At 70.8% G+C, this 56,649-nt stretch carries 49 protein-coding genes and 1 pseudogene (2 of these 50 cut by a window edge); 23 read left to right on the top strand and 27 right to left on the bottom strand.

Annotation, left to right across the window (positions count from 1 at the left end):
- Together AXA68_RS11755 and AXA68_RS11750 are read left to right on the top strand one after the other, a co-directional pair.
- Positions 1 to 2,155, top strand: partial view of a glycoside hydrolase family 15 protein gene (locus tag AXA68_RS11755; protein ID WP_066416957.1) — the 3' portion only. The gene continues 2,567 nt to the left of window position 1, outside the view; the window shows 2,155 of its 4,722 coding nt (coding positions 2,568-4,722); the start codon falls outside the window, past its left edge; its stop codon occupies positions 2,153 to 2,155.
- Positions 2,156 to 2,252: 97 nt separating this feature from the next.
- The gene (locus tag AXA68_RS11750; RefSeq protein WP_066416954.1) at positions 2,253 to 3,323 is read left to right on the top strand and encodes a pyridoxal phosphate-dependent aminotransferase; all 1,071 of its coding nucleotides are present in this window, start codon (positions 2,253 to 2,255) and stop codon (positions 3,321 to 3,323) included.
- Between the two features lie 66 nt (positions 3,324 to 3,389).
- Here AXA68_RS11750 and AXA68_RS11745 read toward each other — a convergent pair whose 3' ends face one another.
- The gene (locus AXA68_RS11745; protein WP_066416948.1) at positions 3,390 to 3,866 is read right to left on the bottom strand and encodes a hypothetical protein; all 477 of its coding nucleotides are present in this window, start codon (positions 3,864 to 3,866) and stop codon (positions 3,390 to 3,392) included.
- Complete coding sequence (locus AXA68_RS11740) at positions 3,859 to 5,655, bottom strand: MutS-related protein (RefSeq protein WP_066416943.1); 1,797 nt, start codon at positions 5,653 to 5,655, stop codon at positions 3,859 to 3,861. The genes AXA68_RS11745 and AXA68_RS11740 overlap by 8 nt, the downstream gene beginning before the upstream one ends.
- A gap of 190 nt (positions 5,656 to 5,845) precedes the next feature.
- Here AXA68_RS11740 and AXA68_RS11735 point away from each other — a divergent pair, with 190 nt between their 5' ends.
- The 3 genes from AXA68_RS11735 to AXA68_RS11725 all read left to right on the top strand — a co-directional run bounded on the left by AXA68_RS11735 (position 5,846) and on the right by AXA68_RS11725 (position 9,656).
- Positions 5,846 to 7,126, top strand: coding sequence for an MFS transporter (locus AXA68_RS11735; protein ID WP_066416942.1), 1,281 nt, complete (start codon positions 5,846 to 5,848; stop codon positions 7,124 to 7,126).
- A gap of 90 nt (positions 7,127 to 7,216) precedes the next feature.
- Positions 7,217 to 8,917, top strand: a complete 1,701-nt coding sequence (locus AXA68_RS11730; protein WP_066416939.1) for a methyl-accepting chemotaxis protein — start codon at positions 7,217 to 7,219, stop codon at positions 8,915 to 8,917.
- A 1-nt stretch (position 8,918) separates the two neighbouring features.
- Complete coding sequence (locus AXA68_RS11725) at positions 8,919 to 9,656, top strand: bacteriorhodopsin (protein WP_066416937.1); 738 nt, start codon at positions 8,919 to 8,921, stop codon at positions 9,654 to 9,656.
- Between the two features lie 69 nt (positions 9,657 to 9,725).
- Here AXA68_RS11725 and AXA68_RS11720 read toward each other — a convergent pair whose 3' ends face one another.
- Both AXA68_RS11720 and AXA68_RS11715 read right to left on the bottom strand, forming a co-directional pair.
- Positions 9,726 to 10,874 (bottom strand): acyl-CoA dehydrogenase family protein, encoded by a 1,149-nt coding sequence (locus AXA68_RS11720; protein WP_066416933.1) that lies wholly within the window; start codon positions 10,872 to 10,874, stop codon positions 9,726 to 9,728.
- 83 nt (positions 10,875 to 10,957) lie between these two features.
- Positions 10,958 to 12,310: an adenylosuccinate synthase gene (locus AXA68_RS11715; protein ID WP_066416932.1), complete on the bottom strand. Its 1,353-nt coding sequence runs from the start codon at positions 12,308 to 12,310 to the stop codon at positions 10,958 to 10,960.
- A gap of 260 nt (positions 12,311 to 12,570) precedes the next feature.
- Here AXA68_RS11715 and AXA68_RS11710 point away from each other — a divergent pair, with 260 nt between their 5' ends.
- Positions 12,571 to 12,876, top strand: a complete 306-nt coding sequence (locus tag AXA68_RS11710) for a hypothetical protein (RefSeq protein WP_066416926.1) — start codon at positions 12,571 to 12,573, stop codon at positions 12,874 to 12,876.
- Between the two features lie 87 nt (positions 12,877 to 12,963).
- On the opposite strand, the gene AXA68_RS11705 is transcribed toward AXA68_RS11710, so the two are convergent.
- Both AXA68_RS11705 and AXA68_RS11700 read right to left on the bottom strand, forming a co-directional pair.
- A complete protein-coding gene (locus tag AXA68_RS11705) occupies positions 12,964 to 15,444 on the bottom strand; it encodes a DUF7527 domain-containing protein (protein WP_066416924.1) in 2,481 nt (826 codons plus the stop codon).
- Positions 15,445 to 15,597: 153 nt separating this feature from the next.
- The gene (locus AXA68_RS11700) at positions 15,598 to 16,074 is read right to left on the bottom strand and encodes an NUDIX hydrolase (protein WP_066416922.1); all 477 of its coding nucleotides are present in this window, start codon (positions 16,072 to 16,074) and stop codon (positions 15,598 to 15,600) included.
- A 170-nt stretch (positions 16,075 to 16,244) separates the two neighbouring features.
- Here AXA68_RS11700 and AXA68_RS11695 point away from each other — a divergent pair, with 170 nt between their 5' ends.
- Positions 16,245 to 17,033: an inositol monophosphatase family protein gene (locus AXA68_RS11695; protein ID WP_066416920.1), complete on the top strand. Its 789-nt coding sequence runs from the start codon at positions 16,245 to 16,247 to the stop codon at positions 17,031 to 17,033.
- An 8-nt stretch (positions 17,034 to 17,041) separates the two neighbouring features.
- Here AXA68_RS11695 and AXA68_RS11690 read toward each other — a convergent pair whose 3' ends face one another.
- Positions 17,042 to 18,016, bottom strand: a complete 975-nt coding sequence (locus AXA68_RS11690; RefSeq protein WP_066416918.1) for a transcription initiation factor IIB — start codon at positions 18,014 to 18,016, stop codon at positions 17,042 to 17,044.
- Between the two features lie 409 nt (positions 18,017 to 18,425).
- Here AXA68_RS11690 and AXA68_RS11685 point away from each other — a divergent pair, with 409 nt between their 5' ends.
- From AXA68_RS11685 to AXA68_RS11675, 3 genes are all read left to right on the top strand, one after another.
- Positions 18,426 to 19,661 carry a M24 family metallopeptidase gene (locus tag AXA68_RS11685; protein ID WP_066416916.1) on the top strand — a complete coding sequence of 412 codons (1,236 nt, stop codon included), beginning with the start codon at positions 18,426 to 18,428 and terminating at the stop codon, positions 19,659 to 19,661.
- A gap of 129 nt (positions 19,662 to 19,790) precedes the next feature.
- Complete coding sequence (locus tag AXA68_RS11680) at positions 19,791 to 20,162, top strand: DUF5518 domain-containing protein (RefSeq protein WP_066416914.1); 372 nt, start codon at positions 19,791 to 19,793, stop codon at positions 20,160 to 20,162.
- Positions 20,163 to 20,779: 617 nt separating this feature from the next.
- Positions 20,780 to 20,977, top strand: coding sequence for a hypothetical protein (locus tag AXA68_RS11675; RefSeq protein ID WP_066416912.1), 198 nt, complete (start codon positions 20,780 to 20,782; stop codon positions 20,975 to 20,977).
- Between the two features lie 105 nt (positions 20,978 to 21,082).
- Here AXA68_RS11675 and AXA68_RS11670 read toward each other — a convergent pair whose 3' ends face one another.
- Positions 21,083 to 21,481: an OsmC family protein gene (locus AXA68_RS11670; RefSeq protein ID WP_066416909.1), complete on the bottom strand. Its 399-nt coding sequence runs from the start codon at positions 21,479 to 21,481 to the stop codon at positions 21,083 to 21,085.
- Between the two features lie 79 nt (positions 21,482 to 21,560).
- The gene (locus AXA68_RS11665; RefSeq protein WP_066416907.1) at positions 21,561 to 22,280 is read right to left on the bottom strand and encodes a metal-dependent hydrolase; all 720 of its coding nucleotides are present in this window, start codon (positions 22,278 to 22,280) and stop codon (positions 21,561 to 21,563) included.
- A gap of 216 nt (positions 22,281 to 22,496) precedes the next feature.
- On the opposite strand from AXA68_RS11665, the gene AXA68_RS11660 reads away from it, so the two are divergent.
- The 5 genes from AXA68_RS11660 (at position 22,497) to AXA68_RS11640 (ending at position 27,055) form a co-directional block, all read left to right on the top strand.
- A complete protein-coding gene (locus AXA68_RS11660) occupies positions 22,497 to 23,624 on the top strand; it encodes a zinc ribbon domain-containing protein (protein WP_066416905.1) in 1,128 nt (375 codons plus the stop codon).
- An 89-nt stretch (positions 23,625 to 23,713) separates the two neighbouring features.
- Complete coding sequence (locus AXA68_RS11655) at positions 23,714 to 24,457, top strand: fumarylacetoacetate hydrolase family protein (protein ID WP_066416903.1); 744 nt, start codon at positions 23,714 to 23,716, stop codon at positions 24,455 to 24,457.
- Between the two features lie 228 nt (positions 24,458 to 24,685).
- Positions 24,686 to 25,780 carry a histidinol-phosphate transaminase gene (gene hisC, locus AXA68_RS11650; protein ID WP_066416901.1) on the top strand — a complete coding sequence of 365 codons (1,095 nt, stop codon included), beginning with the start codon at positions 24,686 to 24,688 and terminating at the stop codon, positions 25,778 to 25,780.
- The gene (locus AXA68_RS11645; protein WP_066416893.1) at positions 25,777 to 26,394 is read left to right on the top strand and encodes an adenylate kinase family protein; all 618 of its coding nucleotides are present in this window, start codon (positions 25,777 to 25,779) and stop codon (positions 26,392 to 26,394) included. Before hisC ends, AXA68_RS11645 begins: the two co-directional genes overlap by 4 nt.
- A 58-nt stretch (positions 26,395 to 26,452) precedes the next feature.
- Positions 26,453 to 27,055, top strand: a complete 603-nt coding sequence (locus tag AXA68_RS11640) for a CDP-alcohol phosphatidyltransferase family protein (protein ID WP_066418577.1) — start codon at positions 26,453 to 26,455, stop codon at positions 27,053 to 27,055.
- A gap of 80 nt (positions 27,056 to 27,135) precedes the next feature.
- Here the strand turns inward: AXA68_RS11640 and AXA68_RS11635 are convergent, their stop codons facing one another.
- Positions 27,136 to 27,618 (bottom strand): cupin domain-containing protein, encoded by a 483-nt coding sequence (locus AXA68_RS11635; RefSeq protein WP_066416892.1) that lies wholly within the window; start codon positions 27,616 to 27,618, stop codon positions 27,136 to 27,138.
- Positions 27,619 to 27,708: 90 nt separating this feature from the next.
- Here AXA68_RS11635 and AXA68_RS11630 point away from each other — a divergent pair, with 90 nt between their 5' ends.
- A complete protein-coding gene (locus tag AXA68_RS11630) occupies positions 27,709 to 27,945 on the top strand; it encodes a hypothetical protein (RefSeq protein WP_066416891.1) in 237 nt (78 codons plus the stop codon).
- 29 nt (positions 27,946 to 27,974) lie between these two features.
- On the opposite strand, the gene AXA68_RS11625 is transcribed toward AXA68_RS11630, so the two are convergent.
- The 8 genes and pseudogenes from AXA68_RS11625 to AXA68_RS11590 form a co-directional block, all read right to left on the bottom strand.
- Complete coding sequence (locus tag AXA68_RS11625) at positions 27,975 to 29,159, bottom strand: MFS transporter (RefSeq protein ID WP_066416889.1); 1,185 nt, start codon at positions 29,157 to 29,159, stop codon at positions 27,975 to 27,977.
- 356 nt (positions 29,160 to 29,515) lie between these two features.
- Positions 29,516 to 30,424: a type II methionyl aminopeptidase gene (gene map / locus AXA68_RS11620; RefSeq protein WP_066416886.1), complete on the bottom strand. Its 909-nt coding sequence runs from the start codon at positions 30,422 to 30,424 to the stop codon at positions 29,516 to 29,518.
- Between the two features lie 569 nt (positions 30,425 to 30,993).
- A complete protein-coding gene (locus tag AXA68_RS11615; protein WP_066416884.1) occupies positions 30,994 to 33,069 on the bottom strand; it encodes a histidine kinase N-terminal 7TM domain-containing protein in 2,076 nt (691 codons plus the stop codon).
- 127 nt (positions 33,070 to 33,196) lie between these two features.
- Positions 33,197 to 34,294, bottom strand: a complete 1,098-nt coding sequence (locus AXA68_RS11610) for an ATP-NAD kinase family protein (protein WP_066416882.1) — start codon at positions 34,292 to 34,294, stop codon at positions 33,197 to 33,199.
- A gap of 355 nt (positions 34,295 to 34,649) precedes the next feature.
- Positions 34,650 to 35,336, bottom strand: coding sequence for a competence/damage-inducible protein A (locus tag AXA68_RS11605; protein WP_066416879.1), 687 nt, complete (start codon positions 35,334 to 35,336; stop codon positions 34,650 to 34,652).
- Between the two features lie 84 nt (positions 35,337 to 35,420).
- The gene (locus tag AXA68_RS11600; protein ID WP_066416876.1) at positions 35,421 to 36,197 is read right to left on the bottom strand and encodes a DUF5803 family protein; all 777 of its coding nucleotides are present in this window, start codon (positions 36,195 to 36,197) and stop codon (positions 35,421 to 35,423) included.
- A gap of 14 nt (positions 36,198 to 36,211) precedes the next feature.
- Positions 36,212 to 36,906, bottom strand: a pseudogene (locus tag AXA68_RS11595) (DUF2110 family protein).
- The gene (locus AXA68_RS11590; RefSeq protein ID WP_066416873.1) at positions 36,906 to 37,430 is read right to left on the bottom strand and encodes a transcription factor; all 525 of its coding nucleotides are present in this window, start codon (positions 37,428 to 37,430) and stop codon (positions 36,906 to 36,908) included. Before AXA68_RS11590 ends, AXA68_RS11595 begins: the two are co-directional and overlap by 1 nt.
- 152 nt (positions 37,431 to 37,582) lie before the next feature.
- Between AXA68_RS11590 and AXA68_RS11585 the strand changes: the two genes are divergently transcribed.
- Positions 37,583 to 38,542 (top strand): hypothetical protein, encoded by a 960-nt coding sequence (locus AXA68_RS11585; RefSeq protein WP_066416871.1) that lies wholly within the window; start codon positions 37,583 to 37,585, stop codon positions 38,540 to 38,542.
- 53 nt (positions 38,543 to 38,595) lie between these two features.
- On the opposite strand, the gene AXA68_RS11580 is transcribed toward AXA68_RS11585, so the two are convergent.
- On the bottom strand, positions 38,596 to 40,074 hold the full coding sequence (locus AXA68_RS11580) for a PAS domain-containing protein (RefSeq protein ID WP_066416869.1): 1,479 nt from the start codon (positions 40,072 to 40,074) through the stop codon (positions 38,596 to 38,598).
- A gap of 103 nt (positions 40,075 to 40,177) precedes the next feature.
- Between AXA68_RS11580 and AXA68_RS11575 the strand changes: the two genes are divergently transcribed.
- The gene (locus AXA68_RS11575) at positions 40,178 to 41,671 is read left to right on the top strand and encodes an ATPase domain-containing protein (RefSeq protein WP_066416867.1); all 1,494 of its coding nucleotides are present in this window, start codon (positions 40,178 to 40,180) and stop codon (positions 41,669 to 41,671) included.
- A gap of 69 nt (positions 41,672 to 41,740) precedes the next feature.
- On the opposite strand, the gene AXA68_RS11570 is transcribed toward AXA68_RS11575, so the two are convergent.
- The gene (locus AXA68_RS11570; RefSeq protein WP_066416865.1) at positions 41,741 to 42,349 is read right to left on the bottom strand and encodes a tRNA (cytidine(56)-2'-O)-methyltransferase; all 609 of its coding nucleotides are present in this window, start codon (positions 42,347 to 42,349) and stop codon (positions 41,741 to 41,743) included.
- 167 nt (positions 42,350 to 42,516) lie between these two features.
- Here AXA68_RS11570 and AXA68_RS11565 point away from each other — a divergent pair, with 167 nt between their 5' ends.
- Positions 42,517 to 43,578 (top strand): phosphoribosylaminoimidazolesuccinocarboxamide synthase, encoded by a 1,062-nt coding sequence (locus AXA68_RS11565; RefSeq protein ID WP_066416862.1) that lies wholly within the window; start codon positions 42,517 to 42,519, stop codon positions 43,576 to 43,578.
- A gap of 459 nt (positions 43,579 to 44,037) precedes the next feature.
- On the opposite strand, the gene AXA68_RS11560 is transcribed toward AXA68_RS11565, so the two are convergent.
- On the bottom strand, positions 44,038 to 45,003 hold the full coding sequence (locus AXA68_RS11560) for an asparaginase (RefSeq protein ID WP_066416859.1): 966 nt from the start codon (positions 45,001 to 45,003) through the stop codon (positions 44,038 to 44,040).
- Between the two features lie 141 nt (positions 45,004 to 45,144).
- Here AXA68_RS11560 and AXA68_RS11555 point away from each other — a divergent pair, with 141 nt between their 5' ends.
- Entirely contained in the window at positions 45,145 to 46,323 is a 1,179-nt protein-coding gene (locus tag AXA68_RS11555) for a M24 family metallopeptidase (protein WP_066416857.1), read from the top strand.
- 27 nt (positions 46,324 to 46,350) lie between these two features.
- On the opposite strand, the gene AXA68_RS11550 is transcribed toward AXA68_RS11555, so the two are convergent.
- Both AXA68_RS11550 and AXA68_RS11545 read right to left on the bottom strand, forming a co-directional pair.
- On the bottom strand, positions 46,351 to 46,887 hold the full coding sequence (locus AXA68_RS11550) for a DUF4870 domain-containing protein (protein ID WP_066416855.1): 537 nt from the start codon (positions 46,885 to 46,887) through the stop codon (positions 46,351 to 46,353).
- An 84-nt stretch (positions 46,888 to 46,971) separates the two neighbouring features.
- A complete protein-coding gene (locus tag AXA68_RS11545; protein ID WP_066416853.1) occupies positions 46,972 to 47,952 on the bottom strand; it encodes an NAD(P)-dependent oxidoreductase in 981 nt (326 codons plus the stop codon).
- Positions 47,953 to 48,076: 124 nt separating this feature from the next.
- Between AXA68_RS11545 and AXA68_RS11540 the strand changes: the two genes are divergently transcribed.
- Complete coding sequence (locus AXA68_RS11540; RefSeq protein WP_080505242.1) at positions 48,077 to 49,417, top strand: amidohydrolase; 1,341 nt, start codon at positions 48,077 to 48,079, stop codon at positions 49,415 to 49,417.
- Complete coding sequence (gene ilvA / locus AXA68_RS11535; RefSeq protein ID WP_066416851.1) at positions 49,414 to 50,646, top strand: threonine ammonia-lyase; 1,233 nt, start codon at positions 49,414 to 49,416, stop codon at positions 50,644 to 50,646. The genes AXA68_RS11540 and ilvA overlap by 4 nt, the downstream gene beginning before the upstream one ends.
- 54 nt (positions 50,647 to 50,700) lie before the next feature.
- Here the strand turns inward: ilvA and AXA68_RS11530 are convergent, their stop codons facing one another.
- Together AXA68_RS11530 and AXA68_RS11525 are read right to left on the bottom strand one after the other, a co-directional pair.
- Positions 50,701 to 52,062 (bottom strand): aminotransferase class III-fold pyridoxal phosphate-dependent enzyme, encoded by a 1,362-nt coding sequence (locus AXA68_RS11530; protein WP_066416848.1) that lies wholly within the window; start codon positions 52,060 to 52,062, stop codon positions 50,701 to 50,703.
- A 129-nt stretch (positions 52,063 to 52,191) separates the two neighbouring features.
- Entirely contained in the window at positions 52,192 to 53,889 is a 1,698-nt protein-coding gene (locus tag AXA68_RS11525; protein ID WP_066416846.1) for a BCCT family transporter, read from the bottom strand.
- Between the two features lie 459 nt (positions 53,890 to 54,348).
- Here AXA68_RS11525 and AXA68_RS11520 point away from each other — a divergent pair, with 459 nt between their 5' ends.
- Positions 54,349 to 55,518: a histone deacetylase gene (locus AXA68_RS11520; RefSeq protein ID WP_066416843.1), complete on the top strand. Its 1,170-nt coding sequence runs from the start codon at positions 54,349 to 54,351 to the stop codon at positions 55,516 to 55,518.
- 75 nt (positions 55,519 to 55,593) lie between these two features.
- Here AXA68_RS11520 and AXA68_RS11515 read toward each other — a convergent pair whose 3' ends face one another.
- Entirely contained in the window at positions 55,594 to 56,472 is an 879-nt protein-coding gene (locus AXA68_RS11515) for a serine hydrolase (RefSeq protein WP_066416841.1), read from the bottom strand.
- A protein-coding gene (locus AXA68_RS11510) for a M42 family metallopeptidase (protein WP_066416839.1) crosses the window boundary here: on the bottom strand, positions 56,469 to 56,649 show its 3' end. Its footprint extends 899 nt past the window's final position; the window shows 181 of its 1,080 coding nt (coding positions 900-1,080); the start codon falls outside the window, past its right edge — the gene reads right to left on this strand; its stop codon occupies positions 56,469 to 56,471. The genes AXA68_RS11515 and AXA68_RS11510 overlap by 4 nt, the downstream gene beginning before the upstream one ends.

The raw sequence follows: 56,649 nt of genomic DNA, 5'->3' as shown, positions 1-56,649 counted from the left end.
CGAGTTCGAGGGGGCCCGCGCGTACGACGTGTACGCGGTCGCGGACACCGCGCTCGCGAACGTCGGCACCGACGACCGCGGGAGCCGCGTCGGCGACGGCCCGTACCACCTGCTCGCCCACAGCGAGAGCGGGAACCGCCCGCCGGGGAAGCTGGTCGACGACGAGGGCGAGCCGTTCGAGGTCGCCGCCGCGGTCACGAGCGCCGACGGCTTCGACTGGGCGGGCGCGTTCGCGGCCGGCGACGACGGGCTCGAGTCGCTGTTCGGCGGCGGCGAGCGGGCGGCGGCCGGCGAGGTCGACGCGACCGCGAGCGGCAACGTCGTGCTTGCCGGCCTCCTCGGGAGCGGGACGACCGTCTCCGAGACGGTCGCGATCGGGTTCGCCGAGCGGGGCGACACCGCGGCGGCGCTCGGCGAGGCGGAGGGGGCGCTCTCGCGCGGCTTCGAGGCCGTCGAGTCGGCGTACGTCGACACCTGGCGCGAGTGGCTCGCCGGGCGGGAGTACCCGGACGCCGTGACCGGCGACCCCGACCTCGAGGCACAGTACCGGTTCGCGCTCATGACGCTCGCGGCCGTCGAGGACAAGCGTCACGACGGGGCCGGGATCGCCAGCCCGTCGGTCCCGTGGGGCGAGACGGAGTACGCCGAGGAGGACCGCGGGTACGGCTACAACTTCGTCTGGTCGCGCGACCTCTACCAGGTGTTCACCGCGCTGGTCGAGGTCGGCGAGGTGGAGCGCGGCGCGGACGCGCTCGCGTACCTCTACAACACCCAACAGGACGGCTCCGGGTTCCTCCCGCAGAACACCTACATCGACGGGCGGACCCGCTGGGGCGGCGAGCAGATGGACAACATCGCGTTCCCCTCCGTGATGGCGTGGCAGCTGTACGAACGCGGGGTGACGCTCTCGGATGCCGATTACGACTACGAGCAGGTTCGCCGGTCGGTCGGATACGTGGCCCGGAACGGCCCGCAGACCGCCCAGGAGCGCTGGGAGGAGGAGGCGGGCTACTCGCCGTCGAGCATCGCCGCCGAGATCGCGGGGCTGACGTGTGCGGCCGCGCTCGCGCTCGCGGAGGCGGACCGGATCGAGGCCGGCGGCTCCGCCGCGGAGGGTGACGACGATTCCGGCACGAGCGACGCGCCGTCACCCGGATCCCTCCGCGCGGACGCGCTCGCGTGGCTCGCGCTCGCCGACGACTGGGCCGACCGCGTCGAGGAGTGGTGTGCGACGGACACGGGGACGGACCGCCACGACGAGACGCCCTACTACCTCCGGATCACCGCCGACGGCGACCCGAACGCCGGTCGGCCGCGGACGATCGCCAACGACGGGCCGACCTACGACGAGCGCGAGATCGTCGACGGCGGCTTCCTCGAGCTCGTCCGGCTCGGCGTGAAGCCCGCCGACGACCCGGTCGTCCGCAACTCCGTCGAGGTCGTCGACGACTCCATCCGGGTCGACACCCCGCACGGCCCCGCCTGGTACCGCTACGTCGGCGACGCCTACGGCGAGCTCGGCTACGGCGACCCCGGCGGCCCGTGGGCCGGCACCGGCGACGGGAAGGGACGGCTCTGGCCCATCTTCACCGGCGAGCGCGGCGAGTACGAGCTCCGCGCTCGCGCCGACGGCCCGGACGCATTCGGCGGCACCGACGACGCCGCGCTCGAGCCGGGCTCGCTGCTCGAGACGATGGCGGGCTTCGGCAACGACGGCCGGATGCTCCCCGAACAGGTGTGGGACCGCGAGCATCCGACCGAGTACGGCTGGGAGTTCGGCGAGGGGACCGGGGGGGCGACCCCGCTCGCCTGGTCGATGGCGGGGTTCATCCGCCTCGCACACGGCGTCGACGCCGGCGAGCCCGTCGAGACGCCGGCGGTCGTCCGCGACCGCTTCGTCGAGCGTGACCGCCCCGCGGCCCCGGAGCTGACCGCCGACGCCGAACTCGAAGACGGCGCGGTCGTCGTCGCGGGCGAGACGACCGGCGAGCGGGTCGCGGTCTTCACTGCCGGCGGGTCGGCGCTCGCGACGCCGACGGACGGCGCGTTCGAGGTCCGGATCGCGGACGACGACGCACGGACCGTCGTGGTCGCGGCCGCCACGGACGAGGAGTTCGAGAGCGCGGGCACCGCGGTCGAGCGGATCCGGCTGTAGGCGCTCCGGCCACCGATCCGGCGGAGGCACCCCGATCCCGGCCGCGTTCGCCCACACCGAACGGTTATCACCGACTGCCCGTGTATACCGGCCAACCATGGAGATCCCCCCCTTCGAACTCGAACGCTGGCTCGACGAGTACGAACCGGACGCCGACCTGATGCTCGCAGAGAGCGGCGTGCGGAGCCTCCCAGTCGACAGGTTCGACCTCGACGTGGGCGAGCTCGGATACGTCATCCCGACCGACGGGGAGCCGGCGTTCCGCGCGGAGATCGCCGAACGCTACGGCCGGGACGCGGAGGAGGTCGTCCTCACCTGCGGGACGCAGGAGGCGGACTACCTCACGTTCATGTCGCTCTTGGACGAGGGCGACCACAGCGTCGTCGTCTCGCCGACCTACCAGTCGCTGGCGAGCGTGCCCGAATCGATCGGCGAGGTGACCGAGGTCCGGACGGAGCCGCCGGCGTGGGACCTCTCCGTCGACGCCGTCGCGGAGGCGATGCGACCCGAAACCCGGCTCGTCGTCCTCACGAACCCGAGCAACCCGACGGGGAAGTACCTCGGCCCCGAGACGATGGAGGCGCTGTACGACCTCGTCGCCGAAAACGACGCGTACCTCCTCGTCGACGAGGTGTACCGGATGCTGGCCGACGATCCCCACCCGCCGGCCGCCGCGCTCGGGCCGCGGGCGATCTCGGCCGCCGGCGTCTCGAAGTCGTACGGGCTGGCGGGCGCGCGCGTGGGCTGGGTCGTCGCGGACGCGGCGATCGCGGACGGGGTGCGAAGGTGGAAGGACTACACGACGATCTCGCCGCCGCTCGTCGGGAGCCACGTCGCGAGACAGGCGCTCGGCGAGCAGGAGGACGACATCCTCGAGGCGAACCGCGCGCACGCGAAGGCGAACCGGGAGCGCGTCGCGGAGTTCCTCGACCGCCACGGACTCGAGTGGTTCGAGCCGACGGGCGTGAACGGGTTCCCGACCGTCCCCGACGGGTTCGAGAGCGGCAAGGAGTTCTGTCGGTCGGTGTTCGACGCCGAGAGCGTCGTCCTCGCGCCCGGCGAGGTCTTCGGCCACCCCGACCGCTTCCGGATCGGCTTCGGCCTCCACACGGAGGAACTCGAGGAGGGGCTCGACCGGATCGGCCGCCACATCGAGGCCGAGCGCTGAGGTCGCTCCGGTGACGTCGTAGCGCGCGAACGACGATGGTGATCGTCGATGTCGGGTCAGCCGCGGTCACCCGAGCGCGACCACGTCGACCTCGTGAACTCCGCTCTCTTCCGTCCCTTCCTCCGGCTCCTTCGCCGCCCCGCCGATCGGGATCTCGACGCTTCCGCCGACCGCCTCGCGCACGGCCGCCCGCCAGTCCTCGACCGCCTCGGCGTGTCGCTCGCGGCGGGTCTCCACGTCGGCGTCGGGAAACGCGGCCGCGGTCTCGTCGACCTCGGGGTACGGCGGCGGGTCCGCGACCAGGTCGGCCGGGTCGACGTGGATCGGGCCGCCGCTCCCGTCGGCGTCGACCTCGGGGACTCCCTCCACGGCGTGGATCCGCGCGCGCATCCGGCCGGCGTACGGCGGCGTCACCCGCAGGACGACCCGCCTGTCGGTCCGCAGCGTCGCCTCAAGGGCGTTCGCCACGTCCTCGCGGTGGACCGCGATCGACCGGATCCGCGTCGGGTCCGATCCCTCGTCGCCGCGTTCGGGATCACTCATCCGCCGATCGGTCGCCCTCCGGCGTCCAGCGCGCGTCCGACAGGGTCCGCTGGACGGCCTCCTCGCCGACCGCGGCCGCCAGGTGCTCGAACCCGCCGCGGACCGCCCGGTCGCTCGCGTTCGCGACGAGCCGCGAGACGATGAACTCCGGGGTCGACTTCCCGACCGTGCCGAACCGCGGCTGGTAGTCGACGCGCAACTCGAGGTCGTTCGTGAGCCCCTCCGCGAAGATCCCGTCGATCCGCGCCGGATCGGGCAGCGGGCTGAGGTCGTCGGCGAGGTGGGTGACGTACACCCCGAGCGCGCCGCGCTCGACCGTGAGGTCGACGAGGCCGTTGAGGAGGTCGGCGGCCCGCCCCGGCTCCGTGATCGCCTCGAACTCGTCGACGAGCATCAGGGTCCGCCCCTCCTCGACGAGCGGGGGGACGACGGAGCGCAGCGTCGACTCCAGCACGCCGGCGTTGAAGGAGGCGTGTCGGCGGTGGAAGACGACCCGGTCGAACGTCCCGACCTCGGCCTCCTCGGCGGGCACCGGGAGCCCCATCGACGCGAGCAGCGCGACCGCACACAGCGTCTCCAAGAGCGTCGTCTTCCCGCCGGAGTTCGCGCCCGTGAGGACGCTCACCCGGTCGCCCGCCGGCGGCGACTCGGCGGCCGAGACGCCCGCCCCGGCGGGAAGCGAGTGGTCCCCGACCGCGTACGACACCGGCTGGACGTCGCCGTCGACGAAGGGGCTCCGAGCGTTTCGGACCGCGAGGCCGTCCTCGACGAGCCGGGGACGGACCAGGTCGTACTCGGCCGCGAACCGGCCGAGCGAGAGGTCGACGGCGACGTCGGAGACGACCTCCACGGCCCGCGAGACGTCGCCGCCGGCGTCGCCGATCCGGTCGCTGAGGTCGGCCGCGACGTCCGCCTCGCGCTCGTCGACCGCCGCGGACAGCTCCTCGACGAGCCCGCGGAGGGTAGCCGAGACGAAGTCGGCGGCGTCGAGCGCGTCGTCCGGCGCGGCCGCCCGGACCGTCGCGGGGTCGACGCCCGTCTCCGTCGCGACGTGGTCGACGGTCGCGGCCTCCAGGGCCTCGAAATCGCGGAGCGACCCGTCGCGAACCGTCTCCAGCACGTCGAACGCCGAGTCGGCGAGGTCCTCGGCCGCCGCGAGCCGCTCGCGGAGCCGGTCGAGCTCGTCGTCCGCGCCGGGGGCCACCTCGACGTCGTCGTCGCCGAGCGAGCCGCGCACGTTCCCGAGCGCGTCCGCGGCCTCCCGGAGCGCGTCGTCGTCGAGGTCGGCGAGGGCGTCGAAGGTCTCGCCCGTCAGCCCGACCTCGCGGAGGGCGAGCGCGGTCTCGACGGCCGCGCGGTCGGTCCCGCCCGCCTCGTCGTAGGCCGCGAACGCGTCGACCACGCGGTCGCGCTCCCCGTCGTCGAGGGCGCGCCAGGCGTCGCGGGCGGCGACCACCTCCGCGAGCCTCGTCTCGATCGCGTCCCGGTCGAGCGAGGGCGTGAGGACGCGGATCCGGTCGGCCGCGTGTTCGGTGAGGGCGTACCCCGCCGCGAGCGTCAGGAGGTCGTCGTACACCTCTCGCGTGTCGCCGGTCGCGAGGACGCCCATGCCGGCCTCCCCGTTCGCCCGGCGGAGGATCCGCGTGGCGCGCCCGCGGTGGAGCCCGGCGTCGACGAGCGCGCGGACGTCGGCCGACTCGATCGCCTCGACGGCCCGCTCGACGCCGAGCTCGGCGGTCAGAAGCTCGCTCGTCTTCGGGCCGATCCCCCAGTAGTCCTCGAGTCGCATGGGTGGACGTCTCGGCGCGGCCGCTTGGTGTTTTCGTCCGTCCGATCCGGATCGCCCCCGCCGATCGGCGCTTCTGCCCCCTTCCGGCCAACTCGCCCCGCGTCCCCCTCCGACTGGCGCTTCCGCCTCCTTCCGGCCGGCGTGGCCGCGACCGAACCGTTCAGGTGGATCCCCCGCGGACCCGATCGGCGTGTACGACCCGCTCTCCGCGCTCCGAGGGTTCTCCCGTCCGGTGTACGTGGTGGGGGCGGGCCAGTTCGTCAACCTGTTCGGGTCGGGACTGGTGTACCCGTTCGCCACGGTCCACTTCCATCTCTCCGTCGGCATCGCGCTCTCGCTCGTCGGGATCGGGCTGCTCGCGAACAACCTCGGCACCGCCGCCGGCACGACCCTCGGGGGCTACGCCGCCGACCGGTACGGACGGAAACCCGTCATGGTGACGAGCATGGCGCTGTCGTCGGTCACGCTCGCGGCGTACGCGGGCGTCGAGCCGCTCGCGGCGGCGACGCCGCTCTCCCCGGCGATCTCGTTCGTCGCCGTCGCGGCCGCCGCGGGCGTCACCCTCGGCCTGTACGCGCCCGCCGCCCAGGCGATGATCGCCGACCTCACCGACGGGGAGACGCGGGACCGCGGCTACGCCCTCCTCAAGGTCGGGAACAACGCGGGCTTCGGCCTCGGCTTCGTGGTCGGAGGGATCCTCTACGAGTTCGCGGAGCTCTCGGTGTTCCTCGGCAACGGGCTCACCTCCGGAGTCGTCGCGGTCGTGCTGTTCGCGTTCGTCCCCCGCGTCCGCACCGCCACCCGCGACGTCGCCCTCCGCGACTCCGTCGGCGACTGGGGGCGGGCGGTCGCCGACCGGCGGATCCTCGCGCTCGCGGGACTCAACGTCGGGTTCGCCGTGATGTACGCACAGATGCAGGCGACCGTCCCGGTCGTCGCGATCGAGACGCTCGGGCTGAGTTCGGGACAGCTCGGTACCCTCTACACGCTCAACCCGCTCGTGATCGTCGTCCTCCAGCTGCCGATCGTGGCCGCGGTCACCGACTGGCGACGAACCCGCGGGCTCGTCGTCTCGGCGGGGCTGTGGGGCGTCTCGATGCTCGCCGTCTGGGCGGCGGCCGGCGTCCCCGCGCGGGTCGGCGTCGGACTCGTCGGCGCGTTCCTGGTGTTGCGGACCCTCGGCGAGATCCTCCACGCGCCGCTCGTCACGTCGCTCGCGTCGGACCTCGGCGAGGCGAGCGAGCGGGGGTCACAGCTCTCGCTCCTCGAGGTCGCGAAGCGGCTCGGGTTCGGCGTCGGATCGGCGGTCGGCGGGGCGTTCTTCGACTACGGCCTCGAGTGGCTGCTGTGGCCGTCGCTCGCGGCCGTCTGCGGGATCCTCGCCGTCGGACTCCTCCGGTTCGAGCGGTCGATCTCGGCGGCGGAGAACGGGCGCACCGCCTCGCGCTCCGAGCCCGCGACCGAGTCGTGAGGCGTCGCGAGCGATGCCCACTCCGGATATCACGGCTGATACTCCGACGCTCGATTTTATCCGTGGAACGGCCCTCCGTGTTCTCTATCGATGGGATTCGAACCGCTATCTCGACTCCGAGCCAGTTACGGCGTGAAGCTCGCGTCGTCGCTGGTCGGAGTGATGGGTGTCTCGGTCGCGTACGGGGTCGTCGTCTACGGCCGTACGGGAGATCTCGGTCCCGCGGGGGAGGAGGTCCGGTCCGGGTTGGTCGGCATGACGTTACTCGCCGTGATAGGGATCGCGCTGATCGGGGTGACCGTGGGCTCGAACACGGTCGTCTCGCTGCGACAGCTCACCCGGAAGGCCGAGCGGATGGCCGACGGCGACCTCGACGTCGCCCTCGAGACCGGACGCAGCGACGAGATCGGCCGGCTCTTCTCGGCGTTCGACGGGATGCGCGGCTCGCTCAGACGCGAGATCCGCGAGGCCGAGGAGGCGCGGGCGGACGCCGAGGCGGCGCGCCGCGAGGCCGACGAGCGGGCCGCGACGATCGAGCGCAAGGCGACCGCCTACGAGGAGGCGATGCGGGCGCTCGCCGACGGCGACCTCACCCGGCGGGTCGACCCCGACTGCGAGAGCGACCCGATCCGTCGGGTCGGGACCGCGTTCAACGAGATGGCGGCCGAGCTCGAGGGGACGGTCGCGTCGGTCGCGTCCGTCGCCGAGGACACCGCGACCGTCGCCGGGACGGTCGACGACCGGACCGAGAACCTGCGGTCGACGACGGGGACGGTCTCCGGGGCCGTCTCGGAGATCGCCGACGGCGCGCGGACCCAGCGCGACGACCTGCGCGCGACGACCGACGAGGCCGAGTCGCTCGCCTCCTCCGCGGAGGAGGTCGCGGCGACGGTGGGCGAAGTCGCCGAGACCGCCGAACACGCCGCGGCGGTCGGCGAGGAGGGACAGGAGGCGGCCGAGGCCGCGCTCGCGCAGATGGACGCCGTCGAGGCGGTCACCTCCGAGACGACCGACGAGATCGAGGCGCTCGCCGAGGAGATCGAGGAGATCGGCGAGGTCGTCGACACGATCGCCGAGATCGCGGAACAGACCAACATGCTCGCGCTCAACGCCTCGATCGAGGCGGCGCGCTCCGACGCCGACGGCGCGGGCTTCGCCGTCGTCGCCGAGGAGGTCAAGAGCCTCGCCGAGCGGACCCAGGAGTCCGCCGCCGAGATCGAAGATCGGATCGGCGCGGTCCAGGCGCGCGCCGAGGCGGGCGTCGACTCGATAGCTGAGACCGAAGACCGGATCGAGACCGGCGTCGACACCGTCGAGACCTCGATCGACGCGCTCGAGCGGCTCGCGGAGGCCTCGGAACGGACCGACGAGAGCATGACGGAGATCACCCGTGCGACGGAGTCGCAGGCGGAGACGGTGGACACCGTCGTCGGCCACGTCGAGGACGTCGCCGCCATCAGCGCACAGACCGCGAGCGCCGCCGGCGACGTCACCGGCGCGGTCGACGAACAGGAGCGGACCCTCGCCGCCGTCGAGAACGCGGCCGAGGCCCTCTCGAGCCGCGCCGGCCGCCTCCGACGCACCGTCGAGAGCTTCGAGTACGACGCCGACGAGGCGGACGAAACCGGCGGTGGCCTCGACCTGGAGGGGGTCGTCTCCGAGAGCGTTCCCTCCGAGGGGGTGGCGACCTCCGACGGCGGGCGGGACCTCGTTTCGGGCGACGACCCCGGTGCCGACGGGGGACGCACCGCCTTCGACTTCGCCGGCGACGGCCCGGAGGGGGTGAACTGAGATGCTCGCGAACGTGACCGTCTGGGCGTGGATCGGCGCGGTCGGGATGCTCGCCGGAACGGTTCCCTCGCTGTGGCTGTGGTACCGGCGGCCCTCGGAGGCGAGGTACTACGCGACGCTCGCCGGCGTCACGGGGATCGCGGCGGTCGCGTACGCCGCGATGGGCCTCGGCGTCGGCAACGTCGTCACGTCGGGCGGGACGCTGCCGGCCGCCCGATACGTCGACTGGCTGCTCACGACGCCGCTTCTGATCGCCTACCTCGCGCTGCTCGTCCGGGCCGATCGAGCGACGATCGCGACGCTGATCGCCGTCGACGTAGTTGTGATCGCGGGCGGCGTCGTCGCCGTCGCGACGATCGGAACCGTCTCGTGGGCGGCGTTCGCCGTCGCCTCGTTCGCGTACCTCGGGCTCGTCTACGGGCTGCTCGTGAAGCTCCCGCGGTCGGCCGCGGCGCGGGCGGACCGCGTGCGCGCCGTCTTCTACACGCTCCGGAACATCACGGTCGTCCTCTGGACGCTGTACCCCGTCGTCTGGCTGCTCGCGCCGACCGGGTTCGGCCTGCTCACGCCCGCGACGGAGATGCTCGTGTTCGTCTACCTCGATTTCGTCTCGAAGGTCGGGTTCGCGATCGTCGCCGTCGGGGGCGCGGACGCGATCGCGTACCTCGAGGACGACGCCGCTCGCGGGAGCGAGACCGATACCGGGCCGTCCCCGGCGGGCGCGGAGTCGGCGGACTGAGGACGGGGAAGCGGATCGAGAAGGAGGACGGAAGGAGAGTGCCGCCGCGGGCCGTTTTCGCCGACCGTTTCAGCGCGACTGCCGGTAGATGAGGTTGCGCTGGATGTCGTTCGCGCCCTCGTAGATCACCGGGATCCGCGCGTCGCGGTAGACGCGGGCGATCCGGCGGTCGGCGAGGACGGAGCGCCCGCCGTGGAGCTTCATCCCCTTCTCGGCGCAGTCGACCGCGACCTCCGTGGACTTCGTCTTCGTCAGGGCGGCCCAGTAGCCGGCGTCCTCGCCGTTCGCGACCTTCTCGCAGGCGCGCCAGTTGAGCGCCCGGGCGGACTCGAAGCCGATCCGCATGTCCGAGAGGGTGTGTTGGACCGCCTGGAACTCGTTGACGGTGCGGCCGAACGCGTTGCGGTCGTGGACGAACGCCTCCGCCTCCTCGATGGCGGCGGCGGCGAGCCCCAGCCCGTGGCCGCCGACGATAACCCGACCGTGGTTGAAGAAGTCCGCGAGGACGTAGAAGCCGCCGCCCTCGCTGCCGATCACGTTCTCCTCGGGGACGAAACAGTCGTCGAGGACGATGTGGCCCTGCTTCGACGCGCGCATCCCCATCTTCTCGGGGATGTGTTCGGCCTCGTACCCCTCCGAATCGGTCTCGACGACGAAGAGCGTGTAGTTGGAGTAGCGGTCGTCGCTCTCGCCCGTTTTCGCGTAGACGGTGAGCCAGTCGGCCTCCACCGCGTTGCCGACCCAGTACTTCTCGCCGGTGATCTCGTAGCCCCCCTCGACCTTCTCCGCCTCCGTCGTCATCCCCGCGAGGTCGGAGCCCGTCTCCGGCTCCGACACCGCGAGCCCCGAGATCTGGTCGTTCTCCGCGACCGGCCGGAGGTACTTTTCTTTCTGTGCGTCGGTGCCGTACCGCTCGAGCATCTCACAGCCGAAGCTGGCGAGCTGGAGCGTGAGGGCGATGCCGGCGTCGGCGCGGTAGAACTCCTCCGCGATCGCGAGCACCTGCGCGAGGTCGAACCCCTTCCCGCCGTACTCCTCGCCGATGTCCTGGGCGACGAGCCCGGCGTCCATCCCGGCCTCGAGCACCTCCCAGGGATACTCGCCGGACTCGTAGTACGCCTCGGCGTTCGGCGCGATGTGCTCGTCGGCGAACTCGCGGGCCTCGCGTTTGATCTCCCGTGCGCGCTCCGGCACGACGCTCTCGTCGAGTAGGTCCATGCCCGCACTCCGCCCCACCGCGACAAAACCTTCGTGGAACAACGAAGAACTCGGGGTTCGTTTATTCGTTTCCTCGACTCCGCCTACGCGTCAAACGGGTTCGCCAGCTCGATGGTCTCCTCGCGGTCCGGGCCGACGCCCACCGCGTACACCGCCGCGTCGGTCTCGTCGGCGACGAACTCGACGTAGGCCCGCGTCGCCTCGGGGAGCGCCTCGTACCCCTCCGCCGCGACCGCGGTCCAGTCGACCGCCGACCAGGTGTCGAACTCGCGGTAGACCGGCTCACACCGCTCCCACTGCCGGGTCGTCGTGGGGACGGTGTCGAGCCGCTCGCCGTCGAGGTCGTAGCCTACGCAGACCTGAAGCTCCTCGAGGTCCGCGAGCACGTCGACGTGGTTGATCGCGACGCCCGTGAACCCAGAGACGCGCGAGGCGTGGCGCAACATCGGGAGGTCGAGCCAACCGATCCGCCGCGGCCGGCCGGTGACCGTCCCGAACTCCCCGCCCTTCTCGCGGATGTCGTCGGCGAGCGACTCCTCGCGGTCGTCGCCGTCGAGCTCCGTGGGCATCGGCCCCGAGCCGACCCGCGAGAGGTACGCCTTCACGATGCCGACGACCTCGCCCGACCCGACGGTCGTGACGCCGAGCCCGGAGCCGACGGCCGCCCCGCCGGCGGTCGGGTTCGAGGAGGTGACGAAGGGGTAGTTGCCGTGGTCGACGTCGATGGAGGTCCCCTGTGCGCCCTCGAAGAGGATCCGGTCGCCCGCCTCCCGGCGGCGGTGGAGGAAGTCGCTACAGTTGACGGTCATCCCGTCGTCGTCGAGGCGGTCGCCGAACTCGGCGAACTCCTCGAAGAGCGCGTCGACGTCGAAGGCCTCGGCGTGCTCGGAGTCCGCCACGTCGAGCCCGTAGACGCCCTCGGCGACGGCGCGGTTGTGCGAGACGGCGTACTCGAGGCGCTCGCGGAGCACGTCCCGGTCGAGCAGGTCGCCGATCCGGATCCCGCGACGGCCCGCCTTGTCCTCGTAGGTGGGGCCGATCCCGCGGCCCGTGGTGCCCACCTCGTCGCCGGCGTCGTCGTCGGCCTTGACCGCCTCCTCGATCCCGTCGAGGACCCGGTGGTACGGGAGGATGACGTGCGCCCGGCGCGCGACCCGGACGTCGGGGTCGAGCCCGCGGTCGCGGAGCGCGTCGATCTCCGAGAAGAGCGTCCGCGGGTTGACCACGCAGCCGTTGCCCAACACGCCGATCGTGCCCCGAACCGCGCCGCTCGGCACCAGCGATAGCTTGTACTCCTCGCCGCCTTCGACGACGGTGTGGCCGGCGTTGTCGCCGCCCTGATAACGGACTACGACGTCCGCGTCCCCTCCCCACCGGTCGACGAGCGCGCCCTTGCCCTCGTCCCCGAGTTGGGAGCCGACGATGGTGACTGTCATACCGCTCCCCCCTTCCGACCGGGGGGTAAAACAGATTACGGTCCGTCGTCGCGATCACCGCACGGACGTGGATCGATCTCCGAGCCCGTTCGGGAAGATATCCCCGTTCGTGTGCTTCTCCGACGCCCCGTCCCCGGCCCGCGTCGGTCGGATCCCGATCCGAACCGTTAACTACTCGCATGTCAAACCGTGAGCCGGAATTCGTCCTCCGCCCCTCGACAGCAACTTTTAAAAAGGGGCATGACGAGTTAACATATGGCATGATAGATCGACTCGAGAAAGAGGTAGATATGCTGGAGCGGCACCTTCAGGTGCTGCGGATGGTCATCGAGAACGAACCGATCGGGATCGTGAAGATGTCCAACGAGACGGGCTACCCCCACCACAAGGTCCGCTACTCGCTTCGGGTCCTCGAGGAGGAGAACCTCATCGAACCCTCCAGTCAGGGCGCGATCACGACCGAACGCACGCACGAGTTCGTCGACGAACTCGACGAGAAGCTCGACGACACGGTCGAGAAGCTCGGCTCGATGCGGATCGACGACGCCGCCGAAGTCGAGAACTGATCGACTGGCCCGTTTCGACGCGCCGCCCGAACGACCGACGACCGAGTTTTGCGACGACGAGTCGCGTCTCCGTACGGCCCGCGCCCGCTACAGGTCCGGGACCGTCAGGTGGAACCCGCCGTCGCGCGACTCCACGAGACACAGGTGGTAGCCGCGCTTGCGCGAGAGCTTCACGAAGCTCTTCCGTTTCGATCGGTTGAACAGGCCGCCGCCGACCGCGTCGCTCGCGGCCTCCAGCGCGTCGGGCTCGAAGAAGCTCGCCGTCACCGCGAACGCCCCGGCGAACGCCTCGTTCGACTCCGCTATCACGCCGCCGTTCGCGACGAGCGACTCGAGTGTCGCGCCCGCGGTCGGCGCGCGCGAGTCGTTGAGTTCGGCGACGAAGAGCGGGTTGCCCATGCGGTCGCGTAACACCAGGTCGAACGAGCGCTGCTCGCGGACCTCCTCGCCGTTCTCCCGGATGACGACGGAGACGGAGCCGCCGATCTCGGCGCGGTCGATCTCGGGGAGGGCGTCGTAGAGGTCACGCAGCGCGCTCCCGTTGCCCGTCTCGCCGACCTCGAAGGGAAGCTCCTCGACGAGCCACTGCGTGAAGCCGTACTCCATCGTTCCCCGCAGGAACGACTCGAACGGCTCGCCGTCGACGAGCAGGCCCTCCGTCTCGAAGCTCGTGTGGTGTTCGATCCGGAGGTTCTCCCGGAGTTCCTCGCGGTTCACGGCCCCGTCGTGGGCGTCCTCGAGCGTCGTGCCGCCCTTCGAGTCGTACCTGACGAACAGGTTGGTCCCCTCGCGCGCCTCGGCGGCCGACAGGCTCCGTTCGCCCTCGGGCAGCCGCGACTCCGCCCGATCGAGCTGCTCGCGGAGGCGCTCCGCCTCCGAGCGGAGCCGCTCGAGTTCCTCCTCGAGGCGGTCGCGTTCGGCCTCGAGTTCGTCGCGCTCGGCCGCCACCTCCTCGCGGGCGGACTCGGCGGTCGAGAGCGCCGATTCGAGCTCCTCGATCCGTTCGCGAACCTCGCTCGGGGCCCGCCCCGAGACGGCGGTCCGCCCCGATCCGGACCGCTCCGTGGAGCGCGGGCTCGGCGACGACCCCTCCGCCGAACCGCGCCCGGCCGTCGACCCCTCCGAGGCGGTCCCGTCATCCCGCGACTGGCCCGACGCTCCGGCCGAGCCGTCGGGTCGGCTCGAGGGGCCGCCGGTCCGCCGATTCGTGCCCGACGCCGACCCGGCGGACGGGTTCTCGCCGCGCTCGCTGGTCTCGGACGGGTCGAGCGCGGGGATGGACTTCGTCTCGCGCCATTGCGCCTCCTCGGAGAAGACGTCGTCGTCCGAGGGGTCCGCCGACGCGGCCGACGCCTCGGCGCGTCGGTCGGTCGATGCCTCGGACCGTCGCCCGGTTCCCGCTCTCGTCGCGTTTCGGTCCGCCGCCGTGGCGTTTCGGTCCGCCGCCGCGTTCTCCGGTCTCGCCGTCGAACGGGATCGATCGTCGCGATCGTCCGACTCGGTCGCGTTCGACGGCGGCGCGGACGGGTCCTCGCCGTCGTCTCCCACGTCGCTCCGATCCCGGTCCGGCTCCCGGTTCCGTTCCGTCTCCCGGCTTCCGTCCGTCTCCGTCGACGGGTCGTCCGGTTCCGCCGCGGTCGAGCCGTTCGAGCCCGGCCGTTCCGGATCCTCCGTTCCCGCCGCGGCCGACTCGGTTTCCGACGCCCCCTGCCGGTCGGCGTCGGCGACGCCCTCGTCTCGAGGACCGTGGTCCGGGGTATCGTCCCGCCGGCGACTGTCCTGATGGGGGCCGGCGTCCGTCTCACCGGCGTCCGTTCCGTCCGCGTCCGTCCCGCCGGCGGCGACCCCCCGGTCCGCGGGGTCGTCCGCCTCGTCCGCGTTCTCCTCCCGGTCGTCGCCCGCGTCGATATCCGCATCCCCGTCCGCACCCGCGTCCGCGCCGACGCCGGCGACGGCCCCGGCTCCGGGTTCGGGTTCGTCGGACCGATCGTCCCCGGCGGCGTCCGCGTCCTCGTCGGACCCCCGATCGGGCTCCGGGATCTCCCGGACGTCGAGGTCGACCTCGTAGACGGTGTAGATGCCGACCTCGTCGTTCGCGAGGTCGAAGGCGTCCTCGCCGGTCTCGAGCCGGCGCGCGTTCCCGACGAACGCGGCCGCCATCGACTCGCCGGCGGTGTAGGTGACGTAGTAGTCGCCGGAGAGCACGTTCTCGGAGAGCTCGACGTAGCCGGTGAAGCCCCCCTGTGAGAGCTTCCGGTCCGCCTCCGAGAGCGGCGTGTCCTTCGTGTAGTACCGCGCGCGCTGCTCGCCGCCCCGTTCCTGCATCGCGAAAAGCACCGGAAGCGCCTCGTGGGGCGCCTCGTAGGCCGTTCCGGAGGCGTCGGCGAACGCGTCGAGATCCGCGTCGACGGTCCCGACGACGCGGCCGTCGAGCATGAACAACCACCCGGTGCCGTCGGTCGCCGCCCCCGAGAAGCCGCGGTCGGCGAACCGGCGGAGCCCGTCGAATCCGTCGTCGAACTCTCGAGCGTTCCACCCGGTGATGTCCTCCCTTCGCTGTGCGTCCATCTTACCGGTATTCCCCGGCACCGACCCAAATACTTTCCGGACCGTGAGACGGTCGTCAGACACCGGATCGCCCGGATTCGGCGGACTCGGTCGTGGCGCGTCCCTACGGGATCGCCCCGCGTCGTCCGCCGATCGCTCCCCGTCGTCGCGCGATCACTCCGCGTCGGCCACGGCCGCTATCGCCTCGCATCCGAGGCTGATCACGTCGGCGTCGAACCCGCCCGCCCGAAGCTCCTCCGGGGTGTACCACGACCACTCGTCGGCGCCCGCCTCGTCGTCGCCGGCGGGATCGATCCGGCGGCTCGGGACCCGCGCGTAGTAGAGGTGATCGATGTGCTGGTGGCTCACCGCCCCGTCGGGGTGGACGTCGATGTCGTGGAGCATCTGGTGGGCCGGCTCCGGGAGCGGCCGCCCGTTCGGCGACTCCACGTCCGCGCGGTCGGCGACGAGCTCCGCCTCCAGTCCGGTCTCCTCGCGGACCTCCCGCAGCGCCGCCTCGTGCGGCAGTTCGTCGCGGTCGATGTGGCCGCCCGGCGGGAGGTGGATCCCCAGCCGGTCGTGCTCGTGAAGCGCCGTCGCGCCGTCGTTGACGACGTAGGTGGTCGCCGTGAAGTGGCGGGTCGTCTCCATACGACCCCCTCGCCCCGACGCGGTTTGTGCGTTCGGGACGCCGACGGCGCGTTCGACCTCGAGGCGGCGACACATCGTCGCGCTGTCGACACATCGTCGCACCGACGGGGGTCCCCTCGCGCCGACGCGTCTCGTCGGGTTCTTTGAGGGCGGTCGTCGAACGCTCGACCATGACTGACCGCGATGCGATCGATCTCGACGCGATCGAAGCCGTCGCTCGCGCGGCGGTCCTGGCCGGCGGCGCGGAGCTCCGGGAGCGGTACCGGAACGGCGACGCCGCCGGCGAGTACGGCGCGACCGACGTGAAGGCGGCGGCCGACGAGGCGGCGGAGGCGCGGATGCTCCCGGTGGTCCGCCGTGCGTTCCCCGACCACCCCGTCTTCGCCGAGGAGGCCGGGCGCTTCGACGGGACCGGCCCCTACCGCTGGGTGATCGACCCGCTCGACGGCACGAACGATTTCACGGCGGGGCTGCCGACCTTCGCCGCGTCGGTCGCGGTCCTCGAGAACGAGGAACCGGCGCTCGCGGCCGTCAGGCTGCCGGCGACCGAGGAGACGTACCTCGCGCGTCGGGACGCCGGCGTCGTCTACGAGGGCGAGCCGGTGACCGCCGACGGCGACGTCCCCCTCGAGGCCGGCACGGTCGCGACGATCGTCGGACGCGACGTTCCGCGGGATCCGGCCCTCTCCGGACGGGCCGACGCGATCCGTGAGGCGCTATCCGGCGAGGTGAAACGGGTCATCGACAGCTGGGCCCCGACGGTCCACTCCGGGCTCTTCGCTCGCGGGCGGCTCCAGGGACTCGTTCAGTTCCATCCCGACGAGGAGGAGCGGGCGGTGACGGAGCTGTTCGCGTCGGCGGCCGGCGCGGCGGTCCGTCGGGACGGACCGCTGTACGTCGCGGCGTCCGACGAGGACCGGTTGGACGCGCTGTGGACCGCGGTCGACGGCGTTCGGTGAAAAGGCGATCAGTTGACGGTGATGCCGTCCTCGGCCTCGAGCAGCTCGTGGTAGCGGTTGCGGATGGTGACCTCGGAGATGTTCGCGACCTCGCTCACCTCGCTCTGGGTCACCTTCTCGTTGGTGAGGAGGGCGGCGGCGTAGACGGCGGCGGCCGCGAGGCCGACCGGCGACTTCCCGGAGTGGAGCCCCTGCGACTTCGCGGTGTCGAGGAGCCCCCGGGCCCGACGCTCCGACTCGTCGGAGAGCCCGAGGTCGGAGGCGAACCGCGGGACGTAGCTCTCGGGGTCTGCCGGCTGGATCTCCAGTTTGAGCTCGCGGACGACGTAGCGGTACGTCCGGGCGATCTCGTCCTTCTCCACCCGCGAGACGCCGGCGATCTCGTCGAGGCTTCGGGGCGTGCCGGCCTGTCGGGCCGCGGCGTACAGCGACGCCGTCGAGACGCCCTCGATGGATCGGCCGGGAAGGAGGTCCTCGTCGAGCGCGCGGCGGTAGATGACGCTCGCGGTCTCGCGGACGTTGTCCGGCAGTCCGAGCGCCGAGGCCATCCGGTCGATCTCGCCGAGCGCCTGTTTCAGGTTCCGCTCCTTCGAGTCGCGCGTCCGGAACCGCTCGTTCCAGGTGCGGAGCCGCTGCATCTTCTCGCGCTGGCGGCTCGAGAGCGACTTCCCGTAGGCGTCCTTGTCCTGCCAGCCGATGTTGGTCGAGAGCCCCTTGTCGTGCATCATGTTCGTCGTGGGCGCGCCCACGCGGGACTTCTCGTCCTTCTCGCGGGAGTCGAACGCGCGCCACTCCGGCCCGCGGTCTATCTCGTCCTCCTCGACGACGAGCCCGCAGTCCGCACACACCGTCTCGCCGTGTTCGGTGTCCGTCGCGAGCTGGCCGCCGCACTCGGGGCAGCGCAGCTCCTCGTCCGCGGCTGACTCGGGTTCCTGTTCCTCGTCGACGTGCTCCGCCGTGTAGGTTCGAACGTTGTCGCTCATTGTGTTTGGATCGGAGGGGACCGCGGGACCGAAAGATGGGTCTATGTTCGGTTTTTCCTCACCTCTCGGTAAGGACGCGACATATTTAAATCTTCTCCTCGATCTCGAACGTGAAAAGACGGTCGAGACGCGCGTTTGAGGCGCTCGAACTCCGATTTTTTCGCCTCGGGCTCCGTCACGGTTCTCCGTGATCGATCGGTGGGATCCGGCTCCCGGATCGGATATATATCGGTTTCGTCCACCCCCGGTCTTCCGGCCCGTCCGTGCTCTCTCCCGTCTCCGCTTCCTCTCCCACCCATGGCCCTCTCTCGTCTACGTTTCTTTCTCGTCCACGTCCTCTCTCGTCCACGCTCCTCTCCGCCGTTTCCGTGAAGCCAATCGATTTACCGTTCGCCCCGTCAGAACCGTCATGAACCGGACGCAACTCGACCGCCTCCTCGGCGGCCTCGACACCGACGGCTACCTGCTCGACGCCTCACAGGACGACGCGAACCAGCTGTACCTCTCGGGCTTTACGGGTCCCGACCCCTTCCTCACCCTCCACGCCGACGGCGAGGTCCACCTGCTCGTCTCCGGGCTCGAGTACGGCCGCGCGCGCACGGAGGCGGCCGCCGACACGGTCCAGCGCCACGCCGACTACGACTACGAGTACGGCGGGCGCGAGGAGCGCTACGACATGTACGCCCGGTTCGTGAGGGACAAGGACGTGGGATCGGTCTCCGTGCCGCCGCGGAGCCCCGTCGGGACCGCGGACGCGCTCAGGGAGCGGGGGATCGACGTCGTCGTCGACGGCGACGACCTTCTCGGCGAGGCACGGGCGGTCAAGACCGACGAGGAGATAGACGCGATCCGGGAGGCCCAGCGCGCGAACGAGGCGGCGATGCGCGCCGCGGAGTCGCTGCTCGCCGCGGCCGACGTGGCCGGCCGCGGGAGCGGTGACGGGAGCGGGGACGAGGCGGCAGACGTCGCCGTCGACGAGAGCGACGCCGCCGGCGAGACCGTCGAGCCGGGCACGCTCCTCCACGACGGGGAGCCGCTCACCAGCGAGCGGGTCGCGGAGGAGATCGAGGTCGCGCTGTTGCGCCGCGGCTGCGCGCTCGACGAGACCATCGTCGCCGGGGGCGCGCAGGCCGCGGACCCCCACGACCGGGGGTCGGGGCCGCTCCGGGCGAACGAGCCGATCATCGTCGACGTCTTCCCGCGGTCGAAGGCGACGAAGTACCACGCCGACATGACGCGGACGTTCTGCGTCGGCGAGCCCGACCCCGAGGCCCGCGAGTGGTACGACCTCACCGAGCGTGCGCTCGAGGCCGCCCTCGACGCCGTGGAGCCGGGCGCGACCGGCGAGGAGGTCCACGCCGCCGCCTGCGAGGTGTACGAGGCCGCTGGCGAGCCGACCTTCCGGACCGACCCCGAGACCGAGACCGGGTTCATCCACTCGACGGGCCACGGAATCGGCCTCGACGTCCACGAGTCGCCCCGGCTCGCGAGCGGTGCCGGCGAGCTGGAGCCGGGCCACGTCGTCACCGTCGAGCCCGGCCTCTACGACCCCGCGGTGGGCGGCGTCCGGCTCGAGGACCTCGTCGTCGTCACCGAGGACGGCCACGAGAACCTCACCGACTACCCGCTCGAGTTCGTCGTCTGAGCGGCTCGTCCGATCCCGATCACGGAACTCGCTGTGGAACTCACGACCCGACCGCGGGGGCGACGGAACCGACGGAACCGACCGCGGAACCCACAAGACGTATGTCGCCTCCCGCGAGAGGGTTCGGGCGTGAACGCCGACGATACCCTCCTCAACGCGATCATCGGCGCGGTCGCGACGATCGCCCTCTCGTTTACCGGGATCTCGCCGGTCCTCGGCGGCGCGCTCGCCGGCTATCTCGACGGCGGCGACACCGGCGACGGGCTCCGGATCGGCGCGGTCTCCGGCGCGATAGCGTCCATCCCGGTCGTCGGATTCCTGCTACTCGTGCTGCTCGTGCTCCCGTTTCTGGGAGTCTTCGGGTTCCCGATCGAGGCCGGCATCGCCGTCGGGGGCGTCGTCGTATTCGGAGTGATCGTCGTGGTCGGCGGGATCGCCTACACCGTGGCACTGAGCGCGCTCGGCGGGCTCCTCGGCGTGTACCTGAAAGAGGAGCTGTGAAGCGAGCGGTGACTTTCGGGGATTCCGGGCAAGCTGGCCAACGCGAGCACCTCGAAGGACGTTATAACTCCCGTCAGGGGAATTGATGTTACGATTAAATAGCTAACATCTCCGGTAGAGTCAGCGTGCTACTAGTACGGGTGTTTCGTGAGTGATCGAGGTGATGAGAAACCGATAGTTGTTGGCGCAGTAGACACTTCCAAAGCCCCAGTCGTGAGGACTCGCGCGGCTTGCTGCGGTCCTCAGTCGTTCGCTCCGCTCACTCCTTGCGGTCCTTGCTGCGCCGTGCTTCGTCCTCGCGACTGCCCCTTTGAGTCCCACCCGACCGCCACGCAACCGCACCTCACGCCTCCCCAGCCTCGCGGCTCCCTGCTCGCGGCTTCGCCGCTCGTTTATCGAGGTACTCACTTCGTTCGTACCTCGCCACGCTCGCCGCGTCCCTCGCGGGCGGTTCGTGCCCGCCGGGCGCTCACCGGCGCGCCACCGCTCGGGCGATCGTTCACTCCTTCACCTGTGTCCAACGAACGCTCCTCCCAGCGCCGACTCGCTGGCGTCGGGTCGAGACGAGCGCGGGTCTCGACCTCGCGATTTATCCCGTCGCTGTTCGTCGTCCCGGTATGTCGAAACCGCGGCCGAGCTATCGGGTTCTGCGGCTCCTGTGTGCGAACTTGGCCGGCATGGTCGCGTTCCTCGCGGCGTACGTCGTCGCCCGCGATCCCCGCGTGGCGGTCGCGGCCGCCGCCGTGATCGCCGCCATCGGCTACGTCGCCTCGAGCGTCGTCGTCGACTACGCGGCCGGCGGGGCGAACGCCTGATCGGGTCGGGCTCGAAAAACGGGTGGCGACGACCGGTCGTCGACGGCCGATCGTCGAATGGCGGTTCTCGAAGGGTGGTCGTCGAAGAGCGTGCCTCGGTCCGTCTCAGAACGCGCCCGAGTGGACGGCGATGTCGGCCTGAAGCTCCTCGCGAACCGCCGAGTGGACGTGACAGATGTCCTCGCCGCGCTCGACGATCTCCGCGGCGGTGTCGTTGTCGAGGTCGGCCTCGACGTGGAGGTCGAAGGCGATCGATTCGAGGTCGTCGTCGTCGTCGAGCTCCGCGCTCGCGTCGATCTGTACCTTCCCGAGGTCGTCCTCGCCGCGCTGGCCGCCGCCGACGCGGAACGCGGGGATGAAACAGGAGGCGTACGTCGCGACGAGGACGGCGTTCGGGTTCGGGCCGGTCTCGTCGGTCGCGTCGATCTGAAGGTCGAACTCGCCGACCTGGCTCGTACACGCGTATCCCTCCTCGCAGACGGTGGTGGTCTCGATGTCGGACATGTCGTCTCCGAGGTGGGCTCGGGCGGGCCTAAAACTTCCTATCGGTTCCGATAGCGGCCGATTCCCTCGCGTTCGGGACTCAGAGCGTGTAGGTCTCGTCTCCCTCCAGGATCACGGGCTCGGCGGCCGCGCCGGCCGCCTTCACCTCGTTGACGAACTCCCGCGTCTCGATCTCGATCGGCGGGAACGTGTCGTAGTGCATCGGGAACACCACGTCGGCACCAACCCAGTCGGCGGCGATGCCGGCCCCGGCCGGCCCCATCGTGAAGTGGTCGCCGGCGGGCAGCGCGGCGGCGTCCGGCTCGAGGTACGGGGCGATCACGTCGACCATCTCGGACATGAGGCCGGTGTCGCCGGCGTGGTAGAACGTCGTACAGTCGGGGTCCGACTCCTGGGTCGGCTTCTTGTCGCCGATCACGAAGCCCGTGGGCATCCCCGCGGAGGTGCCGTACCCCGTGTCGATCCCGTTCGAGTGGTCCGCGCGCACCATCGTCACCCACGCGTCGCCGCACTCGACGGTGCCGCCGATGTTCATCCCCATGCCGCCCACGGCGTGCTCGTGGCCGAAGGTGTCCTGAACGTACCCGACCAGCTCGGGGGTCGCGACCACCGTCGCGTCCTCGTACCGGTCGGCGTCGGAGATGTGGTCCGTGTGCCCGTGCGTCAAGAGGAGATAGTCCGGGTCGAGCTCCTCGGGGTCGACGTCGGTCTTCGGGTTGTCGAAGTGCGGGTCGATCAGTAGTTCGGTCTCGTCGACGACGACGTGCCACGTCGAGTGGCCGTGCCAAGTGAGCTCCATGGTCCGGTCGGTACGTCTCGGCGGAGACTAATAAACCTCGACGCCGCGGAAGACGGATCCGCGGCCCGGACGGCGGGTCACGAGCCCCTCGCGAACCCGGAGGATCCAACGCGATCCGCCGCCTTCGCCTCGGATCCGCCGACTCCGTCTCCGATCCGCCGACTCCGCGTTCGCCCGACGAAAGCGATAACGGACGGGAGCGCGAACGTCGAGTGGATGCCCTCCGAGCCCAGCGTCAGCGGCGTGTCCTCCGCGTGTCCGGCGTGCGGCGAGTCGGTGCCCGCCGGAGCGAGCTTCTGTCCCGACTGCGGCGTCGACATCGACGCCTCCCTCCCCGCCCGCTGTCCCGACTGCGAGGAACGATTCGCCGACGACGACCGGTTCTGTTCGAACTGCGGCGCGGCGCGGTCGGGATCGCGGACGGCGACCTCGACCGCGTCAGAGTCCCGCCGAGCCCCCGGTTCGGAGCCGTCCGCCTCCCGTTCGGACCGATCCGCGTCTCGGGGCTCGCCTTCGGACGAGAGTCAGCGCGCCTTCCGCTGGCGGGTCCAAGAGCACCTCGACGCCGGCTGGGAGATCGAACGGGACGACGGCGACCGCGTCGTCCTCGTCGACAGGGGGATCGGCTCCGCCGGCGTCCACGTCCTCCTGTTCTTGACCACCGGCGGGATCGGGAACGTCCTGTACGCCTGGTGGCACTACTCCGAACTGGCCGAGCGGCTCCGGCTCGTCCGGGGCGATTCGACGACTCCCCGCCCTCCGTCGAACGCCGGCGAGGGAACGGTCGAGACCGTCTCCGCGTATCTGTTGAGCGGGCTGCTGTTGCTGATCGGCGGCTGGATCGCGGCGGTCGCGGCCATCGGCGGATCGTCGGGATTCGCGCTGATCGGGATCGGGTTCGCCCTGCTCGGTGCCGGGACGGCCCCGCCGGTCCGTCGGCGGCTGAAACGGCGACACGGCCTCGCGGCGTTCGGCCGGCTCCGCACCGTCGACCACCGGGTGCTACGGCCGACGGAGCGGGTCGAGGAGCCCTGCGTCGTCTGCGGGGAGGCGTTCGACCGCGGGCTCGTCCGCCGCCGTCGCGACGAGACGGTGGTGGCGGGAGTTCCCCTTTTGACCCACGACGAGCGGTACAACCACTACTGCGCCGGGTGCGCCCGCGAGGAACTGTTCGGGCCCGGCGAGGTCCCGATCGACGACGCGACGGACATCGATCGGGAAACGGCTGCGTCGGACATCGACCGGGAGACGGCGGCGTCGGAAGCGGACGAATCGGAGACGACGGAAGCAACGCAGTCGGGGGTCCCGGGGGAGACGAACACGGATCCGGCGCGGGAGCGCTGACGTGCCCCGGTCTCGCGAGCGCGGTCCGTCCCGCCGGCAACAACCGACCCATTCAGGAGGTCTTTAACTATCACGGTCAATTCGGTGGTATGCACTACGCACGGTTCCGCGACCCGGCCGGATCGGTTCGGAAAGGACGCTACGACCCCGAGACCGAGACGGTCGCGTTCGGCGACGACGTGTACGACTTCGACGACCCCGACATCGACGTACTGCCGCCCGTCGACCCCTCGAAGATCGTCTGTATCGGCCGCAACTACGCGGAACACGCCGCCGAACTCGGCAACGACGTGCCCGACCGACCGCTGCTCTTCTTGAAGGGACCCAACGCGCTCGCAGGCCACGGCGACACCGTCACCGCCCCCGAGGGGAAAGACCGGATCGACTGGGAAGCGGAGTTCGTCGTCGTGATCGGCGAGTCGTGTAAGGATGTCGCGGCCGAGGACGCGATGGACGTCGTCGAGGGGTTCACCTGTATGAACGACGTCTCGAACCGGGACGACCAGAACCGCGAGCAGAACTGGGTCCGCGGGAAGGCGTTCGACAACTCCGCCCCGCTCGGTCCCGTCGTCGCGACGCCCGACGAGGTGCCCGACGAGGCGAGCGTCGAGCTCCACGTGAACGGCGAGCAGAAACAGGACGGCCACCTCGGCCAGCTGATCTTCGACGTGCCGACGCTGATCGAGGAGATCACGACGTACCTGACCTTGGAGGAGGGCGACGTGATCGCCACGGGCACCCCCGACGGCGTCGGTCCGCTCTCGGACGGCGACACGGTCGAGGTCACCGTCGAGGGCGTCGGCACGCTCGAACACGACGTCAAGATCCCCTGATATCGGGGCCGAAACGCCTTCAGTCGTCGATTTTCTCCCCGACGGTTCTCCCGGTCACACCCGGTTGGGACCGGTCGCCACCTCGATGCGGACCGGTCGCACACCACGTTTCCGGTGAATCGAGGGGTCGGTCGATCGGGCACCACGCCGACCTCCGACCGGTCGCGTTCGATCACGTTTCGGCCGCGTTCGATCACGCTTAAGGTCGGCCGCCGCCGACCCACGGGCATGCAACCACGGGATCTCTCGGATCACTCCCCGTACGTCCCCGGCCGGGGCGTCGAGGAGGTCGCCCGCGAGCTCGGGATCGACCGGTCGGAGCTGATCACGCTCTCCTCGAACGAGAACCCCCACGGCCCGAGCCCGGCGGCCGTCGAGGCGATCCGCGAGCACGCGAACCGCGTGAACGCCTACCCGAAGTCCTCGCACGCGGACCTCACCGACCGGATCGCCGAGGAGTGGGGCGTGACGCCCGAACAGGTGTGGGTGTCGCCCGGGGCCGACGGCTCGATCGACTACCTCTCGCGAGCCGCCCTGGAGCCGGACGACCGGGTGTTGGTGCCCGATCCCGGCTTCGCCTACTACGCGATGTCCGCCCGGTACCACCACGCGGGCGTCGAGACGTACCCGCTCTCGATCGACGACGGGTTCACGCAGACCGCCGAGAACGTCCTGAGCGCCTACGGCGGCGAGCGGATCGTCTACCTCACCTCGCCGCACAACCCGTCGGGATCCGTGATCCCCCTCGAGGAGATCGAGACGATCGCGGACGCGACCGCCGAGGAGACCCTCGTCGTCGTCGACGAGGCCTACGGCGAGTTCGCGGACGTCGACAGCGCGATCCCGCTCGTGAGCGACCGCGACGACGTCGCCGTCCTCCGGACGTTCTCGAAGGCGTACGGGCTCGCCGGCCTCCGGATCGGCTACAGCGTCGTGCCCGAGGCGTGGGGGGAGGCGTACGCCCGCGTCAACACCCCGTTCGCGGCGAGCGAGCTGGCGTGTCGGGCCGCGCTGGCCGCGCTCGACGACCCGGACCACGTCGCGGAGTCGGTCGAGACCGCGCGGTGGGCCCGCGAGTACATCGGCGAGGAGCTCGACGCCGGGACGTTCGAGTCGGCCGGGAACTTCGTGCTCGCGCGGGTCGGCGACGGGAGCGCGGTCGCCGAGGCCGCCAGGGAGCGCGGCGTCATCATCCGGGACTGTACCTCCTTCGGCCTCCCCGACTGTGTCCGGATCTCCACCGGGACCCGCGAGGAGACGCGGGAGGCGGTCGACCGCCTCAACGACGTACTGGCGGATCTCGAACTCGAGGCGGAAGCGTGACGGGAACGGACGGAGACGCGACGGACGACCGCCCGGATCGCGTCGCGAGCGCGGGGGTCGACGACCGCCCCGATCGACCCGCGAGTGCGGGGGCCGGCGACCGCCCCGACCGCGTCGCCGTCACCGGCACGCCGGGGACCGGGAAGTCCACCGTGACGGACCTCCTCGCCGACGAGTACGACGTGATCCACCTCAACGACCGGATCAAGGGGAACGACGACCTCTGGACCGAGCGCGACGACGAGCGCGACACCCTCGTCGCCGACCTCGACGCGGTGGCCGACCACCTCGGCGACTGGAGCGGCGTGCTCGACTCGCACTTGGCGCATCACTTCGACGTCGACCGGGTCGTCGTCCTGCGGTGTCATCCGGAGACCGTCGAGAGTCGGCTCCGCGAGCGCGGCGAGTCGGCCGCGACCGCGGCGGAGAACGCCGAGTCGGAGGCGCTCGACGTGGTCCTCTCGGAGGCCGTCGCGGCACACGGCGTGGAGAACGTCTACGAGGTGGACACGACGGATCTGGAGCCCGAGGCCGTCGCCGACGCGATCCGCGCGGCGATAGAGGGCGCGGTCGAGCCGAGCGCCGGAACCGTCGACTTCACCGACTACTTATGAGCCGGGCGGGCGTTGCGGACGGTCGAACCATGTGCCCGTCCTCGGAGGGGAGACCCGCGTGACGCTGGACCGGTTTCGGTCGGTCGCGGACCGCCTGCTCGGCCCGTGGGTGCGAGCCGCCGACCGGCTGGGGCTCTCGCCCGACCAGGTGAGCGTGCTCGCGTTCGGCGCGGCCCTCCTCGCGGCCGGCGCGTTCGCGGTCGCCGACCCCGCGTTCTACGTCCTCGGGTCGCTCCTCGTGTTGCTCAACGGCTGGCTCGACCTCGTCGACGGCGCGCTCGCCCGCGAGCAGGCGGTCGCCTCGGACGGCGGCGACCTGCTGGATCACGTCCTCGACCGCTACGCCGACATCGCCGTCATCGCGGGCTTCACCGCCGGGATCGACGCGTACGCGCTCGGGTTCCTCGCGGTGACCGGCGTGTTGATGACGTCGTACCTCGGCACCCAGATCCAGGCGGTCGGGATCGGCCGCGAGTACGGCGGCCTCCTCGGGCGCGCCGACCGGCTCGCGCTGATGGGGATCGTCGGCGTCGTCGTCGCCGTCTACCCCGACCCCGTCGTCGCCGGGCTCAACGCGGTCGCCCTGCTGCTCCTCCTCTTCGCCGCGGTCGGTCACCTCACCGCCCTCCAGCGGTTCCTCGGCGCGTGGCGGGACCTGTGACCGACGTCCGATTTTTCGTGACCGGCGGCCGCTTCCCGTGACCGGCGCCGCTTCCGCCTCCCCCGCATGAACTCGCGAACCTACTCCGGGCCGGGCGTGAGCCGGTCGACCGTCGCCCCGCAGGCCGCACACGAGAGCACGTAGTCGTCGCCGTCGACCGCGTAGCTCCGGTCGCTCTCCGCGCCGCAGGCGGGACACTCCTCCTCGATGACCGCGCCGTCGCTGTCCTTCGGCGCGCCGACGGCGATCACGCGAGCGGGCGTCTCCCCGACGGCGCGCGCCAGGTTCGTCGTCTCCGGCGGAACGAAGACCGCCTCGCCGGCCGTCACGGGCAGGACGCCGTCGTCCAGTTCGACCTCGAGTGCTCCCTCGAGGACGTAGAACAGCTCCTCGTGGTCCGGGTGTCGGTGGGGTCCCCACGGGAGCCGCTGGCCGGGGTCGGCGACGTAGTAGTTGAACCCGAACGCGGTCGTCCCGAGGGCCTCGTCGACCTCCTTCTTGTGACGGGTGGGGTTCGGCGCGTCCGGAAGATCTTCGACGGCGACCTTTTTGGCGTCGGTCATGAGCGGGGGATCGGCCCTCACCGGCTTACCACTTGTGCGGATCCGAGCCCGGCCATCGAGTTTAAAAGCGTCCGCCCGAAACGGTGAGTCATGCCGACCTTCGAACTGAACCTCTCGGACGACGTGTACGCCGAGTTCCAGCAGCTCGCGGACTCCGAGTTCGTCACCGAGGAACAGGCCGCAGAGGAACTGATCGCCTCCGGAATCGAGGCGTACAACGTCAGCGTCGTCGACGACGACCCTCGCGACGAGATGCTCGACGGCGCGGAGAACAACATGTTCGACACCGCGGAGGACCCGGGCAGCCTCGAGGACGACCGGCTGTAGGCCCGACTCCCGGAGCCCGCTCCCTTCTCTCAGTACCCCAACCCGAGCAGCCGGTTCGCCAGCAGCGTGACGAGCCCGAGCGCCATCACCGCCGCGAGCAGGCCGAACGCGACCGCCCACCCGGCGAGATCGGAGACCGCCCCGACGACGACGCTGCCGGACGCGCCGAACACCATGTAGACGGTGCGCACGAGCCCGAACCCCGCCCCGCGCTCGGCGTCCGAGAGCAGGTCCATGAACCGCGACTGGAGCGGGGCTCCCCACGACATCGCCAGCCCGACGAGGAGGACGCCGAACACGATCGGTGCGAGCCCCGACCCGTCGCGGGTCGCGACGACGAGGAGCGCGTACCCGGCCACGCCGGACGCCATCGTGAGGATCACGGTCTCGTCCCGACCGATCCGGTCGGAGAGCGATCCGGTCACGGGCTGGGTCCCGCCGTGAACGAGGAAGTACAGCGAGAATAAAAGCGCCGACAGCGCGCCCGAGAGCCCGCCGCCGACCTCGAGGAACGTCGGCAGGAAGGAGGCCGTGGCCTGCCAGGTGAACGCGCCGAGCGTCGCCAGCCCGGTCGTGTAGAGGATCGACGGCCGCGAGAGCAGCTCGGCGAGCGGGCCGACCGCGAACCGCTCGCGCATGGGCTGGTCGGGTCGGCGCGGCTCGGTCGGTCGGATCCGCCACGCGAACAGCGCGAACACGGGAACCGCGACGGCGACGCCGAGCAGGACGCCCGCGCGCCAGCCGTAACGCGCCCCGACGAGCGCGGCCGCGGGCGGGGCGGCGAGCCCGGCGATCGGGCCGCCGGCGACGTGGACGCCGATCGCGCGCCCGATGTCGTCGAACTGCCGGGTGAGGAAGGTGGTCGCGACCGAGTAGTGGAGCCCCGCGCCCGCGCCGAGGAGGACCGTGAACAGCATGAACGCGAGGATCGACGGCGAGGCGGCGATGAGCAGCGAGGCGACCGCGGTCGAGCCGACGGCGACGAGGATCACGGTCCGCTCGCCGTAGCGGTCGCCGAGGATCCCGGAGGGGAACTGCGAGAGCGCGTACGCGAGCCACATCCCTGAGAGCGCGAGCCCGACGGTCGCGTTCGTGACCTCGAACGCGGCCGTGATCTCGGGAACGAGCGGGCTGATGGCCAGCCGAGCGACCATCGTCGCGGTGAACGCGAGGGTACAGAGCCCGAGCGCCGTGTGTGCGTACCGCCAGTTCACGGCCGCCCTACCGGACCCGCGTCAAAGCGGGTTCCGATCTCGGCGGCGGTCGCCGGGACCGGCCTCCTCCAGGGGGCCTGCCACGGTGTTCCGACGGGGCTTCCTCCAGTGAGAACCTCCCTGGCGGGGGCGCGATCCCGCGAGCGCCCGTCAGGGCGCGAGACGGATCGCGAGGGAGTTGCGAGCGCGGGAGCGCGAGCAACGAGGCTGGGGAGGCGTGAGGTGCGGGGCGGCCCGGTGAGTGTGACGGCCCGGTGAGTGTGATGGTCCGGTGGATGGGGTGGTCGGATGACCGGGACAGGACCCGGACGCCGGCCACCCGTCGACCCCCCCGATCCATCCGTCAAAGACGCGATCTACCCGTCGAAGTCGTGGATGCCCGCGGTGGTCACCTCGACGCCGTCCTCCGTGATCAGGAGCGTGTGTTCGGCCTGGCTCACGAGCGCGTCGTCGGCCTCCTTCAACACGGGGTAGCCCTTGATCACGTTCGCCTGTTTGAGCCGGCGCAGCGCCACCCCGGCGCGGTCGTCGGAGAGCCAGCGGGCGGCGAAGGGGAGCCCATCGAACTCCTCTATCTCCTCGAGCGCCTGCCGCGCCCTGCGGTCCCGGACGCTCTTCTCGCGTTCGAGCTCGAAGATCTCCTCTTTGGTTCCCTCGCCGACCTTGCCGCGGCCGTCGGTCGCGAACGGCTCGATGGCGACCGCCTGCCCCGGCTCCAACTCGACGGAGCGGTCGACGCCGCGGTTCGGGACGCTCGGGCCGGTGTGGGCGTCGTACCGCTCGACGCCGTGCCCGGAGAGGTTGAGAACCGGCGTGTAGCCGTACCCGCGGATCACGTCCTCGATCGCCTTCCCGACCACGCCGACCTCGACGCCGGGGCCCGCCTCGTCGACCGCGGCCTCCAGCGCCATCTCCGCGGCCTCGACGAGCTCGACGTTGCCGGTGTGGTCGACGGTGACCGCGGCGTCGGCGATGTAGCCGTCGACGTGGACGCCGACGTCGAGACACACCATCTCCTCGCCGAACTCCGTCTCGTCGTCGCGGGACGGGGTCGCGTGCGAGGCCTCGGGATCGACGCTGAGGTTGACGGGGAACGCCAGCCCCGCGCCCTCCTCGCGGATGAAGTCCTCCACCCACTCGGCGACCTCGAGCTGCGTTCGCCCCGGCTCGACCATCGATCTGGCCTCGTTCATCGCCTCGACCAGCACCGCGCCGGCCTCCCGGTAGCTCTCGACCGCGTCGTCGTCGAGGGGTCCGTGACTCATGGGTTCGAGTTCGTCGAGGGGCCGCAAAGAGGTTGCGGGAGCGATCCGATCGGCGAGAGTCCATCGGTTGAGGTGTCGGCGTTCGTCTCCCGCCCGACCAGTCGAACCCCGTTCTCCGGACGCGTTTCGGTCCGAAACGGTTGGTTACTCGACGGTACTAGTGGAACGTGTGTTTCAGTAGAGATCGGGGTGATAAGAAAGAGATCGTTGCTGGGGCGGTGAACTCTTTCAAAGCCCCAGCCGGCTCCGGTCGAGGGCCTCGCTGCGCTCCTCGCTCACTTCGTTCGCTGCGGTGCTTTCGTCGGCCGTCTTCCCGGAGCCGGCTGCCCCTTTGAGTCCCGCCCAACCGCCCCGAAACCGCACCTCACACCTCCCCAGCCTCGCGGCTCGCGCTCTCCGAGCGCTCGCGGCGTCCCTCGCGGTCGGGTTCGTGCCCTCCGGGCACTCACCGGCGCGCCACCGCTCCGGCGATCGCTCACTCCTTCACCTGTATTGAGCGATCCCACGTCTTCCGCGCGATGGAAACTGAACACCGAGTCCCACACACTGCGGGGTTCACCGAATCCGGGTCACGCATCGCCGTCCGTCTTCCCGGCCTCTCCGTCGTCCGCCGGGAACCACATCGAGACGAGCGTTCCGCCCGGCTCGCGGGTCTCGATCGCCAGTTCGCCGCCGGAGCCCGTCACGATCCAGTGGACGAGCCAGAGACCGAGCCCGCTCGCGTGCTCGAGGGGGGTCTCGCGCCCCTCCGAGAACACCGTCCGCTCGACCGGCGGGATCCCCGGGCCGTCGTCGCCGATCTCGACGCGGTACCCGTCGTCGTCCGGCCGGACGCACACGTCGATGTTCGCGACGGCCCCGTCGTGGTGGACCACCGCGTTCTCCAGGACGTTCCGCACCGCGGACTCGAGCAGCTCGTCGGCCGACACCACCGCCCGCTCGGGCGTCGAGAGCGTCACCGACGCGTCGGGGAACGCGGCCTCGAGCGAGTCACAGAGCCGCGGGACGAGCGACGCCAGGTCGATCTCCGCGCGGTCGAACTCGTCGTGGAGCGCCACGTCGATCTCGCGGGCCTGGTCGCTGAGGTGCGTCAGCGCCTCCACCTTCCGGTCGATCACGTCGAGGTGTTCTCGCCCCTCCGCGTCGACGTGGTCGCGGAGGAGGTCGGCGTACCCGCCGATCACGTTCGCGTCGTTCTTCAGGTCGTGTCTGAGCACGCGGTTGAGGACCTGGAGCCGCTGTTCGTGTCGCCGCCCCTCGGTCACGTCCATCGCGGTTATCACCACCTCGTCGGCGGCGTTCTCGAAGAGCGGCTCGACCGTCGTCTCGAAGGTGCGCCAGTCGCCGTTCTCGTGGGCGATCCGGTGTTCGAAGACCTGCGTCTCGCCCGTCTCCAGTGCGGCCTCGAACCGCCGCTGGCTCTCGCGCCGGTCCTCCGGGTGGACGAGATCGAGGACCGGCCGCCCCTCGATCGTCGCCGCCTCGCGGCCGAGAAGCCGGTCGATCGAGGGGCTCACGTACCGGAACAGGCCGTCGGTTCCGCAGACGGCGATGACGTTCGGCGACTTCTCGATGAGCGCCCGGTACCGGCGCTGGAGCGTCTCGTGTTCGGTGACGTCGCGGAACAGGAGGACGCTCCCGGCGTCGGGACCGCCGGGATCGGCCGAGGAGAGCGCGTGTTCGGTGACGGTGAGGAAGCGAGGGCCCTCCTCGGTGTCGACGGTCGCCCGCCCGTCCTCGCCGGACTCGGCGCGTCGAACGGCGTCGACGACCGACTCTCCGCCCGCGAACGCCGCCTCGATCGGCCGGCCGAACTCGAGGGGGTCGAACAGCTCGAGGGCCCGGTCGTTCGCGTCGACGACCCGGTCGTCGCCGTCGAGGACGACCACGCCGTCGTCGAGGTTCTCGAACACGGCCCGCCGGGCCACGGGCGAGAGGTCGAGCAGGCGGTACCGGAACAGCACCCAGGCGACGATCCCCGCGGTCACGGCGAAGGCGAGCGGCGTGAGGTCCACGAACGCGGGCCCCAGCGACGACCACGTGCTGAGAACGCCGACGGCCATCGGGATCACGCCGGCCGCGAGCAACAGCGCCGCCTGCCGCCGGTAGACGCCGGGCCGGTCGGCCGCGGCGTACCCGAGCGCGAGAAACGTGATCAGGTTCACGACGTAGCTGTACGCGACGAACGCCAGGAGGGCGGCCGTCGGCACGAACCGAACCACGAGATACCCGCCGTCGACGGCCTCGAGCGAGGGAGATCGATAGAACAGGGGATCGACGCCGAGCGTCCACACAGCGACGACGGCGGCCGCCGGAACCAGACAGATCGCCGCCAGCCGTTCGGGACGGAACCAGACCGCGCGCTCGGTGTACGCCAGCACGAAGGTCGGCCACGCGACCGCCAGCGTGCCGACGCCGAGCCAGACGAACCGGTTCCAGAACAGCGTCGCCTCGAGCGTGGTCGCCGACAGCTGTGCCGCGTACGCCGCGGACCACACACCGGCCCCGAGGGTGACGCCGAGGAAGGTCCACACGAGCCGCTTCGGCCCCCGGAACCGATGGGAGAAGACGTACGCCGCGATGACGAACGACGCCAGCCCCGCGGCGAGCAGGGGCACCGTGTACGGCGTCGTCTGCCAGAGCATCGATACCGGAGGGATGCGTGTTGACGGTAAAAATCGAACGGAGGCCCCCAACGGGCCGGATCCTCCTCGCCCGAGCGAGCGCTTCCCGCCCTGTCCGCGGCCGTGTGCGAGGGGGCGACGGGACGCCTCACACGATCTTCATCATCCGCGTCTCGAACTTCCCCACGCGGACGCGAACCCACCCCGCGAGCTCGTCGTCGAGGTCGGGATCGTCCGTGTCCACCCGGAGAGCCCGGACGTCGTCGAGCTTCGCTCGCGACGCGACGATCGTCACGTCGCACTCGCGGATCACGGCGGGGGAGAGCTGGGGGTTCCCCCGGCCGAAGACGAACCCCTGTCCGCCGATCGGCGAGACGACGACCACGTTCTCCTCGCCGAGTTCCGCGAGGATCTCCGACTCGGTCGCGTCGAGCGCGACCACCTCGCCGTCACGCCAGACGTCGACGCCGATCGGGGAGGGCGAGAAGCCGAGTTCGGCCTTGATCGCGCCCACCGTCGACCCGGGGCCGAGGACGTAGGTGACGCCCTCGCCCTCGCGCGCCCGGACGTCCTCGGCGACTCCCTCCGCGAGCGACTCGACGGTCCCGCTCGCGGTCTGTTTCGACGACTGGAGGTCCTCGGCGACCGGGACGTGTGCGACCCCGCGCAGTTCGGGGTGGACCTCGCCCTCGCGGTAGGCGTCCTCGTCGATGTCCATCACCTCGCGGCGCTCGGTCCGCGAGAACGTCGCCGCGACCTCCGCGGCGTCCTCCGGCGAGACGGCGAACACCGACGAGTACACCTTCACGCCCGCGGGCACGCCGAGCATCGGCACCTCGCTCCCCTCCAGGGCCGCCGCCACGTCCGTCGCGGTGCCGTCGCCGCCGACGAACAGCACGAGGTCGACGCCCTCCTCCAGAAACTCCCTCACCGCGCGGCGGGTGTGTTCGGCGGTGGTTTCCCCCTCGGGCTCGCTTCTCTCCTCGTCGCCGTCGAACGGGTCGACGACCCGCACCGGCGAGAAGCCGGCCTCGCGGACGATCCGCTCGCCCATCGGGTCCGCGACCGTCGAGACGTCCGTCTCCGGCGCGACCGCGGCGAGCCGCTCCATCGCTCGCCTCGCCCGGTCGGGCGCGCGCGGCTCCGCGCCCCTCGCGCGCGCCTCCTCCACCTTCCCGTCGGTCCCTTTCAGCCCCACGCGACCGCCCATCCCGGCGATCGGGTTCATCACGACGCCGACGTACATACCCGACGTTGCGGCGGCGACCACTTAACGGATCTCCGGTGAAACCACCCGATCGCGGAACGGTCCGATGACCGGGGCTCCGGCGACCGATCCCGGGACTCCGGCGATCGAATAGGGGACGCTCCGACGACCGAGTGCGAGGGGTTTCGGCCCGCGTCCGACGGTCGAAGATCAACCTTTAAGCCGGGACCGGGACAACCTCCGGACATGATCCTGTCCGCCGTCCAGCCCGAGCCGCTCCCGATCGAGGCCACCGCGCTCGCCGTGCTCGCCGTCAGCCTGATCGTCACCGCCGTGTGGGTCGCCTACCTCGCGCGCTGACCGCGGCGTCGACGCGCCGTCTCACGACCGTCTCTCACTCCACCAACTCCGCCCGATCCCGCAGCCACGCGGCGGCCCGCTCGGCCTCCGCCGCGTCCTCCGCCGTTATCTTCACCCTGACGCTCTCGCCCGGATACGACCCCACGCGCACGTCGAACCGCTCTCTGAGCCCCGCGAACCGGTCGATGAGCGTGCTCTCGGGCTCGTCGACGGCGACGACGACCGTGTGGTCCGGAACGCCGTCGAACGCCGACTCGACGCGCTCGAACATCGCCTCCATCTCCGCCGGGACGCCCGGCAGCACGTAGACCGACTCGACGACCGCGCCCGGCGCGACCCCCTCGTCGTTGGGCAGTGGTCGACAGTCCGCGGGCAGGTGCGTCGTCTCCGCGGCGAGGTCTTCGGCGCTGTATCCCCGCTCCTCGAGCCACGCGGCCGCCTCCTCGTTCTCGACGACCTCCCGGCCGAACGCGGCGGCGACCGCCTCCATCGTCACGTCGTCGTGGGTCGGTCCGAGCCCGCCGGTGACGATCACGGCGTCGTACTCCGCGTGGTACTCGTTGACGACGCGGGCGATCTCGCCGACCTCGTCCGGGACGACGGTCACCCGCCGGACCGCGACGCCGCGGTCGTCGAGCCGGCCGCAGAGCCACGTCGCGTTCGTGTTCTCGGTGTCCCCGACGAGGAGTTCGTCCCCGACGGTGACGATCGCGGCGTTCATGCGCGAACCCACGCGCGGCGAGTAAAAAAGGCCGCCGGCGGTCGGATCGAGCCGTCGGCGTGACGGTCCGCCTCCGGGGTCGTCTCAGAGGAAGCCGTCGTCGTCCTCGTCGTCGTACACGCCGACGCCCATCTCGCGACGGCGCTCGCGAAGCTCCTCGAGCTGGCGTTTGAACCGGAGCGTCCCCACGACCGCGACGAGGATCGCGACGGCGAGGATCCCGCCGAAGACGACGAGGTCCGTCTCGCGGTACGCCTGGACGACGATCGACCCCGTCACCTCCTCCCAGACGATCCGGTCGCGGTCGCCGACCGTCTCCACCTCGTAGCTCCGCGGCGAGACGTGCCCGACGAGCGGGAAGTCCGTGCTGAACCCGGGCGGGAGCGTCACGGCGTAGGAGCCCTCGACGTACGCCAGCGACGTGAACCGCCGCGGCGACCCGGCGCCGGAGAACGCGACCTTTCCGCCCTCCATGTCGTCGGCGAGCCGGATCCACGTCTCGTCCGGGGTCCGTTCGACCTCGCCGCCGCGGGCGCGGAACTCGCTGCCGGTCACCACCTCGCCGTCGGGGTAGCGGTACCGGAACGCCTCGAACTCCAGCGGCTGGTCGCCGGCGTACGGGGTCTGCCGGTACAGGCGGAGCTCGTCGCGGCCGGAGAGGTCGTAGACGACCGTGTAGCGCGCGTCCGTCGAGAGCTCGAAGGCGGCGTCGCGGTCGGCGTCGAAGTCGTACTCGCGCGGCGGTTCCGCGTCGAGGGTCTCGTTCGTGACCTCGCCGCCGCCGGTGACGTAGCCGAGACAGCCGGCGCTGGCGGCGAGCAGCGCGACCATCGCTACCGCGAGCGCGAAGCGTCGGTTCACGTGTTCAGCTCACCTCAGACGACACAGCGCATCTCCGCCGGGAGGTACGATCCGATCGCGGCGAGCAGTCCCGGCGGGTCCGTGTTCTCGGTACAGACGATGCTCTGCTCGAGGAGGCCGAGCCGCTCGACGGTGACGATGTCCCGCGCGTGACCCGCGCGGTTCACGGTCGCTCGAACCTCCCCGCGCGTCGCGGAGTTGACGTTCAGCCGACCCGACCCGCGCTGCCAGTCGTAGAGGCGGTCGCGCTCGGCGTCCGCGAGCCGGTGCGGGTCGGCGTCCGGATCGCCGGGGTTCCCCCGTAGACGAACTCCATGGGGAGGTGTTGGACGAGGCCGAACCGCTCGACGACCTGCTCGGGCGAGCCGACGCCGAGACCCAGCTCCCCGGCGGGGATCCGGACCTCCTCGCCCGCGTCGACGACGAACCCGTCGGCGTCCCACGACTCGAGGGTGCCGACGTACGTCTCGCCGGGGACGAGCCCCTCGTCGTGAGCGACGATCTCGCCCCACGTCTCCGCGAGGACGTTGCGGGCGACGGTGGCGTCCTCGCCGGTCACGTCGACCTGGACGAAGCCGTCATCGCGGACGCCGACGGTCCACTCGACGGCGAGTTCTCCGACGTCGTTGTCGACGAGCGAGTACATCCCGTCGAGCGCGCGCTCGCGGGCCTCGCCGTCGACGTAGCACTTCGTCGCGAGGACGACCATCAGCCGGTCACGTCCGCGTTGAGTTCGTCTCGAAGCTCGTCGAGACGCGCCGAAAGCGCCTCCTGGAGGCGGTCATTCTCCATCGCGTCGAGCGGCGAGCCGCACTCGGGACACTCGAAGCCGAAGTCCATCGCCTCGCCGAACTCGAAGCGGAGCGAACACACCTCACAGAGGTAGAACTCGTGGGTGCGCTCGTACTCCTCGCGGTCCTCCAAGGCGTCGAGCAGCCGGTACATCTCCTCCTGGAGGTTCTCCGGGATGTTGTCGTAGTGGAACGTCCAGAGGTACGTGAGCCAGCCGGAGTCCTCGTCGCGGACCCGCCGGTAGGTGGCGAGGTCGTTCTCGTAGAGGATGAAGAGCGCGCGGCGGACGTCGTTGAGCTCCAGCCCGAGCTCCTCGGCCAACTCCTCGTCGGTCACCTCGCCGTCCGGGGGTGCGGCAGCGACCGGCATCCCCGTCGGCCCCACGAGCTCGTGGAGGTACTTCTGGATGACGGGGTCGTTCAACAGGTCCTCAAAAGCCATTACCGTGATCTGGCGGCGGAGCGAGGTTAAAAGCTCCGGAAGGCGGAGCCGACGCCTCCCCGACGGGCCGATCCCCGGGGAACTCGACGGTCCCGGTCGGGGGCGACGGCCTCCGGCAGAGCTATACGCCGCCCGCGTCACGCCTTCCGCGTATGAACTCCGGTCCGATCGATCGGGCGTCCACGGGCCTCGGCGCGCTCGCGCTCGCGACCGTCCCGATCGTCCTCGCGGCGGTCCCGATCGTCCCCCTCGCGTGGCTGCTCGGCGTCGCCGGCGGTCCGGATCTCGGCGTCGGGATCGTCGCGCTCGCGACCGTCCTCGTCGGGCTCGGAACCTCGGCCGCGCTCGGCCCGGTCCTCGTCGACCGGCGGATCGCCCGGCTCCCCGACGCCGACCTCGACGATCGCCCCGCGGCGTTCATCGAGTCGCGCGTCGACGCGGTCGCGGAGGCGGTCGGCGTCGACCCGCCGCCGGTGACGGCCGTCAGGGCCGAGGCCGCCAACGTCGCCGTCGCCGACGGCTACCGGGGGTCGCGGCTCGTCGTCTCCACGCGGCTCCTCTCGTTGCCGGCGGCGGACCGCGACGCCGCGCTCCGCCACGCGATGGTCCGACTACGGACGCGGGAGGCGGCCTTCACGACCGCCCTGCTGCCCGGACTCGTCGTCGTCGAGTGGGTGACGCTGCTCGCGACGCTGCTCGTCGGCCGTCGCTCCGACCGCAGCCCGGCGGACCGCCGCGTCAACCGGATCCACGGGTACGAGCCCGACCGCGAGCGGGTTCCGGCACCCGCGTACGCCGCCGCCGGCCTCCTCCTCTGGCTCGTCGCGCTCCCGGCGTGGGTCCCGGCGGTCGTCGGCGACCGGCTGTTCGTCGCCGACCGCCGGCGCGCCGCCGACGCCGCGGTGGCCCGCGCCGGCGAGACGGAACGCGACGGGCTCGCGAACGCGGTCGCCTTCGCGGGCGAGGCCGCCGGCGCGGCCGACTGGCCGCCGCTCTTCGACCGGCTCTCGCTCGTCTCCATGGCGGACGACGAGACCGGCCGGGTGCGCGGGACGAGCCGACAGGAGGCGCGGGTCCGACTCGCGCGGCTCCGGTCGAAGCGGGCGCTGTAGGCGCTCGTCGCGCCCGCCGCCGGCTCCCGCCGGCTCTCACGATCCGTCGGTCCTCACGACTCCGTCGGGACCGACAGTCGGAGGGTCGTTCCGCATCCCTCGCCGGTGGCCACGGAGAAGTCGCCGCCCGCCTTGCTCACGACCCAGTACATCAGCCAGAGCCCCAGCCGGTCGGCGTGTTTCAGCGACGTCTCGCCGCGTCTGAGCACGTTCGTCTCGTGGTCCGGGATCCCGGGCCCGTCGTCTTCGATCTCTATCGCGATCCACCCCGGTTCCGGGCGGTCGACCCGGACCTCGACGGACGGGTTCGGGGCGTCGTTGTGTTTCACCGCGTTCTCGACGCCCTCCTCGATCGCGGTCAACAGTCCGAGGACGGCGACCTCGAGGGGGTCGTCCTCGGGGACGGACAGCTCGAAGGTCGCGTTCGGGTACCGGTCCTCGAACCTGCTCACCAGCTCCGAGAGCCGGTCGCGCAACACCATCGAGGGCTCCGCGGCGTCGGGCGACGACAGCGTGTGGTCGATCTTCCGGACCGCCTCCGCGATCCGCAGGAGGTCGTCCGTCGTCTCCTCTATCACCTCGAGCGGTTTCCGGTGCTCGTCGTCGAGGTCTTCGCGGAGGAGTTCCGCGTAGCCGTCGATGAGGTTCATCTTGTTCCGGAGGTTGTGGTTGAGCACGCGGTTCATCACCTCCAGCCTGCGCTCGCGGATCTTCCGGTCGGTGATGTCCGTCTGGAACCCGACGTAGTCCGTGACGGTCCCCTCCTCGTCGCGTATCGGCGCGACCGTGAGCCGGTTCCAGAACTTCCGGCCGTTCGCCCGGTAGTTCAGGACGTCCACGGAGACCGGCTCCTCGGCGCGTATCGCCTCCCGGACCCGCGCCGTCGTCGCCTCGTCGGTCTCCTCGCCCTGGAGGAACCGACAGTCCTCGCCGAGCATCTCCGAGCCGTACCCGGTGAGTTCCTCGAACTCCGCGTTCGCGTAGGTCATCGGGTTGTCGTCGTCTCCCGGGTCCGCGAGGGTGATGCCGACCGGCGCTTCGTCCATCACCCGCTCTTTCAGCCGCAACTCCTCGACGGTCTCCTCGAGCCGCCGCTCGCGCTCCGCGAGCCGCAGGGAGGTCTCCCGGCGCTCGACCAGGTTCGCGACACGCGCGGCCAGCTCGGCGCGTTTCACCGGGAGGTCGACGACGTCGTCGACGCGCTCCCACGCGCGCTCCGCGGTCGGGCCGCTCGCGTCCTCGGGCACCAGGAGGACGAACGGGAGGAACGCGGGGGCGGCCCGCTCCCGCCGCGACTCGATGGCTTCGGCCGCCCGCTCGAACCCGGCCGTGTCGAGGAGACAGCAGTCGAACGTCGACTCGAGCGCGGCCGCGTCGGTCGCCGTCTCGACCCGGTATCGCCCGCTCAGTGCCTCGATCAGCAGCTCCCGGTCGCGCCCCGGTCGCATGAACAACAGCAGGCCGGGTGACTCCCCGCGGTCGTCGGAGCCGCGGATCGCGTCCCCGCCGATCCCTTCGGAGCCCGAGCCCATCTCCCCTAGTAGAAGCGCACACACCCACTAAGCGTTGTCCCATCGCCCTCCCGCCCGCCGCGGCGTCGTCGTTTTATAACCCTGCTCCCCGAAGGCCAACGGGATGCCACCAGCACTTCCCGATCGGATCTCGACCGGCGTCGTCGGGCTCGACGAGATCCTGTCCGGCGGCCTGATCCCGCAGCGGAGTTACATGATCGACGGGCGGGCCGGAAGCGGGAAGACGATCCTCGGCCTCCACTTCCTCGACGAGGGCGTCGACCGGGGCGAGTCGGCGCTCTTCGTCAACCTCGAGGAGGACCTCGGCGACCTGAAGGCGAACGCCGCGGCCCTGGGGTTCGACACGGAGGCGATCGACTTTCTCGATCTGAGCCCGAACGCCGACGTCTTCACCGAGGACCAGTCCTACGAGGTGTTCGCCCCCTCGGAGGTGGAACGGGAGTCGATCACGGAGCGGATCGTCGAGGGCGTCGACGCGGTCGACCCGGATCGCGTCGTCGTCGATCCCCTGACGCAGCTCCGATACCTGACCGACGACGGCTACCAGTTTCGCAAGCAGGTCGTCGGATTCATGCGGTTTCTGAAAGGTCGGAACGCGACCGTGCTGTTCACGGTCCAGGACACGCCCTCGCTGCCGAGCGACGACCTCGAGTTCATCACGGACGGGACGATCGTGTTGGGAAGCGAGGCACACGGGAAGTCGATCAGCGTGCCGAAGTTCCGCGGCTCCTCGACGCAGGGCGGCGACCACGCCTACCGGATCACCGACCGGGGGATCGAGGTCTATCCGGCGCTCCAGCCGGGCGAGCACGTCGGGGAGTACGAGTCCGAGACGGTCTCCTCGGGCATCCCCGAGGTGGACGAGCTGCTCGCCGGCGGGCTCGAGCGCGGGACCGTGAGCATCGTCAGCGGCCCGACCGGCGTCGGCAAGACGACGCTGGCGACGCAGTTCATGAAGGAGGCCGCCGGCCGCGGGGAGCGGTCGGTGATCTACCTCTTCGAGGAGACGACGGAGACGTTCCTCACCCGGTCGCGGGCGGTCAACATCCCGGTCGACCGGATGATCGAGAAGGGGACCCTCCAGGTGAACGAGGTGGAGGCGCTGGAACGATCGCCCCAGGAGTTCGCCCGAATGGTTCGCGAGGAGGTGGAAGAGCGCGACGCCGACATCGTGATGATCGACGGCATCTCCGGCTACCGGCTCACCCTCCGCGGCGAGGAGACCACCATGCTCCAACAGATGCACGCGCTCGGACGCTACCTCAAGAACATGGGCGTGACCGCCGTCTTCATCGACGAGACGCGAAACGTCACCGGCGAGTTCCAGGCGACGATGGAGAACATCAGCTACCTCGCCGACAACATCGTCTTCCTACGGCACCTGGAGATACACGGGGAGATGCGCAAGGCGATCGGCGTGTTGAAGAAGCGAACCAGCGACTTCGAGCGGACGATCCGCGAGTTCGAGATCACGGAACACGGGATCAAGGTCGGCGAGCCGATGTCGAACATGCGCGGGATCTTGAGCGGGACGCCGGAGGTCGTCGGCCGCCGGCGCGAACGGGGAGACGCCGAGGAGTGCCCCGAGGACCGGTAGCCGCGCGCCCGGATTTCCGAGACGCCGAGGCCCGACGGGCCGCCCGAAAGGGCGGGACGGGGACCCGTCCTACCCGTCGTCGTCCGCGCCGATCACCGTCTTGCCGGTCGCCTCGGGCACCACGCGGCGGTCGGCGTCGGTCCACTCGCGGTCGAGTTCCTCCCCCTCGAAGAGCCGGTCGAGGAAGACGGCGAGGCCGGCGACCTCCGAGTGCGGCTGGTTCGTCACGCCCACGTTGAAATCGGCCCGCTCGTAGAGTGCCCAGGGCACCTTCTCGCCGCCGACGACGACGAGCAGGTCCCGACCCTCCTCGCCGTCACCGCCGCCCTCGCGGTCGGCGACCTCGTCGCCACGGACCGCCTCGCGGATCTCCGCCTCGACGTCCTGGATCCGCTCGCCGTACATCGTGAGGTGGACGACGACACCCTCCCAGTTCCGGACGAGCGCCTTCTGGTCGTCGCGCAACTCGACGCCGAAGGGACCGCCGAACCGGTCCGTGATGTCTCGCACCGTCTCCGCGGACTGCCCGGCGTTGTCCGGGAGGATCACCCGGTCCGCGCCAAGCGCCCGCGCCGTCAGCCCCACGTGCGTCGTCATGCGGTCGTCCCGCCCCGGTCGGTGGCCGTACCGGAGGACGACGACCCCGCCCGTCTCGCACGTCCCGCGCGTCTCGTTCATACGCCCACCTGCGACGGGGAGGCGTGAGGGCCTTTCGATGCCGACGAGCGGCCCGGCGACGCCTCTCTCGCCGAGTCGATCCACGGAAATGGATCGATACGCTCGGCGAGCCGTCGAGGTGACCACGTAACTGAAAGATTCATTTGGGAGGCGGTCGCGGATCCGGTATGACGAGCGTCAAGGAGTTCCGCGTCGTCGAGCCCGCGACCGCCGACGGCCTCGGCCGCGGCCGGTTCGCGTTCACCGACGCCTATTCCGTGTTCGACTGGGGGCAAATGCCCGACGCGATCCCGCGGAAGGGCGCGAGCCTCTGTACCATGGGCGCGTTCAACTTCGAGCGGCTGGCCGACGCCGGCGTCCCGACTCACTACCGCGGCGTCGTCGACCCCGTCGCGGTCGAGGGCGGTGCCGATCCCGAGGACGCGGTCGTTCCCCTCGCCGAGGCCGGCGCGCCGCCGACGGAGATGGCGATCGAGTTGACCCAGGTGCCGGACCTCCCGTACGAGGGTCCCGACGCGGGGTACGACTACGACGCGTTCCACGCCGCGGGCGGGGAGAACTACCTCGTCCCCCTGGAGGTCGTCTTCCGGAACACGGTCCCCGTGGGCTCGAGCCTCCGGAGCCGGCGCGACCCGTCCGACCTCGACCTCCCCTTCGAGGAGTGGCCGGACGAGTCGGTCGGCCTGCCCGAGCCGGTGGTGGAGTTCTCGACGAAGTATGAGGAGCAGGACCGCTACCTCTCTCGCGAGGAGGCGGACCGGATCGCGGGCCGCGCCGATGTCGACGCGCTCGCCGCCCTCGCCCGCGACGTGAACCGCGTCGTCACCGACCGCGCCGAGGAGGCCGGGTTCGTCCACGAGGACGGCAAGATCGAGTGTCTCTACGTCGACGGGGAGCTCCGCGTCGCCGACGTGGTCGGCACCTTCGACGAGAACCGGTTCTCCTACGGCGGCCAGCAGGTCTCGAAGGAGGTCGTCCGCCAGTGGTACAAGCGCGCCGACCCCGAGTGGGTCGAGGCGGTCGGCGAGGCGAAGGCGGCGGTCGCCGACCGCGACCTCGCCGACTGGCGCGAACTCTGCGAGGAGGAGCCGATCGACCTTCCCCCGGAGGTGCTCGAAGCCGTCTCGGCGATGTACGCCGCCGGCGCGAACGCCTACACCGGGACCGACTGGTTCGACGCGCCCCCCGTCGACGAGGCGGTCTCGGCCGTCCGGTCGCTGGGCGAGTAGAGTCGGTTCGTCGCGGTGAGTTTGCCCCTCGATCGTTCAGTACAGTCGAAGCAACGAACGATCGCCGGAGCGGTGGCGCGCCGGTGAGTGGTCGCCACAGGCGACCGCGAACCGCCCGCGAGGGACGCCGCGAGCGGAGCGAGCAGCGAGGTTGGGGAGGCGTGAGGTGCGGGGCTGTGCGGGGCGGGGTGGGGCTCAAAGGGGCAGCCGCGAGGACGAACTCCGCCGACGTAAGCACTGGAGGGAGCGAACGAAGTGAGCGACCGAAGCGCGCAGCGAGGCGCAGAAGTCCTCGCGGCTGGGGCTTTGGAGATCGTCACCGCGACAGCAACGATCGCGTTTCTATCAGAGTAAGACTACCTGTAACACCCGTTCTATAAGCAGGTAGTATAGACCGGCCGTTTCGGACGACCCCATGCCTAAAGAGGGACGGGAAGCGACACGGTCGACCCGCCCCGATCACTCCCCCGGTCGTTCGAAGACGTCGTCGAGACGCCCAGCCGCGAGCCCGGCTATCGCGCGGATCCGCGTCTTCTGGAGGTTCAGGTCGCTGTAGTAACACCCGATCTCCTGGAGGGTCTGCTCGCTGCCGCGGAAGCCGTAGGTGTCCCGCGCGAGCCGGCCCTCCGGACACCGCGTGGTCGCGACGATCGGGACGCCGTTTTCGGCGACCGACTCCAACTCGGGAATGATCGTCGGCGGGACGTGGCCGGCACCCGTCGCCGCGAGACAGAGCGCGTCGCCCTCGCGGGCGGGAGCGAGCTGTTCCGGCGGCATGTCCGCGGTCACGGAGACGGCGTGTACGTCGTTCGTGAGGTCGTCGTATTCCACGTCGAGATCCGGGTCGGGCGACTCGGGCGTCCGCCGCCACGTGACGCGCGACTCGTCGACGACGCCGAGCGGGCCGAACTCCGGCGACCGGAACGTGTCGAGGTTCATCGAGTTCGTCTTCGTCACCTCCCGGGCCGCGTGGATCCGGTCGTTGAACGCGACGAGGACCCGCCCGGCGGCGCGCTCGCTCGTCGCCGTTCTCACGCTCGCGAGGAGGTTGGCGGGGCCGTCCGGGCTCGGGAGCGACGGGTTCCGCATCGCGCCCGTGAAGACTACCGGCGTCTCGCCGCGATAACAGAGGTCGACGAAGTACGCCGACTCCTCGAGCACGTCCGTCCCCTGCGTGACGACGATCCCCTCGACGTCGGCGTCCCCGTCCAGCTCCGCGAGGAACCGGGCGAGGTCTCCCATCTGCTCGACCGTGAAGTGCGCGCTCGGGACGTTGGAGAACTCCGCCGTGTCGACGTCCGCCACGTCGGCCAGTTCGGGAACGGCGGAGACGAGGTCCTCGCCGGTGAGTTCCGGGCTCGCGTCCCCGCCGGCGTCCGGCGTCGAGGCGATCGTGCCGCCGGTGGAGACGACAGTGACTGTCATGTCACCCCCTGGCTAGCGGACTCGTATAAGTATTCCTCCCGCCGCGGGGGCGTCGCCCCCGGCGAGAATAAACGGTTTCCGTAGTTCTGATACACGAAATATTTTACATCCGTGCGAGAGACGACCGGTAGAGCCCGGACCATGCCACAGGATGTCTTCCCACGGTCGGAGTACGAATCGCGGGTCGAACGCACCAAGGAACGCCTCCACGAGCGCGACCTCGACGCGGTCGTCGTCGCGGACCCGGCGAACATGAACTACCTCGCGGGGTACGACGGCTGGTCCTTCTACGTCCACCAGGCCGTCGTCGTCACGCGCGACTACCCCGAGCCGGTGTGGGTCGGCCGCGACATGGACCGCAACGGGGCGCGCGCCACGACGTGGCTCGCCGAGGAGAACATGCGGGCGTACAGCGACGACCACGTCCACTCGCCGTACGACCTCCACCCGATGGACTTCCTCGCGGACGTGCTCGAGGACCTGGAGGTCGACGCCGGCCGGATCGGCCTCGAGATGGACGCCGCCTACTTCACGGCGAAGTCGTACACCCGGCTCCAGTCGCAGCTCCCGAACGCGGAGTTCGTCGACGCCGACCTCCTCGTGAACTGGCTCCGGATACACAAGTCCGACCGCGAGATCGAGTACATGGAGGAGGCCGCCCGCATCTCCGAGGAGGCGATGCTCGCGGGGCTCGACGCCATCGAGGCCGGCGTCCCGGAGTACGAGGCCGCCGCCGCGATCTACGACCGTCTGGTCCGCGGCACCGACGAGTACGGCGGCGACTACCCCGCGATCGTCCCGCTCATGCCCTCCGGCGACCACACGGGGACGCCGCACCTCACCTGGACCGACCGCGAGTTCGAGGAGGGCGACCCCGTCCTCATCGAGCTGTCGGGGTGTCGCCACCGCTACCACTCGCCGCTCGCGCGGACGACGTTCGTCGGCGACCCGCCGGACGCCATCGAGGAGACCGCGGACGTCGTCGTCGAGGGGATCGAGGCCGCGCTCGACGTCGTCGAGCCCGGCGTCACCTGCGAGCGCGTCGAGCGGGAGTGGCGCGAGACGATAGCGCAGTACGGCGTCGAGAAGGAGGACCGCATCGGCTACTCGATGGGGCTCGGCTACCCGCCGGACTGGGGCGAGCACACCGCCAGCATCCGCCCCGGCGACGAGACCGTCATGGAGGAGGGGATGACCTTCCACATGATCCCCGGCCTGTGGGAGGACGAGTTCGGCGTCGAACTCAGCGAGACGTTCCGGGTCACCTCGACGGGTGCGGAGACGCTCGCGGACTTCCCGCGCCGGCTGTTCACGGCGTGAGGAGGGACCGGGCTCGGGTCGGCCGGCTCACTCGCCGACGGCCGCGTACCGTCGGGCGTACGAGCCCACGAGCGGCACCGCGTACTCCTCTCCCTGGTACGCCTCGTACATCAGGAACGCCCACGCGAGGAACGCGACCGGCGTGAGGAGCAGGCTTCCGATCCCCAGTACCGCCGCCGCGATCCAGCCGACGCCGGGGACGAACGACACCAGCGTCAGGACGACCGAGAGGACCATCGAGGCGACGAACAGCCCGCCGAAGACCAGCGTGCTCTGGACGGCGTGGAACCGGACGAAGGCGTCCTCGGGCTCCAAGACGTAGAACAACACGCCCGTGATCGGTCCGAGCAGGTAGCTGAGCGCGCCCGCGACGGCGGGTTCGAGCCCGGTACCGGTCGCCGTATCGGCGGTCGTTCCCGATCCGGTCGTCTCCGTCTCGTCGATCCCGCTCGTCGCCTCCACGTCCGTCGATTCCTCTCCCGCGAGCGGGTCGTTCGTCGGCTCCTCGACGACGGCGTCGACGGCATCGACGGCGTCTCCGGCGGTTGACCGGTCGGTTTCCATTGATAGTACACCGGGGACGCATACGCTCGCTGAGGTATTAAAGACGGACGGCGGTCGGCGGCTCCTCCTCCGGGACCGGATCGCTCAGTCCCCGTCGGGCGCGGCGACGAGGTTCCGGAGGTCGGCGGGGTCGCCGCCGGCGTCGAGCGCGGCGACGTTGTCGGCGACGATGTCGGCGAGCCGGTCCCAGTGTTTCGGCGTGTGACCGCCGGTGTGGGGCGTGACCAGGCAGTTCTCGAGGTCCCAGAGCGGGTGGTCCGCGGGCAGCGGCTCGGGGTCGGTCACGTCGAGGGCGGCCCCGCGGAGCCCGCTGGAGCGGAGCGCGGACACCAGGGCGTCGGTGTCGACGATCCCGCCGCGGGCGGCGTTGACGACGACGGCGTGCGGCGGCAGCGTCGCCAGCTCCGCCTCGCCGATCAGCCCGCGCGTGAGGTCGTTGAGCGGGCACGCGACGACGACGTAGTCGCTGCGGGAGAGGGCGTCGTGGATGGCGTCCTCCTCGAAGCCGACGACCTCGTCGGTCGGGCCGCCTTTCGAGGGGGTGTAGCGGACTCCGATCGTCTCCACGTCGAACCCCTCGAGGCGCTCGACGACGTGCTGGCCGATGGAGCCGAGCCCGATCACGGTGACGGTGCTGCCCGTGAACTCGTACGACTGGAAGTGCCGCCACTCCGCGTTCGACTTGCGCCGCCACCCCTCGTGGAGCCGGCGGGCGAACACGAGCATGTTGGCGATGGACTGCTCCGCGATCCCCGGCGCGTGGATCCCGCCGGCGTTGGTGACGGCCACGCCGCGGTCCGTGAGCGCCTCGACGGGGACGTGGTCGGTGCCGGCGAAGGTACACGCGAACAGCTCCAGGCGGTCGGCGTCGGCGATCTGCGCCTCCTCGACCGTGATCCCGGTGACGACCCGCGCCCGCGGGACGAGTTCGCGCTCCTCCGCGGGCGTCCGCGCCAGCGCGACCTCGCGGTCGGGCAGGCGCTCGCGGAGCGTCTCGGCGTACGATCCCATCGACAGTCCCTCGGTCCCCTCGCGGAGGACGACGACATCTGGCTGGTCGCTCATTGGTGGATTCGCCGCTCGATGGCGGTGACGTCCGGGGATTCGCCGGACCGGTACTTACCTTTTTTGTAGTCTTCATATACGATCATCGTGTACGCTTAAGTGCGTCCGAGCGCCACGGACTCACATGACACGACCCGTGGCGGAGCGGCTGGTCGAGACGCGCCGAGGGCTTCACGAACACCCCGAGCCCGGCTGGCGCGAGTTCTACACGACGAGCCGGCTGGTCGAGGAGATAGAGCGGATCGGCGTCGACGAGCTCGCGGTCGGGAGGGAGGCGTACGACCCCGACGACCGGATGGGCGTCCTCGATGACGACGCCTACGAGATGTGGGTCGACCGCGCCCGCGACCTCGGCGCGCGCGAGGACGTGCTCGAACGGACCGCGGGGGGAGTCACCGGCTGCGTGGCCGTCCTCGAGCGCGGCGAGGGGCCGACCGTCGGGCTCAGGGTCGACATCGACGGCCTGTTCATCGAGGAGTCGGACGACGAAGATCACGTTCCCGCCCGCGAGGGGTTCCGGTCGGACGTCGACGGCGTGATGCACGCCTGCGGTCACGACGCCCACATGACCATGGGGCTCGCGACGCTGGAGGCCGTGAAGGAGAGCGACTTCTCCGGCCGGCTCGTGGTCTTCTTCCAGCCCGCCGAGGAGCTCGGCGGCGGCGGCCACCCGATGGCGGAGAGCCGGTTCATCGAGGGGATCGACTACCTGTTCGCGGTCCACGTCGGCCTCGGCCACCCCACCGGACGGGTCGTCGCCGGCATCGAGCGGGCGCTCGCGATCGCCCACGTCGAGGCCGTCTTTCGCGGCACCTCGGCGCACGCCGGCAAGTCCCCCGAGGAGGGCGACAACGCGATGCAGGCGCTCGGCACCGCCATCTCGAACGCGTACGGGATCCCCAGACACAGCGAGGGGATGACCCGCGTGAACGTGGGCTACGCGGAGGCGGGGAGCGCGAGCAACGTGATCGCCGACCGCGCGCGCGTCGAGGCGGAGGCCCGCGGCGAGACGACGGCGCTCAAGGAGTACGGAAAGTCCAGGCTGAAACGGGCGTTCCGCGGGGCTGCGGAGTCGCACGGCTGCGAACTCGAGTTCGAGGTCACGACCGAGTGCCCGCGGGCGGACAGCGACCCCGAACTCGCCGACCACGTCGCCTCCGTCGCCGAGGGGATCGAGGGCGTGACCGAGGTGCTGCCGGTCGCGGACTTCGGCGCGAGCGAGGACGCCACGTACCTGATGGACCGCGTCCAGTCGAACGGCGGGCTCGCGACGTACATGATCGTCGGCACCGACCACCCCACCGGTCACCACTCCCCGACGTTCGACGTCGACGAGGAGAGCCTGCCGATCGGCGTCGGGGTGTTGACGGAGGCGATCCTCGGCGTCGAAGGCGGCGACGTTTCGGCCGACGGCGACGTCCCGACGACGGACGGCGGTTCGACGGGGACCGACGCCGATCGATGACGGCTCCGGTCTCGATCGGGGACGTGGAGGCGGCCCGCGAGCGCCTCGACGGCGTCGCCCACCGGACCCCGCTCGACCGGTCGCGAACGTTCACCGAGCGGAGCGGCGCGGCCTCGGTCGGGCTCAAACTCGAGAATCACCAGCGGACCGGCTCGTTCAAGATCCGCGGGGCGTACAACGCGATGGCCCGGCTCTCGCCCGCCGAGCGCGACGCCGGCGTCATCGCGGCGAGCGCGGGCAACCACGCGCAGGGAGTCGCGCTCGCGGGCGAGCTGCTCGGGATCGACGCGGAGATCGTCGTCCCCGAGGTGACGCCCGCCTCGAAGATCGAGGCCACGCGGGGGTACGGCGCGACCGTCGTCGTCGAGGGAGATATCTACGAGCGGGCCTACGAGCACGCGCTCGATCGCGCGGAGGCGACCGGCCGGACCTTCGTCCACCCGTTCGACGACGAGGCGGTGATCGCCGGCCAGGGGACCGTCGGGCTCGAACTCCGCGAGCAGTACCCCGAGATCGACACGGTCTGTGTCGCCATCGGCGGCGGCGGGCTGATATCCGGGGTCGCGACCGCACTGCTCGCGGCCGACGACGACGTCCGCGTCGTGGGCGTCCAGCCGGAGGGCGCGCTTCACGCCAAGCCCTCGATCGAGCGGGACGAGCTCGTCGAGCTCTCGGACGTGGACACGGTCGCCGAGGGTATCGCCGACACCCGGATGCTCGAGACGACGTGGCGGGTCGTCCGCGAGCGAGTCGACGAGGTCGTCGCCGTCACCGACCGGGAGCTGTCCGTCGCCGTCACCTTGCTCGCCGAGCGGGCGAAGACGGTCGCGGAGGCCGCGGGGGCCGCGCCGGTCGCCGCGCTCTGCTCCGACGACCTCGACGTGACGGGTGAACACGTCGCGGCGGTCGTCTCCGGCGGCAACGTGAACCTCACCGACCACGCGGAGCTGACCCGGACCGGCCTCGCCGAGCTCGGCCGCTACGCCGAGGCCCGCCTCCTCGTCGACGGCTGGCCGCGCGCGCTCGGCGATCTCACCGACGCGGTCGCGGACCGCGGGGCGGAGCTCGACGGGTTCGAGCGGGGGGAACGCCGGCGGAGCGACGACCCGAACCGAGTCCCCGTGACCGTACGGATCGAGGGCAGCGGCCCCGATCACCTCCGCGGGACGCTCGACGCGCTCGCCGACCTCGACGGCGTCGCGGTGGCGTCGCGGTCGCTCGAGGGGTAGTCTCGTTTCCGAACGGTCCGAACGTCCCCGACCAGTTCGACCGAACCCGGCGTCTCAGGCGGTCGTCGGCGTCGGTCCCGCGGCCGCGACCGCGTCGAGGAAGATCGAGATCCCCAGGTCGATCTCGCGTTCCGTCGAGTCGAGCGGGGGGAGAAGCCGGATCGTCTTCTTGCCGCAGCCGAGCGTGAGGAGGCCGCGCTCCAGCGCCTCCCTGACGACCTCGCCGCGGCGTTCCGGCGTGTCGAACTCGACGGCGAGCATGAGCCCCTTCCCGCGCACGTCGACCACGTGGTCGCCCGCGTCGTCCGCGAGCAGTTCCTTCGCTTGCCGGCCGCGCGTCCGCGCGTTCGCGAGCAGGTCGTGCTCCTCTATCGCCTCGATCGTGAGCGCGCCCATCATCGACCCGAGGAGGTCGCCGCCGCCGAACGTGGAGCCGAGCCGGTTCTTCTCGTCGGGGAACAGCTCCGAGCGGCCGACGGTCGCGCCGACCCGGAGCGCCTTCGCCGCCCCGATCACGTCGGGTTCGAGGTCGTAGTGCTCCGACGCCCAGAACGTTCCGGTGCGGCCGACGCCGGACTGGATCTCGTCGACGATCAGGGGGATGTCGTACTCGTCGGTCACCGCGCCGACCTCCGCCATGAACGACTCGCTCGGGAAGCGGTAGCCGCCGACGCCCTGGATGGGCTCGAGGACGACGAACGCGACCTCCGCGGGGTCGACGTGGCCGCCCTCCGGAGAGAGCGCGTTCCGCAACTGGGAGCCGCCGCCGGCGAAGAAGCCGCAGTCGCACGTCTCGGCGGTACACTCGCGATCCGCGCAGAACGGCACCGTCTCGATCCCGGCGACCTCCGGGTAGTGGCGGGTGTACACGTCCTTGGAGTTGGTGAGAGAGAGCGTTCCGAGGGTCCGGCCGTGGAAGCTCCCGCCGAACGCGAAGCCGTACTTCGCGGCCGGCTTGTGGTCGTGAGCGACCTTCATCGCGTTCTCGATCGCCTCCGCCCCGGAGTTCGAGAGGAAGACGGTGTCGAGCCCGAACGTCGCGGAGACCTCCGTGAGCCGCTCCATCAGCTGGGCCGATCCGGGGAACGGCGCGTCGTCGGGGTCCGGTCCGGAGCCGAAGTACATGTCCTGGCCCGCGATCTTCATCGGCTCGACGAGGTCGAACTCCCGGAGCGTGCCGAGCACCTTCTCGTTGTTGTAGCCGAGCGGCGCGGCCCCGATGTGGCACGTGAAGTCCATGAGGACGTTGCCGTCGACGTCGGTGACGAAGGGGCCGTCGGCCTCGCGGGTGACGTCCCAGACGAACTCGTGGGAGTACTCGCTGGGCGCGGCGTGCTCGCCGTAGCGTTCCACCCATTTCTCGGCGTTCGGACCCGGCAGACCGCCGGCGTCCGGCTCCGCAGTGTCCCTGTCCATACACAGTAAGTGTGTACAGTGTCCATTAAAACCTTCTCCCGACGCGCGAGCGGGCGAACGGGGACGCGAGCGGAACGGGCGGGAAACGCCGGCCGCTTCCTTCGTCGGTCGATTCGGTCGCCGGCCGATTCAGTCGTCGTCGGACCCGGCGACGGACCCGGACCCCGATCCGGAGTCGTCCTTCGATCCGTACAACACGGTGTCGTTCTGGAAGAGCACCTGATCGTAGTTCTCGCCGAAGTCCTTGATCAGCGCCAACATCGCGAGGAAGCAGACGAAGGCGAACGGCGTTCCGGTGATGATCGCCGCCTGCTGGAGCGTGTTCGCGCTGCCGGTGCCGCCGAGGATCATCAGGATCGCCGCGGTCATCCCGAGGACGACGCCCCAGAAGATCCGGTTGATGTTCGACGGCTTGGCCTTCCCGCCGGTCGTCATCATCGAGACGGCGAGCGTCGAGGAGTCCGCGGACGTGACGAAGAAGGTCGTCACGAGGATCATGAACACGTAGATCAGCACGGACCCGATCGGGATCGTCATCGACGCTCCGCCGAGGTTCAACGTGAAGTTCAGCGCCTCGAAGAGGATGAACCCGGACACCTCCGGCCCGGCCTCGCCGGCGATCACCGCGCCGAAGTCAGCGATACCGTTGTGCTGTGCCCAGACCGCGGTGCCGCCGACGAACGTGAACCACGGGATCGTTGCGCCGGAGGTCGCGACGATCCCGGTAAAGGCGACCTCACGGACGGTCCGCCCCTTGGAGATCCGCGCGATGAACAGCCCCGCGAACGGCGACCACGAGAGCGCCCACGCCCAGTAGAACACCGTCCACGCGTTCATCCAGCCGGTCGCGCCCGACTCGCCCGCGCCCATCGGTCCGGCACCGGTGAAGAGGCTCATCGAGACGAACTCGCTGATCATGCCGCCGAACGCCTGCGTCCCGAGCAGCACGAGGAACAGCGTCGGACCCACGACGAACGTCACGAGCATGAGCGCGACGAAGAGCACCATGTTGAAGTTCGAGAGCCGGCGGATCCCCTTGTCGACCCCGAGCACCATCGAGGTCGTGAAAAGCAGGGTCATCATGGTGACGACGAGCAGGATGCCGAGATCGCCCATGTTGATCCCCCACTGGTAGTCGAGCCCGGTGACGAACTGGCTCCCGATGAACCCGAGCGACGTGGCGACGCCGCCGATCGTCGCGAAGACGGCGAGGACGTCGACGACCTTCGCGAGCGGACCGTCGAGGTTGTCGGCACCGAGGATCGGCGTGAGCGCCGAGGAGACGCGCAGCGGGACGCTCTCGTAGTTGTACGCGAAGTAGCCGATCGCGATGCCCATGATGGTGAACACCGCGAGCTGCGGTAGCGCCCAGTGGAACAGCGTCTGCTGGACGGCGATCGTCATCGCCTCGGCCGTTCCGCCCTCGACGGTACTGAACAGCGGCGAGGGGTTGCTGTAGTAGAACAGCGCCTCGGTCGGACCCCAGAAGACGACGCCCGCCGCGAAGCCAGCCGAGTACAACATCGCGAAGAAGGAGAGGAAGCTGTACTCCGGCGGCTCGTCGCCGAGCTTGATGGCGCCCCACGGCCCCACGATCAGGAACAGCAGGAACAACACGATCAGGAAGACGATGAGCAGCAGCGCCCAGTTGAACGCGCCGAGCAGCTGGTTGTTCAGCGACGAGATGCCGCTCTCGACGGCGGACGGATTGATGAAGAACGCGACGATCACGCCCAGGGTTATCAGCGCGCCGAACGCGAAGACGGTCGGGTCGATCTCCTCCCGGAACGTCGCGATCGGACCGTCCGCCTCCTCCGCGTCGCTCACGCGGGATCACCCCCGCGGAACCGTCTCGAGATAGGGCGCACGCGACGGTCGTCGTCCGATTCCCCCCGCCGGCCGGTTTCCGTGATACGTGATAGCACAGTCCGGTTGTTGAATCGGCCTTACATAAATGTTGTCCTTTTTCGTATTCGTAGTACACGGTTGTTGTGTATACCCGGCGCGAGCGGACCGGAGAACCGGAACGGCGTGCCGGAACTTCGAGTCGTCGATCCGTCGCCGTACCGCTCCGTCGCCGTACCGCTCCGTCGCCGTACCGCTCCGTCGCCGTACCGATCCGCCGTCACGCCGGGATCTTTTCACCCCCTCCCGCGAAAGCGTGGGCATGCGACACGCGACGCACGCGCCGTCCGCACGGGCGGCCGCCGATCCGCGAGAGAGCCGACCGTCGCCGATCCCGACCGACTCGAGCGGAGCGGACCCGATTCGCGGGAGGGAGAACCGATGACCGCCGAACCGACCGCGAACGGAGGCGACGCCGATCTCACCGTCTTCTGGCACGAGCGCATGCTGGATCACGAACAGCCGCCGGGAGCGTTCAAGCATCCCTCGACGCCGATCGTCGCCGCCGACGAGACCCACCCGGACCGCCGCGAGCGCGTCGAGAACATCGTGGCGACGGTGGAACACGGCTTCCCCGAGGAGAGCCGCTTCGTCGAGCCCGACCGGGCGACGCGGGACGCGATCGAGCGCGTTCACGACGCGGACTACGTGGACTGGCTGGAGGGGTTCTGTGCCGACGGCGGCGGCCGGATCGGCCGGACGACCACCGGGGCGAACGAGGCGACGTACGACGCGGCGCGGGTCGCGGCGGGGGCCGCGGTCGCCGCCGTCGACCACGCGCTGTCCGGGCGGCCGGGAGTCCCGTACGCGCTGTGTCGTCCGAGCGGCCACCACGCGCAGCCGACCCAGGCGGACGGGTTCTGTTTCCTCAACAACGCGGCCATCGCGGCCGAGGAGGCGCTCGCCTCGGGCGCGGACCGGGTGGCGATCGTCGACTGGGACGTCCACCACGGCAACGGGACCCAGGAGGCCTTCTACGACCGCGACGACGTCCTCCTCGTGAGCGCCCACCACGATCACGGCTCGTGGTCCGAGTACCACCCGCAGGAGGGGTCGCTCGTGGAGGACGGCGCGGGCGACGGGACGGGGTACACCCTCAACGTCCCGCTCCCGCCGGGCACCGGCGACCGCGGGTACGAGCGCCTGTTCGAGACGATCGTCGAACCGGTCGTCCGCTCGTACGACCCCGACCTCGTCCTCGTGAGTGCCGGGCAGGACGCGGGCACGGTCGACCCCAACGGCCGAAACCTCGTCACCCGCGGCGGGTTCCGGACGCTCGGGTCCAGAGTTCGGGCGCTCGCCGACGACGCCGCCGACGGCCGTCTGGCGCTGATCCAGGAGGGCGGCTACCAGCCGTCGCACCTCTCTTTTGCCACCCTCGGCGTCCTCGAGGGCGTGCTCGACCGCCTCGTCGACCTGGACGGGTACGGCCACGACGACCCGATGGCGTGGCTCGACGAGCCGACCGAACTCGTCGACGCGTGGCTCGACGAGGCGATAGGGCACTACCGAACGCACTGGTCGATCCTGGCGGAGTCCGACGACGGGTAACGCCACGTCGGCAGTTCCCGTTCTCCGCCGTTACCGCCCGCCGCGTTCCTCCCGTCAGTCGCCGCGTTCCTCTCGTCAGTCGCCGCGTTCCCGCCGTAGCGCCGTGAACCGCTCGAACGCCGCGTCCCCGACCGCCGCGACCGCGTCGCCCGCGTCGCCACCGTTCTCGGCTTGCGTCGCGAACGCCGTGAACACGAGCGGCGGCGTCCCGCCGTCGTCGGCCCGAACGACCCCGGCGTCCAGCGCCGCCGTCGGGAGACCGCCGGTCTTGTGTGCGATCGGCGTCCCGTACGGGAGGTAGCGGGCGAACAGCGACGCGTCCTTCTGCTCGTCGAGCGGCACGCGGAGCCGGTCGTACGCCGCCGGCGACAGCGTCGACTCGTGGACGATGTCGGCGAAGAAACGGGCGCAGTCGGCCGGCGTGGTGACGTTCGCCGGCTCGCCGTCGGGCTGTTCGCCGAGCGGCTCGAAGTCGTGGCCCTCGAGCGTCGCCATCATCTTCCGGCGGAGCCGCGTGTCGGCCATGCCGAGCCGGCTCGCGGCCGCCTCGATCCGCTCCGCGCCGAGCTCGTCGATCAGCTGGTTGGTCGCGGCGTTGTCGCTGATCGCGATGGTCGCCCGCGCGAGGTCCTCGAGCGACGGGGTCGGATCGTCGAGGAGGTGAAATATCCCGCTGCCGCCGACGCGGTTCTCGGCCGCGATCGGTCGCGGCTCCGCGAGCGCGTCGAGCCGTCCGTCGTACTCCTCGTAGAGCGCGTAGAGTACGGGGAGCTTGATGGTGCTCGCGGCGACGAACGCCTCGTCCGCGTTCCGCCGGTGGAGCACGTCGAGCGCGTCCGGTCCCCGCGACAGGCCGAGGAGGACGCCGAGGCGGCCGTCGAACCGGTCGGCGATCACGTCGATCGCTTCCGCGAGGTCCGCGTCGGTCTCGACGGGCGGGCGGTCGGGTCTCATCCGTGCCGGACCTCGTTCCGGTCGGGGAACGGCGTGCGTATCGCCTCCGCGAGCGCGACCGCCGCCTCGTTCGCGTCGGCGAGCGAGAGCGTCTCGACCGGCGAGTGCGTGTACCGGCAGGGAACCGCGACCGCGCCGGCGTGGCGGCCCCCACGGACCCCCTGGAACTCGGTCGCG

Source organism: Halorubrum aethiopicum (assembly GCF_001542905.1).
In the GTDB taxonomy this organism is placed as follows: domain Archaea; phylum Halobacteriota; class Halobacteria; order Halobacteriales; family Haloferacaceae; genus Halorubrum; species Halorubrum aethiopicum.
Note: the sequence above shows the minus strand (reverse complement) of the source record. Positions and strands in the feature narration are given on the sequence as shown.

Coding starts and splice junctions, on each gene's coding strand:
- AXA68_RS11725 (WP_066416937.1), top strand. CDS start 8,919: ATGCTCGCGAACGTGACCGTCTGGGCGTGGATCGGCGCGGTCGGGATG.
- AXA68_RS11515 (WP_066416841.1), bottom strand. CDS start 56,472: ATGAGACCCGACCGCCCGCCCGTCGAGACCGACGCGGACCTCGCGGAA.
- AXA68_RS11670 (WP_066416909.1), bottom strand. CDS start 21,481: ATGTCCGACATCGAGACCACCACCGTCTGCGAGGAGGGATACGCGTGT.
- AXA68_RS11705 (WP_066416924.1), bottom strand. CDS start 15,444: ATGGACGCACAGCGAAGGGAGGACATCACCGGGTGGAACGCTCGAGAG.
- AXA68_RS11635 (WP_066416892.1), bottom strand. CDS start 27,618: ATGACCGACGCCAAAAAGGTCGCCGTCGAAGATCTTCCGGACGCGCCG.
- AXA68_RS11555 (WP_066416857.1), top strand. CDS start 45,145: ATGCCACAGGATGTCTTCCCACGGTCGGAGTACGAATCGCGGGTCGAA.
- AXA68_RS11545 (WP_066416853.1), bottom strand. CDS start 47,952: ATGAGCGACCAGCCAGATGTCGTCGTCCTCCGCGAGGGGACCGAGGGA.
- AXA68_RS11560 (WP_066416859.1), bottom strand. CDS start 45,003: ATGACAGTCACTGTCGTCTCCACCGGCGGCACGATCGCCTCGACGCCG.
- AXA68_RS11615 (WP_066416884.1), bottom strand. CDS start 33,069: ATGCTCTGGCAGACGACGCCGTACACGGTGCCCCTGCTCGCCGCGGGG.
- map (WP_066416886.1), bottom strand. CDS start 30,424: ATGAGTCACGGACCCCTCGACGACGACGCGGTCGAGAGCTACCGGGAG.
- AXA68_RS11550 (WP_066416855.1), bottom strand. CDS start 46,887: ATGGAAACCGACCGGTCAACCGCCGGAGACGCCGTCGATGCCGTCGAC.
- AXA68_RS11730 (WP_066416939.1), top strand. CDS start 7,217: ATGGGATTCGAACCGCTATCTCGACTCCGAGCCAGTTACGGCGTGAAG.
- ilvA (WP_066416851.1), top strand. CDS start 49,414: ATGACGGCTCCGGTCTCGATCGGGGACGTGGAGGCGGCCCGCGAGCGC.
- AXA68_RS11565 (WP_066416862.1), top strand. CDS start 42,517: ATGACGAGCGTCAAGGAGTTCCGCGTCGTCGAGCCCGCGACCGCCGAC.
- AXA68_RS11750 (WP_066416954.1), top strand. CDS start 2,253: ATGGAGATCCCCCCCTTCGAACTCGAACGCTGGCTCGACGAGTACGAA.
- AXA68_RS11715 (WP_066416932.1), bottom strand. CDS start 12,310: ATGACAGTCACCATCGTCGGCTCCCAACTCGGGGACGAGGGCAAGGGC.
- AXA68_RS11610 (WP_066416882.1), bottom strand. CDS start 34,294: ATGTACGTCGGCGTCGTGATGAACCCGATCGCCGGGATGGGCGGTCGC.
- AXA68_RS11575 (WP_066416867.1), top strand. CDS start 40,178: ATGCCACCAGCACTTCCCGATCGGATCTCGACCGGCGTCGTCGGGCTC.
- AXA68_RS11700 (WP_066416922.1), bottom strand. CDS start 16,074: ATGGAGACGACCCGCCACTTCACGGCGACCACCTACGTCGTCAACGAC.
- AXA68_RS11690 (WP_066416918.1), bottom strand. CDS start 18,016: ATGAGCGACAACGTTCGAACCTACACGGCGGAGCACGTCGACGAGGAA.
- AXA68_RS11580 (WP_066416869.1), bottom strand. CDS start 40,074: ATGGGCTCGGGCTCCGAAGGGATCGGCGGGGACGCGATCCGCGGCTCC.
- AXA68_RS11520 (WP_066416843.1), top strand. CDS start 54,349: ATGACCGCCGAACCGACCGCGAACGGAGGCGACGCCGATCTCACCGTC.
- AXA68_RS11745 (WP_066416948.1), bottom strand. CDS start 3,866: ATGAGTGATCCCGAACGCGGCGACGAGGGATCGGACCCGACGCGGATC.
- AXA68_RS11530 (WP_066416848.1), bottom strand. CDS start 52,062: ATGGACAGGGACACTGCGGAGCCGGACGCCGGCGGTCTGCCGGGTCCG.
- AXA68_RS11570 (WP_066416865.1), bottom strand. CDS start 42,349: ATGAACGAGACGCGCGGGACGTGCGAGACGGGCGGGGTCGTCGTCCTC.
- AXA68_RS11585 (WP_066416871.1), top strand. CDS start 37,583: ATGAACTCCGGTCCGATCGATCGGGCGTCCACGGGCCTCGGCGCGCTC.
- AXA68_RS11665 (WP_066416907.1), bottom strand. CDS start 22,280: ATGGAGCTCACTTGGCACGGCCACTCGACGTGGCACGTCGTCGTCGAC.
- AXA68_RS11540 (WP_080505242.1), top strand. CDS start 48,077: ATGACACGACCCGTGGCGGAGCGGCTGGTCGAGACGCGCCGAGGGCTT.
- AXA68_RS11655 (WP_066416903.1), top strand. CDS start 23,714: ATGCACTACGCACGGTTCCGCGACCCGGCCGGATCGGTTCGGAAAGGA.
- AXA68_RS11590 (WP_066416873.1), bottom strand. CDS start 37,430: ATGGCTTTTGAGGACCTGTTGAACGACCCCGTCATCCAGAAGTACCTC.
- AXA68_RS11740 (WP_066416943.1), bottom strand. CDS start 5,655: ATGCGACTCGAGGACTACTGGGGGATCGGCCCGAAGACGAGCGAGCTT.
- AXA68_RS11685 (WP_066416916.1), top strand. CDS start 18,426: ATGAACCGGACGCAACTCGACCGCCTCCTCGGCGGCCTCGACACCGAC.
- AXA68_RS11710 (WP_066416926.1), top strand. CDS start 12,571: ATGATAGATCGACTCGAGAAAGAGGTAGATATGCTGGAGCGGCACCTT.
- AXA68_RS11695 (WP_066416920.1), top strand. CDS start 16,245: ATGACTGACCGCGATGCGATCGATCTCGACGCGATCGAAGCCGTCGCT.
- hisC (WP_066416901.1), top strand. CDS start 24,686: ATGCAACCACGGGATCTCTCGGATCACTCCCCGTACGTCCCCGGCCGG.
- AXA68_RS11605 (WP_066416879.1), bottom strand. CDS start 35,336: ATGAACGCCGCGATCGTCACCGTCGGGGACGAACTCCTCGTCGGGGAC.
- AXA68_RS11630 (WP_066416891.1), top strand. CDS start 27,709: ATGCCGACCTTCGAACTGAACCTCTCGGACGACGTGTACGCCGAGTTC.
- AXA68_RS11660 (WP_066416905.1), top strand. CDS start 22,497: ATGCCCTCCGAGCCCAGCGTCAGCGGCGTGTCCTCCGCGTGTCCGGCG.
- AXA68_RS11675 (WP_066416912.1), top strand. CDS start 20,780: ATGTCGAAACCGCGGCCGAGCTATCGGGTTCTGCGGCTCCTGTGTGCG.
- AXA68_RS11720 (WP_066416933.1), bottom strand. CDS start 10,874: ATGGACCTACTCGACGAGAGCGTCGTGCCGGAGCGCGCACGGGAGATC.